General features: G+C 55.5%; 54 protein-coding genes and 1 rRNA gene. 12 read left to right on the top strand and 43 right to left on the bottom strand.

The features are described 5' to 3' along the window. The 4 genes from WMW72_RS30650 to WMW72_RS30635 all read right to left on the bottom strand — a co-directional run. A 16S ribosomal RNA gene (locus WMW72_RS30650) occupies window positions 1-124 on the bottom strand; the annotation flags it as partial. A gap of 389 nt (window positions 125-513) precedes the next feature. Beyond that, window positions 514-1,287, bottom strand: coding sequence for a thiazole synthase (locus tag WMW72_RS30645; protein ID WP_341419391.1), 774 nt, complete (start codon window positions 1,285-1,287; stop codon window positions 514-516). Between the two features lie 75 nt (window positions 1,288-1,362). Next, entirely contained in the window at window positions 1,363-1,563 is a 201-nt protein-coding gene (gene thiS / locus WMW72_RS30640) for a sulfur carrier protein ThiS (protein ID WP_341419390.1), read from the bottom strand. 278 nt (window positions 1,564-1,841) lie between these two features. Further along, a complete protein-coding gene (locus WMW72_RS30635) occupies window positions 1,842-2,726 on the bottom strand; it encodes a nucleotidyltransferase-like protein (protein WP_341419389.1) in 885 nt (294 codons plus the stop codon). A gap of 136 nt (window positions 2,727-2,862) precedes the next feature. Here WMW72_RS30635 and WMW72_RS30630 point away from each other — a divergent pair, with 136 nt between their 5' ends. Then, the gene (locus WMW72_RS30630) at window positions 2,863-3,264 is read left to right on the top strand and encodes a DUF2614 family zinc ribbon-containing protein (protein WP_423227623.1); all 402 of its coding nucleotides are present in this window, start codon (window positions 2,863-2,865) and stop codon (window positions 3,262-3,264) included. Window positions 3,265-3,326: 62 nt separating this feature from the next. Here the strand turns inward: WMW72_RS30630 and WMW72_RS30625 are convergent, their stop codons facing one another. The 11 genes from WMW72_RS30625 to gatC all read right to left on the bottom strand — a co-directional run bounded on the left by WMW72_RS30625 (window position 3,327) and on the right by gatC (window position 13,304). Further along, window positions 3,327-4,994, bottom strand: a complete 1,668-nt coding sequence (locus tag WMW72_RS30625) for a glycosyl hydrolase family 18 protein (RefSeq protein WP_341419387.1) — start codon at window positions 4,992-4,994, stop codon at window positions 3,327-3,329. A gap of 192 nt (window positions 4,995-5,186) precedes the next feature. Continuing rightward, complete coding sequence (gene perR / locus WMW72_RS30620) at window positions 5,187-5,615, bottom strand: peroxide-responsive transcriptional repressor PerR (protein WP_341419386.1); 429 nt, start codon at window positions 5,613-5,615, stop codon at window positions 5,187-5,189. A 63-nt stretch (window positions 5,616-5,678) separates the two neighbouring features. Continuing rightward, on the bottom strand, window positions 5,679-6,941 hold the full coding sequence (locus WMW72_RS30615; RefSeq protein ID WP_341419385.1) for a DUF4097 family beta strand repeat-containing protein: 1,263 nt from the start codon (window positions 6,939-6,941) through the stop codon (window positions 5,679-5,681). A 12-nt stretch (window positions 6,942-6,953) separates the two neighbouring features. Beyond that, on the bottom strand, window positions 6,954-7,589 hold the full coding sequence (locus WMW72_RS30610; RefSeq protein WP_341419384.1) for a hypothetical protein: 636 nt from the start codon (window positions 7,587-7,589) through the stop codon (window positions 6,954-6,956). Between the two features lie 12 nt (window positions 7,590-7,601). Next, window positions 7,602-8,015 (bottom strand): hypothetical protein, encoded by a 414-nt coding sequence (locus WMW72_RS30605; protein WP_341419383.1) that lies wholly within the window; start codon window positions 8,013-8,015, stop codon window positions 7,602-7,604. A gap of 40 nt (window positions 8,016-8,055) precedes the next feature. After that, window positions 8,056-8,658: an RNA polymerase sigma factor gene (locus WMW72_RS30600; RefSeq protein ID WP_341419382.1), complete on the bottom strand. Its 603-nt coding sequence runs from the start codon at window positions 8,656-8,658 to the stop codon at window positions 8,056-8,058. Window positions 8,659-8,761: 103 nt separating this feature from the next. Continuing rightward, entirely contained in the window at window positions 8,762-9,457 is a 696-nt protein-coding gene (locus WMW72_RS30595; protein ID WP_341419381.1) for an MgtC/SapB family protein, read from the bottom strand. Window positions 9,458-9,570: 113 nt separating this feature from the next. Then, window positions 9,571-10,041 carry a GNAT family N-acetyltransferase gene (locus WMW72_RS30590; RefSeq protein WP_341419380.1) on the bottom strand — a complete coding sequence of 157 codons (471 nt, stop codon included), beginning with the start codon at window positions 10,039-10,041 and terminating at the stop codon, window positions 9,571-9,573. Window positions 10,042-10,045: 4 nt separating this feature from the next. Next, on the bottom strand, window positions 10,046-11,512 hold the full coding sequence (gene gatB / locus WMW72_RS30585; protein WP_341419379.1) for an Asp-tRNA(Asn)/Glu-tRNA(Gln) amidotransferase subunit GatB: 1,467 nt from the start codon (window positions 11,510-11,512) through the stop codon (window positions 10,046-10,048). An 18-nt stretch (window positions 11,513-11,530) separates the two neighbouring features. After that, a complete protein-coding gene (gatA, locus tag WMW72_RS30580; RefSeq protein ID WP_341419378.1) occupies window positions 11,531-12,988 on the bottom strand; it encodes an Asp-tRNA(Asn)/Glu-tRNA(Gln) amidotransferase subunit GatA in 1,458 nt (485 codons plus the stop codon). 28 nt (window positions 12,989-13,016) lie between these two features. Further along, complete coding sequence (gatC, locus tag WMW72_RS30575; RefSeq protein WP_341419377.1) at window positions 13,017-13,304, bottom strand: Asp-tRNA(Asn)/Glu-tRNA(Gln) amidotransferase subunit GatC; 288 nt, start codon at window positions 13,302-13,304, stop codon at window positions 13,017-13,019. A 169-nt stretch (window positions 13,305-13,473) separates the two neighbouring features. Here gatC and WMW72_RS30570 point away from each other — a divergent pair, with 169 nt between their 5' ends. Both WMW72_RS30570 and WMW72_RS30565 read left to right on the top strand, forming a co-directional pair. Continuing rightward, a complete protein-coding gene (locus WMW72_RS30570; protein ID WP_341419376.1) occupies window positions 13,474-14,385 on the top strand; it encodes a LysR family transcriptional regulator in 912 nt (303 codons plus the stop codon). A 151-nt stretch (window positions 14,386-14,536) separates the two neighbouring features. Then, window positions 14,537-15,553 (top strand): Ldh family oxidoreductase, encoded by a 1,017-nt coding sequence (locus tag WMW72_RS30565; protein ID WP_341419375.1) that lies wholly within the window; start codon window positions 14,537-14,539, stop codon window positions 15,551-15,553. Window positions 15,554-15,765: 212 nt separating this feature from the next. On the opposite strand, the gene WMW72_RS30560 is transcribed toward WMW72_RS30565, so the two are convergent. The 10 genes from WMW72_RS30560 to WMW72_RS30515 form a co-directional block, all read right to left on the bottom strand. After that, window positions 15,766-16,146, bottom strand: coding sequence for an ATPase (locus tag WMW72_RS30560; protein ID WP_341419374.1), 381 nt, complete (start codon window positions 16,144-16,146; stop codon window positions 15,766-15,768). A gap of 339 nt (window positions 16,147-16,485) precedes the next feature. After that, a complete protein-coding gene (locus tag WMW72_RS30555; protein WP_341419373.1) occupies window positions 16,486-17,202 on the bottom strand; it encodes an amino acid ABC transporter permease in 717 nt (238 codons plus the stop codon). A gap of 41 nt (window positions 17,203-17,243) precedes the next feature. Next, window positions 17,244-17,939, bottom strand: a complete 696-nt coding sequence (locus tag WMW72_RS30550) for an amino acid ABC transporter permease (RefSeq protein WP_341419372.1) — start codon at window positions 17,937-17,939, stop codon at window positions 17,244-17,246. 6 nt (window positions 17,940-17,945) lie between these two features. Then, window positions 17,946-18,746: a transporter substrate-binding domain-containing protein gene (locus tag WMW72_RS30545; RefSeq protein ID WP_341419371.1), complete on the bottom strand. Its 801-nt coding sequence runs from the start codon at window positions 18,744-18,746 to the stop codon at window positions 17,946-17,948. Window positions 18,747-18,787: 41 nt separating this feature from the next. Beyond that, on the bottom strand, window positions 18,788-20,221 hold the full coding sequence (locus tag WMW72_RS30540) for a 4-hydroxyphenylacetate 3-hydroxylase family protein (protein ID WP_341419370.1): 1,434 nt from the start codon (window positions 20,219-20,221) through the stop codon (window positions 18,788-18,790). 6 nt (window positions 20,222-20,227) lie between these two features. Beyond that, a complete protein-coding gene (locus tag WMW72_RS30535) occupies window positions 20,228-21,499 on the bottom strand; it encodes a 4-hydroxyphenylacetate 3-hydroxylase C-terminal domain-containing protein (RefSeq protein WP_341419369.1) in 1,272 nt (423 codons plus the stop codon). A 27-nt stretch (window positions 21,500-21,526) separates the two neighbouring features. Beyond that, window positions 21,527-22,702 carry an LLM class flavin-dependent oxidoreductase gene (locus WMW72_RS30530; protein ID WP_341419368.1) on the bottom strand — a complete coding sequence of 392 codons (1,176 nt, stop codon included), beginning with the start codon at window positions 22,700-22,702 and terminating at the stop codon, window positions 21,527-21,529. Between the two features lie 129 nt (window positions 22,703-22,831). Continuing rightward, window positions 22,832-23,947, bottom strand: coding sequence for an acyl-CoA dehydrogenase family protein (locus tag WMW72_RS30525; RefSeq protein WP_341419367.1), 1,116 nt, complete (start codon window positions 23,945-23,947; stop codon window positions 22,832-22,834). A gap of 49 nt (window positions 23,948-23,996) precedes the next feature. Further along, a complete protein-coding gene (locus WMW72_RS30520) occupies window positions 23,997-24,335 on the bottom strand; it encodes a 4Fe-4S binding protein (protein ID WP_341419366.1) in 339 nt (112 codons plus the stop codon). Window positions 24,336-24,352: 17 nt separating this feature from the next. Further along, window positions 24,353-25,954 (bottom strand): FAD-dependent oxidoreductase, encoded by a 1,602-nt coding sequence (locus tag WMW72_RS30515; RefSeq protein WP_341419365.1) that lies wholly within the window; start codon window positions 25,952-25,954, stop codon window positions 24,353-24,355. A 301-nt stretch (window positions 25,955-26,255) separates the two neighbouring features. Here WMW72_RS30515 and WMW72_RS30510 point away from each other — a divergent pair, with 301 nt between their 5' ends. Continuing rightward, window positions 26,256-26,609: a winged helix-turn-helix transcriptional regulator gene (locus WMW72_RS30510; RefSeq protein ID WP_341419364.1), complete on the top strand. Its 354-nt coding sequence runs from the start codon at window positions 26,256-26,258 to the stop codon at window positions 26,607-26,609. Window positions 26,610-26,850: 241 nt separating this feature from the next. Then, window positions 26,851-27,387, top strand: coding sequence for a YfiT family bacillithiol transferase (locus tag WMW72_RS30505; RefSeq protein ID WP_341419398.1), 537 nt, complete (start codon window positions 26,851-26,853; stop codon window positions 27,385-27,387). A 37-nt stretch (window positions 27,388-27,424) separates the two neighbouring features. Here the strand turns inward: WMW72_RS30505 and WMW72_RS30500 are convergent, their stop codons facing one another. From WMW72_RS30500 to WMW72_RS30445, 12 genes are all read right to left on the bottom strand, one after another. Continuing rightward, window positions 27,425-28,627, bottom strand: a complete 1,203-nt coding sequence (locus WMW72_RS30500; RefSeq protein ID WP_341419363.1) for a M24 family metallopeptidase — start codon at window positions 28,625-28,627, stop codon at window positions 27,425-27,427. Window positions 28,628-28,828: 201 nt separating this feature from the next. Then, window positions 28,829-29,419 carry a hypothetical protein gene (locus WMW72_RS30495; protein WP_341419362.1) on the bottom strand — a complete coding sequence of 197 codons (591 nt, stop codon included), beginning with the start codon at window positions 29,417-29,419 and terminating at the stop codon, window positions 28,829-28,831. Then, on the bottom strand, window positions 29,416-29,907 hold the full coding sequence (locus WMW72_RS30490) for a hypothetical protein (RefSeq protein ID WP_341419361.1): 492 nt from the start codon (window positions 29,905-29,907) through the stop codon (window positions 29,416-29,418). The genes WMW72_RS30495 and WMW72_RS30490 overlap by 4 nt, the downstream gene beginning before the upstream one ends. A 5-nt stretch (window positions 29,908-29,912) precedes the next feature. Next, window positions 29,913-30,071, bottom strand: coding sequence for a hypothetical protein (locus WMW72_RS30485; protein WP_341419360.1), 159 nt, complete (start codon window positions 30,069-30,071; stop codon window positions 29,913-29,915). A gap of 3 nt (window positions 30,072-30,074) precedes the next feature. Then, window positions 30,075-30,251, bottom strand: coding sequence for a hypothetical protein (locus WMW72_RS30480; RefSeq protein WP_341419359.1), 177 nt, complete (start codon window positions 30,249-30,251; stop codon window positions 30,075-30,077). An 18-nt stretch (window positions 30,252-30,269) separates the two neighbouring features. Next, window positions 30,270-30,410 (bottom strand): hypothetical protein, encoded by a 141-nt coding sequence (locus WMW72_RS30475; RefSeq protein ID WP_341419358.1) that lies wholly within the window; start codon window positions 30,408-30,410, stop codon window positions 30,270-30,272. Window positions 30,411-30,431: 21 nt separating this feature from the next. Further along, window positions 30,432-31,391, bottom strand: coding sequence for a hypothetical protein (locus WMW72_RS30470; RefSeq protein WP_341419357.1), 960 nt, complete (start codon window positions 31,389-31,391; stop codon window positions 30,432-30,434). Window positions 31,392-31,437: 46 nt separating this feature from the next. Continuing rightward, a complete protein-coding gene (locus WMW72_RS30465; RefSeq protein ID WP_341419356.1) occupies window positions 31,438-32,442 on the bottom strand; it encodes a type II secretion system F family protein in 1,005 nt (334 codons plus the stop codon). Further along, a complete protein-coding gene (locus WMW72_RS30460) occupies window positions 32,427-33,878 on the bottom strand; it encodes an ATPase, T2SS/T4P/T4SS family (protein ID WP_341419355.1) in 1,452 nt (483 codons plus the stop codon). Before WMW72_RS30460 ends, WMW72_RS30465 begins: the two co-directional genes overlap by 16 nt. A 16-nt stretch (window positions 33,879-33,894) precedes the next feature. Continuing rightward, window positions 33,895-35,169 carry a CpaE/TadZ family protein gene (locus tag WMW72_RS30455; RefSeq protein ID WP_341419354.1) on the bottom strand — a complete coding sequence of 425 codons (1,275 nt, stop codon included), beginning with the start codon at window positions 35,167-35,169 and terminating at the stop codon, window positions 33,895-33,897. Then, on the bottom strand, window positions 35,166-36,101 hold the full coding sequence (locus tag WMW72_RS30450; protein ID WP_341419353.1) for a CpaB family protein: 936 nt from the start codon (window positions 36,099-36,101) through the stop codon (window positions 35,166-35,168). Before WMW72_RS30450 ends, WMW72_RS30455 begins: the two co-directional genes overlap by 4 nt. 117 nt (window positions 36,102-36,218) lie before the next feature. Continuing rightward, the gene (locus WMW72_RS30445) at window positions 36,219-37,991 is read right to left on the bottom strand and encodes a serine/threonine protein kinase (RefSeq protein WP_341419352.1); all 1,773 of its coding nucleotides are present in this window, start codon (window positions 37,989-37,991) and stop codon (window positions 36,219-36,221) included. Window positions 37,992-38,625: 634 nt separating this feature from the next. Here WMW72_RS30445 and WMW72_RS30440 point away from each other — a divergent pair. From WMW72_RS30440 to WMW72_RS30410, 7 genes are all read left to right on the top strand, one after another. Then, window positions 38,626-39,579: a carbohydrate ABC transporter permease gene (locus WMW72_RS30440; protein WP_341419397.1), complete on the top strand. Its 954-nt coding sequence runs from the start codon at window positions 38,626-38,628 to the stop codon at window positions 39,577-39,579. Further along, the gene (locus WMW72_RS30435) at window positions 39,576-40,397 is read left to right on the top strand and encodes a carbohydrate ABC transporter permease (protein WP_341419351.1); all 822 of its coding nucleotides are present in this window, start codon (window positions 39,576-39,578) and stop codon (window positions 40,395-40,397) included. The genes WMW72_RS30440 and WMW72_RS30435 overlap by 4 nt, the downstream gene beginning before the upstream one ends. A 106-nt stretch (window positions 40,398-40,503) precedes the next feature. Beyond that, window positions 40,504-41,907 (top strand): ABC transporter substrate-binding protein, encoded by a 1,404-nt coding sequence (locus tag WMW72_RS30430; protein ID WP_341419350.1) that lies wholly within the window; start codon window positions 40,504-40,506, stop codon window positions 41,905-41,907. 224 nt (window positions 41,908-42,131) lie between these two features. After that, complete coding sequence (locus tag WMW72_RS30425; protein WP_341419349.1) at window positions 42,132-42,935, top strand: AraC family transcriptional regulator; 804 nt, start codon at window positions 42,132-42,134, stop codon at window positions 42,933-42,935. 99 nt (window positions 42,936-43,034) lie between these two features. Then, entirely contained in the window at window positions 43,035-44,003 is a 969-nt protein-coding gene (locus tag WMW72_RS30420; RefSeq protein WP_341419348.1) for an ABC transporter substrate-binding protein, read from the top strand. 5 nt (window positions 44,004-44,008) lie between these two features. Continuing rightward, a complete protein-coding gene (locus tag WMW72_RS30415) occupies window positions 44,009-45,034 on the top strand; it encodes a FecCD family ABC transporter permease (protein ID WP_341419347.1) in 1,026 nt (341 codons plus the stop codon). Continuing rightward, window positions 45,031-46,020, top strand: coding sequence for a FecCD family ABC transporter permease (locus WMW72_RS30410; protein ID WP_341419346.1), 990 nt, complete (start codon window positions 45,031-45,033; stop codon window positions 46,018-46,020). The genes WMW72_RS30415 and WMW72_RS30410 overlap by 4 nt, the downstream gene beginning before the upstream one ends. Before the next feature lie 122 nt (window positions 46,021-46,142). On the opposite strand, the gene WMW72_RS30405 is transcribed toward WMW72_RS30410, so the two are convergent. From WMW72_RS30405 to WMW72_RS30380, 6 genes are all read right to left on the bottom strand, one after another. Further along, window positions 46,143-46,637: a hypothetical protein gene (locus WMW72_RS30405; protein ID WP_341419345.1), complete on the bottom strand. Its 495-nt coding sequence runs from the start codon at window positions 46,635-46,637 to the stop codon at window positions 46,143-46,145. Window positions 46,638-46,835: 198 nt separating this feature from the next. Continuing rightward, on the bottom strand, window positions 46,836-48,422 hold the full coding sequence (locus tag WMW72_RS30400) for an extracellular solute-binding protein (protein ID WP_341419344.1): 1,587 nt from the start codon (window positions 48,420-48,422) through the stop codon (window positions 46,836-46,838). Between the two features lie 35 nt (window positions 48,423-48,457). Further along, entirely contained in the window at window positions 48,458-50,815 is a 2,358-nt protein-coding gene (locus tag WMW72_RS30395; RefSeq protein ID WP_341419343.1) for a helix-turn-helix domain-containing protein, read from the bottom strand. Window positions 50,816-50,941: 126 nt separating this feature from the next. Beyond that, complete coding sequence (locus WMW72_RS30390) at window positions 50,942-51,802, bottom strand: carbohydrate ABC transporter permease (protein WP_341419342.1); 861 nt, start codon at window positions 51,800-51,802, stop codon at window positions 50,942-50,944. A 31-nt stretch (window positions 51,803-51,833) separates the two neighbouring features. Further along, the gene (locus tag WMW72_RS30385) at window positions 51,834-52,790 is read right to left on the bottom strand and encodes an ABC transporter permease (RefSeq protein ID WP_423227622.1); all 957 of its coding nucleotides are present in this window, start codon (window positions 52,788-52,790) and stop codon (window positions 51,834-51,836) included. 70 nt (window positions 52,791-52,860) lie between these two features. Further along, the gene (locus WMW72_RS30380; protein WP_341419341.1) at window positions 52,861-54,483 is read right to left on the bottom strand and encodes a type 2 periplasmic-binding domain-containing protein; all 1,623 of its coding nucleotides are present in this window, start codon (window positions 54,481-54,483) and stop codon (window positions 52,861-52,863) included. Window positions 54,484-54,613 lie beyond the last annotated feature (130 nt).

Here is a 54,613-nt window from a genome sequence, read left to right as displayed (position 1 = left end):
GTTGCCTACGTGTTACTCACCCGTCCGCCGCTAACCTATCCCCGAAGGAATAAGTCCGCTCGACTTGCATGTATTAGGCACGCCGCCAGCGTTCGTCCTGAGCCAGGATCAAACTCTCCATTAAGGTGTTTGACTTGCTCAAAAGTAATGCTAGCGAGAATTTTCATTCTCTATTTAACACTCACTCGTTGTTCAGTTTTCAAAGGGCAATTATTTACCGACAAAGACATACTTTTCAACAATTTCCTTCTTTGTCGCTTATTGTCACCTCGTTTAGCGGCGACTTTTATAATGTACCACACTTACCTAATTCAATGCAAGCTTTTTTTATTTCTTGTTTTTATCAGGGTTGCTTGGCCTGCCGTTCTGGACAAGTCCTTCTCAGCGGCGAAGACTAATTTATCACATGCTCTATATGAAAGTCAAGCATTGATTTTAAAAAAGTTGAAATGAATGAAAAACGGGAAAGCTCGATCCTCAGCCCGCGCCTTCCCGTACGCTTTTAGAACCCGATTACTCAATCATTCCTTCTTCGGGGCTACTGGCCGAAGCATACCGCTTCTTCGCTATCCGGCCCGCGAGGAAGCCCTTCCGTCCTGCCTCCACGGCGAGCTTAAACGCTTCAGCCATAAGAGCAGGATTCTGCGCCCCTGCAACGGCTGTATTCAGCAGCACGCCGTCTGCGCCAAGCTCCATAGCCAGTGCTGCGTCCGCCGGACCACCGATACCCGCATCTACAATAATGGGCACCTTGGCTTCCTCGATAATAAAGCGCAGGTTACCTGCATTAACAATACCTTGGCCGGAACCGATCGGCGATGCGCCCGGCATAACCGCAGCTGCACCGGCTTCCTGAAGCTTACGCGCCAGGATCGGGTCATCGGACGTATAAGGCAGGACAATGAATCCCTCGTCCACCAGGATCTTCGTTGCCTCCAGCGTTCCGACCGGATCGGGAAGCAAGGTTCTCGGATCGCCGATTACCTCAACCTTGATCATATCGCATAATCCGGTAGCTTTGGCCAGACGGGCGATACGAACCGCTTCCTCTACCGTATAAGCACCTGCTGTATTAGGCAGGAGAGTAAAATTCTTCAGATCGAGTGTCTCCAGAAAGTTAGGAGCATCGGGATTGTCGATCGGCAGCCGGCGGATGGCAAAGGTAAGCACTTCGGCCTCGGAGGCACGAACGGCTTTCTCCTGGATGTCGAGCGATGTAAACTTGCCGGTTCCAAGCAATAGACGGGATTTAAAGGTATAAGGACCAATGTTTAAGGTTTCTGTCATGATTGATATCTCCTTTTCCGGAATTCCGGTGCATGAAATCCTTCTATGAAGGTGCGGGCACATCCTGCCGGAAGGTTAGCCTCCCCCGACGAAATGGACGATTTCCAGTTGATCGCCCTCCTGCAGCCCGGTGCTTGCGTAGGTGTCCCGCTCGATAATATTGCGGTTCAACTCTACGACCAGTATCTTCTGCTCCAGCTTATAGAAAGCGAGCAGGTCTGCTACCGTTGCAATGTCGTTCACATCACGGTTCTCCCCGTTAATAACCAGCTTCATATCTGACCTCCTCTCCTCGTCAAGCTGCATGCTTCTCCCCCACCTGCAAGGACAACACAAAAAAAGTCAGCCTGCGCAGGCTGACTTCATGACCGGTTGCTTATTATAAAGCGATCGAGCACTCGTCCACTTCCCTACGCTGGCATCATCCAGGACGGCAGGCGGTTCGATCCGCTTCCCCGTCATTACAGGTTCCAAGGGTCAAAGAAGGCTTCTTTTTCTCAGCCCCGCATCTTGGGGCTCCCCTAGTGGCTATGAAATTGTTCATGCTGATTATATCACACTGCATGGACCTTGGCATCCCGATATCGCAACTCCAGCAAACTGAGCTCGGGATCAGCCGTGTGGACGACCTCTGCAGCCAGAGCCTTCCTGACCAGCTTGTTAAGCAGCAGCGGAAGCTCAGACTTGACGTCAGATAGCCCCGGGAGCTGCTGGAGCTCTTGAAGACTCCAGGCCTCCTCCCTGCTCGCCAGTTGATCGAGCAGTACCTTACAGCACCGCTCCATCTTGGACATGACGGAGAATTCGCAGGCCAGTTGGACGAGCTGCACACGCTGCTTCAACGTTTCGCTGCTCAGTGTCAGTTCTTCATACAGCTTGTAGACGCCTGGATTGATCAGGCGTACCTGACTCCATACGGTAACTTCTGGATGATAGCCGGCTTCCACGATGACGATACGCGCCCAATGCTGCAGTGCCTCCAAAATATTATTATAGGCATCCAGCAGATGCTCGCCAATCAAATAGTCTTTGCTCTGCAAATAGCTGCGCAGAAACTTGGAGAACTCGATCAGCAGCTTGTGCTCCCTCAGCTCCTCAGGAAACTCCAGAACCCGATGCCGCAAGCTTTCCAGATACATCTCGCGATCCAAAAGTATCTCTCCTTTTAAGATCCAATAAAAAACATTGGGTTGTTCGCCGTGAAGGATGAGTGCATCAAGCATCTGCGGAATGATCCATCTTTCTTGTATACGTAAGTGGTCTTCTATATAATGAATTTGTTGGTCGGCCCGCTCTGCATGACGGCTGACGACCAGCAACAGAAAATCAAAACCGTCAGTGACCGCCGAATACGGAGAAGGATTGTCGACAACGAGCACGCCAAGTACGGTCTCGTCCTTACGGAGCCTGTCCAAGTGCTGCTTCTTCAGAGATTCCATGAATGAAAGGGCCTCCTGACCATGGAATGCATAGGTTAGCCATTCTTGCTTATGAAGTATTTCTACATGCAGACGCAGTTTCCTGCAATTTATTTATGAGAGCTCTCACAATTCTTGAATGAAAGAAGTGACGATCGTGCGATTTAAATCAAGCAAGGCAAACGAATTCCGGCTCTGGGGACTGCTACTGACCATGGGAGGCATGCTGCTGATGATTCTGGGTCTGGCCGGGATAGTATTCGAATGGGGAGCTGTAGGGCGGATGATCGCTGCGGTAGGTATGGTCATCGGCGCGATCCTCATGCTGGTCAGCATGGGCATCTACTTCGCAGCCGGGATGATGTCGACCAGCGCCGTCGTTGTCGTCTGTCCGGAGTGCGCCAAGCCGACCAAGATCATCGGCAAAACAGACCGCTGTATGTTCTGCAAAACCATATTGTCCGTCGACCCGGCCCACGCTCCACAAGAAGACGCCCAGCATGTTCATCCCGCTGAGGAAGCCAAGCCCGCCCAGGAAGGTGCGACTACTTCTTCGTGATCCACATCAAAAACGGCATGTCCCCGATCCGTCGGTGGACATGCCGTTTTGATATCAAACCTTTATTTAGCCAGCTCTTCCTTGATCCAGTTCCAGGCGTCCGGAACCTCGAAGCCTCTGCGCCAGGATGCGACTCCCGCTAAGCCCAGCTCCTTGACCAGCTTCATTCTGGCGCGGACGCTCGTCTCATCTTCGATCCATATCCTCTGAAGCTTGCCCGCTTCCTTGTACTCGATATAGTTTTGTCCCGTTTCCTCCGAGAAGGTGGGAGTAAGCTTCTGCTCGCGGATAATCCGTTGAGGCATCTCCATGAACACCGCACGCGAGCTTACCGTCGCCTTGCCGTTCTTCGTCTCCTCCGTCCATACCCGGGTATAGAATGGGATACCAAGCACCAGCTTGGAAGGCGGAATTTTATCCTGGCGAAGCAGCCCTTGTATGGATTCCTCCACCCACTTCAGAGACGCGACAGAGCCTGCCTTGGGACTGCTCGCCCAATGCTCGTCATAGGCCATCAGCATCATATAGTCGACGGATTCAATCAGAGCCTTGCGGTCGTAGAACATCGACCACATCTCGTTGGTTGACCGCGGTGTGACATCGATCGAGACGACGAGTCCCTGCTCATGAAGCAGCGGTGTCAGCTCGCGGACGAATTGAACCAGGTTCTGCTTGTCCTTCAAATCGACGTTCTCGAAATCGATATTGATGCCATCCAACCCGTATAGCTGGGAGAAACTCAGCAGCTGCTTGATCATGTTCAGCCGCTTGTCGTAAGTCGAGAGAGCTTCCGTCGTCCGCTTCGGGTCGAAGCCGTTACTAAAGATAGGCCAGATATGGTAACCTTTAGACCTGGACCACTGGACATAGGCTGGATCCGCTAAATTCTGAAGGTTGCCTTCTCCATCCTGCAGATGAAACCAGGTAGGACTAACCACGTTCACTCCAGGCATCTCGCCTATCTTCGAGGTGTCTGGATTTTTGGATACGACATGCTCCCATGTCAAATTGATCTTACCGGTAATGGGCCGCTTAGGCTGAAAGTCCGGCTCCTTATTAACGGGAACTTTCTCTTCGCGATCCACAACCGCATCACTCTTGCGCACATAGCCGCGGTAGCCGTTCGTGAGCTGCACGCGGTACCATTCCCCTTCTTCTCCCCAAAGGATCAGATTCTCCGCCTGGCGGACATCTGCGAGGATCGGCGCCTTGATGGAGGGGTCGCGTCTCATCGCAATGGTCTTATCCGGCTTGCCTTCGTAGGAAACCGTTCGCAACCAGCGGATTGTGTCTCCTTCTAAGAACAAGAGAACGGCACCCGTTTCCTCGGATTCCCGAAGGTCGATGCGATAGAAGCTGCGCAGCGGATCGATCGGCAGATACAGCTTGCCGCCGGATTTCTCCAAAGGAAACTTCAAGGTGAAAGGCTTTTCGTTGATCATGCCGGTCAATTGGCTCGTCCGCAAACGAACGACTTTACTTTGCGTAGTAATGATGGTCGACTCGGATTTCTGTTCATAGAGAACAGAAGGATCGATGCGCTCCTGAACCGTATCGAAGGAAAGCTTCAAGGATTCCTTGCTTCCTACAGCCGGGTCCTGGAGCATGCCTCCCTGGTAAAATACCGGCTTGGGATTCCCGTCAAATGTCGGCGGCTCATGCTTGCCGCTAGGGACATAAACGGTCCAGTAATAAGCCGCAAGGATCGCGGCGGCGGCTAGGGCCAGCAAAAGCAGCAGAGCCCGTAAGGCCCTTCTTTTCCTCCGAGGAGGCGGACTTGCGGAATAACCGTCAAAATTCATGAATTCACCTCTATACGAATAGTGCAGCGACCGTAGGCTGAAGCAAAAAGAAAAGGACGCCTCCGTTACGCCAATTCGCGCGACCGGACACGTCCATTATACCCCAATTTTAGTAATCTTTCATTTCGACTTGCTTAGGCAGTCGGCACATACGCCGTATACCTCTACCCGATGGCTCTTGACCCGGAAGCCGGTCATTTCCCCGGCAGCCTGCTCCAGCTCATCAAGCGGCTTGTAGGCAAAATCAACTAGCTTGCCGCATTCCTCACACAACGCATGGTAGTGGTCCGACAAATCAGCATCGAACCGGCTGGAATGATCGCCGTATGTCATCTCGCGAACCAAACCCGATTCCATAAATACCTTCAAGTTGTTATAGACGGTTGCGACGCTCATGCTCGGAAACTGTGGCGACAGCGCCTTATAGATATCATCCGCTGTAGGATGAGACATCGTTTTCAACAGATAGGACAAAATCGCATGCCGCTGCGGCGTCATACGGACGCCCATCGTCTTAAGCTTGTTTAGCGCCTGCTCCAAAGCACTCATGGTGTTCACCGCCTAACCCGGAAGAGTATATCTCTTTATTTTACCCGGTCGGCGGAAAGATTGTCAATTGACTCTTTGCACGGATAAAGCCCCTTTGGTTGCTGCATGTACCTTATACGTACCGCTTCCCAGTGTCCCGGTCATGGAGGTTTTGGAGATCTGGAAGGGCAGCTCCGTGTGCATGCTGCCAAAACCGCCCGTGCCTTCGAAGGTATAGCTTCCGGCCGCAGGCAGCATAAGCTCTACCTTGCCGTGCTTAGTCGTCACATCCCAGTCCCCTTCCACCTGCGAGGTCCTGAGCTTGACTGAGGCGCTGGCACCCTCTGTACGTACCCGCTTGAGGTTACCATCCGCTTGGATGGCTCCATTGGCTATCTCGATGTCCACATCTCCGCTATGACGGGATAGCGTCGATTCTCCATTGGTGGATTTGAGCTTGGCCCCGCCGGTATGATCTGCGGCCTCCAAAATCCCATTGCTGACCTCCATGGACAGGCTGCCCTCCGTCTTCTGTGTCTTCAATTGGCCATTGGTCGCTTTGAGGCTAATCGTACCGACCATCTCTCGAACTAAGATTTCGGCATTGACTCCCTCTGCAGTAAAAGCCCGCTGAAGAAGGAGCTTGGATGCTTCGATTTGACCGTTGGTCAAACTTACATCCCAATCCGCTCGGAGTTCGGCCGGAACCGTCACGATGAGATCCATACGAGGCTTACGCTTGCCGAACAGCTTGAAGCCATATTCCGCTGGGACAGTAGAGATCTCCAACGTCTCCCCCGAGATGCGGTGCTCCAGCCGGGAAGCTTCGGCGATGCTTGCCGCCTCCTCCTCTTTGTCGGAATTGACATAGACCGTCAACTCCACCTCGATCTGCGGGACATTACCCGGCTTGATCCTCAGCTTGCCATTGGTATTGGTAAGCTTGATCTGCTTGATCTCGGCTCCGGCCGGGATGACCGTTGTCCCTTTATCAAAGGACTTGCCGTCGTCGCTGAACGCTTCGATGACACTGGCAATATTGGTGCTGCCGAGTCCCTTGATTCCCTGGATCCCTTGCCATACGCCCGGGTTCTGTACACTGACAATGATCACTGCTGCCACGGCTACAGAGAAAATAATGCCGCCCAGATCCAGCTTCAGCGGTCGTTGTCCCCGTCCATGGCGCATGTTAAATAGAATGTATTCAAGCCCCAGCATAATGAAAAGCATCGGCCAGATCTTGACAAGCTCGGCAGTCAAGCCGGTTCCAGCCAGCTTGTCGGACACGACCGCTCCGCCCACAATGACAAGTACAAGGGCTGCCGTATATCGACCTACCTTCAACATACGTAACACTCCCTATTTTTTCATCGATTCTCTGAAGAACAGGAATAAGCCGAGTCCGATCAGCACCAGCGCACCAAAGGTAGAGCCCATAAATTGGATGGCCCGGTCCAGCCATTCCGGCCTGCCCGCCGCCAAAAACAAGACGACGCCTGCAAGAATCAGCAGATAGCCGAAGTTATTCCCCCTCCTACGGGGACGAACCGGACGCTCTTCAGTCTCCGCGGCGGAATCGAATGTCCGGACATCAGAGAAATCAAGGGGCGCTGCCCAGCCATTCACTCGGTCCGTCTGCTGCAGCGCATCAAAAATATTGTAGAAATACATGATCGGCAGCAGCAGCGAGAATAGAACAATCAGAGGAATGCTCTCGTTCATCGCGAAAAAGACGATCGCAAATATGTCCAGCATAAACATCACCATGATCCCCAGCCCACGCTGCATCAAGCCCAGATACAGCTGTCCGGTACCCGGAATCATAAAGGATAGGATGCCTGCCACCCATTTGTTTTTGCGCATGCGCATGGCGAGATATGGATCAAAGGGACGCTTCTGGCTGCTCTGCCCCCACCTCTCCATCCGCTCCCGCAGAAACTCGTCTTCGAGCAGCTCCTCGGGCTTTTCCTTACTTTTAGCCTGATAACGTTCCATACGGAATCCTCCTTAAGACAGCAAATGGCGCGAAACGGCATCCATCGCTTGAAACAACTGGGCGGCGCCGAAGCGGACCCCGCTCTCCAGCTCTCTGGTGTTGAGTGAAGTAATTCTGCCTATAATGCCGGAGGCGATGAATAGGTAGGTGGCTGCCAAAGCCAGCATGCCATGGGTCAGCTCCCGCTTCCATCGCGGGTTGTATGCGGTCTGGGAGGATGCTGCCTCGGCCAGAGGCGGGATCGGAACCGGAGGCCTGGCCGGAGGCGTACGCCCCGGAATGTCCCTCTTGCCCCTTACATGAAGGGCTTGAAGTACGCGATCGGCTAGCTCGCAGGGTGCTTTTAACAACGGGAGCTCTTCGAGCGCAAGCTCGATATCCAGAAGCACCGTCAGCCTGCGTTTACAGAAAGGACAAATGTCCAAATGAGTGCCAATACGCCGCAATTCCAACTCCGGGCAGCGGTTATTCAGATAATGTAGCAGTTCTTGATCGCTTGGATGAATGCCAGTCATGCCCGCCCACCTCCAGCCATTTTTGTTTCAGCAGCATTTTTCCGCGGTACAGTCTCGTCTCGACCGTCTTGATAGGCAAGCCGGTCGCATCGGCAATTTCCTGGTAGGACAATTGCTTATAATGGTATAAATATAACACCAGTTTATATTTGTCGGGAAGGGCGGACAGCAGATCCTGCACCGTCTGCCTCTCCTCCCGTTCCAGCGCCTTGGCCTCGGGCTCCTCCTTGCGGTCCCCGAACCAGCCTTTTACTTTATCCAGAATGGCTTCATACGGCCTTCGCTTCCGGGAACGCCTGTAGTCGGCCACCAGGTTAACGGTTAAGCGGTAAATCCAAGTCTTGAGCTGGGAATCGCCCCGAAATCGCTCAATCGCCCGAAACAGCTTGAGAAATACTTCTTGAGTCAAATCCTCAGCAGTTTCGCGATGGTCAACCATGCGGTAAATCAGCGTATATACATAATCCTGGTAGCGCTCCATCAGGGTACGGTACGCCGCTTCATCGCCTTGACGGATCAGGTCGACCAACTGTTCATCCGCCATGCATTCCATCGTTTCACCGCCTTGGTTCTTCTCATATTGTCTTAGACGAACACTCAGAGGATTTCCCCTTCATCCCTTCGACAAAAAGATCGGCTGACGTGCAACCGCTGACTTAATCCATAGAAACAGCCCGGATTCCATCAATCCCGAGTAATTCCTCTATCGTCTGCGCAGGTGACGTTTTCTTGGTCAAGCGCAGCTCCAGGGTGATTTGGATCATGCGATCGGGCTGTTCGCCCGGTATTTCCTCAACTGACCACTTCTTGATATCGCAGCCCCTGCTTGCAAGCAGATGGGAGACGCGTCCCAGCAAGCTCGGGATATCCGCCGCCTCAAGCCTCAAGCTATGCGTTCTCTTATGCGCCATGTACCGCTTCTCCACCACATGCAGGCCAAACAGGCTGATGAGCGCGAAAAGGCAGGCCAGCCCGGACGCATAATAAAATCCTGCCCCGATCGCCAGACCAATCGCCGCTACGACCCATAGCGAAGCTGCTGTCGTCAGTCCCGTAATCGATTTGCCGGTGTAGAGGATGGTGCCAGCGCCCAAAAATCCGATCCCGCTGATAACCTGAGCAGCGAGCCGGGCCGGGTCCCTCTGTACATGATCGAGCCTAGTAAAATCAGAAAAACCATATATGGAGAGGAGCATGATTAAGGTCGAACCGAGGCAAACGAGCATATGCGTCCTAAGACCTGCCGCCCGGCTGCTCTGCTCACGCTCGAAGCCGATCAGACCGCCCAGCAGCATCGATAGCAGCAGCCTCAATGTAATGTGAAATAAATCAATCGACCAAGGATCATTCATAAATAAACCACTCCTTTCTGAGCATGCCCAATGTGACCATTATTTTACCATGAACGGGGGCGTACGTTACTTTTTCCGAAAAAAAAAGTTTACAAAAAAAAGAAGCCGCATCATCACGGCTCCGCAAGCTTTATAAAATGGGTCATCGTGATGCCCGGTGCGATGAGCTGCATCCGGGAGGCCATAAAACCATGCTTTTCGTATAAAGCGACAGCAGGTGTATTCGTGGTGCCCGTCGCTACAGCGATCGCACAGCCGGGTATGGCAATGGCTTCTACATGCCGCAGAAGCGCTCCCGCGATGCCCTGCCGGAAGCGGTCCGGATGAACCATCATACGGCAGATCGTCAGCTCCCGGGCGCTCTGCTTACAGGAAATAGCGCCGAGCAGCTTCTCATCTTCATAATAACCGAAGAATGACTCCCCCGATTCACGCAACTCTTGAGGCGAATCGAGCAAAGGAGGAATTTCCTCGAAGCCGACAAGCTCGGCCTCAATGCGATAGGCCTGCTGCTGCAGCTCCAAAAGCGGCAGCAGCTCCTGCAGATTATCCATATCGACCGGGCGGATCACCGGAAGCTTCACCCCATTAACGATTAAGGCTCTCCAAGATTAACTTGTTAACCAATCCCGGGTTAGCCTTGCCCTTGGTTTCCTTCATGATCTGTCCGACCAGGAAGCCGACGGCCTTGTCCTTGCCGGCTTTGAAATCGGCCACGGACTGAGGGTTGTTCGCTACGATCTGATCGACGATCGCTGCGATGGCTCCTTCGTCGCTGATCTGCACCAGCCCCTGCTCTTCCACGATCGCCTGCGGGCTTTTGCCTGTTTCAAGCATCGATTTGAAGACGGTTTTGGCGATCTTGCTGCTGATCGTGCCTTTCTCGATCAGACCGATCATTTCGCCGAGACCCTGACCTGTGATGCGTACATCAGCCAGTTCCAGTCCGCTGGCGTTCAGGTAGCCGAGCAGATCCCCCATGATCCAGTTGGATACAGCCTTGGCATCCTGGGTATAGTTCAAGCTCTCCTCGAAGAAATCGGCTAGCTTCATGGAAGCCGTAATGACTTCGGCGTCATAGCTCGGCAGGCTGTACTGCTCGACATACCGCTTCTTGCGGGCGTCCGGCAGCTCCGGAATCGTGCTTTGCACACGGGTCTTCCACTCTTCATCGATATGCGCGGAGACGAGGTCCGGGTCCGGGAAGTACCGGTAGTCATGCGCCTGCTCCTTGCTGCGCATGGTCAGCGTCTTGCCCTGGGCCTCATCCCAGCGGCGCGTCTCCTGCACGACTTCGTCGCCGGAGTCGAGCACGTCGGCCTGACGCCATTCTTCATATTCGAGTCCGCGCTGTACGCCGCGGAACGAGTTCATGTTCTTAAGCTCCGCCTTCGTGCCGAACTTCTCGCGGCCGAAAGGACGCAGGCTGATGTTGGCGTCGCAACGCAGCGAGCCCTCTTCCATTTTAACGTCGGAGACGTCGCAGTACTGCATGATCGCCTTGATCTTCTCCAGGTAGGCGCGTGCTTCCTCGGGAGAACGAAGGTCCGGCTCGGAAACGATCTCGATCAGAGGCGTGCCGACACGGTTGAAGTCAACGAGGGAGGCGTAGCCGCCATCGACATGCGTCAGCTTTCCGGCATCTTCCTCCAGATGGACGCGAGTGATGCCGATGCGCTTGGTAACGCCACCGACCTCAATCTCCACCCAGCCGTGCTCACCGACAGGCTTGTCGTACTGCGAGATCTGATACGCCTTAGGCGAATCGGGATAAAAGTAGTTTTTGCGGTCAAACTTCGTGTCCGTCGCTACCTGGCAATTGAGCGCCATAGAAGCCTTGATGGCATACTCCAGCGCCTGCTTGTTGAGCACAGGCAGAACGCCGGGATGCCCGAGACATACCGGGCAGGTATGGGTATTCGGCGGAGCTCCGAAGGAAGTGGAGCAGCCGCAGAAAATTTTGGATTTCGTGTGCAGCTCGACGTGCACCTCGAGACCGATGACGGTCTCATACTTTCTGTCAGATCCTTGTTGGTTACCGGTTGCCGCTGTCATGTAGGGTCGCTCCTTTCCTTAAAGCTGCGGGCGCAGCTTGTGAAACTCGGTATGCTGCTCGTAGGCATGAGCTACACGCAGCACCGTCGCTTCATCCAGCGCCTTGCCGATAATTTGCAGACCGACCGGCAGGCCGTCAGCCAAGCCGCACGGCACGCTGATAGCAGGGATTCCTGCGAGGCTGACCGGTATGGTCAGAATATCGTTCAGATACATGGTTAGCGGATCGCTCGTCTGAGAGCCGATCTTGAACGCCGGCGTCGGAGCCGTCGGCCCGATGACCACATCATAGTTCTCGAATACTTGGTCGAAGTCACGCTTGATCAGCGTCCGAACCTTCTGAGCCTTCAGATAGTAAGCATCATAGTACCCGGAGCTGAGCGCATATGTGCCGAGCATGATCCGGCGCTTCACTTCGTCGCCAAAGCCTTCGCTGCGGCTTCTCAGGTAAACATCCAGCAGGTTCTTCGGATTGTCGGCCCTTACGCCGTAGCGTACGCCGTCAAACCGCGCCAGGTTGGACGATGCCTCGGACGAAGCGAGCAGGTAGTAAGTAGCCACCGCATATTCGGTATGCGGCAGGGACACTTCCTCTACAATCGCGCCCAGGCTTTCGAGCGTCTTCAGTGCAGCCTGAACGGCTTCCTTGACCTTCGGATCAATGCCTTGTCCCACATACTCCTTGGGCACAGCTACACGCAAGCCTTTCACATCGCCTGTCAGTGCGCTCAGATAATCTGGCACGTCCACATTCAACGAGGTGGAATCCGACGGATCGTGACCGGCGATGGCTTGCAGCAGATACGCGCTGTCCTCGACATTTTTGGTCAGCGGTCCGATCTGGTCTAGCGAGGAGGCGAAAGCCACCAGGCCGAAGCGCGAGACGAGACCATAGGTCGGCTTCAGTCCAACCACGCCACAGTAGGATGCCGGCTGGCGAATCGAGCCGCCTGTATCCGAACCGAGCGAGAAGAACACTTCGCCCGCCGCTACAGAAGCCGCAGAGCCACCGCTGGAGCCACCTGGCACATACTCGGTATTCCACGGGTTATACGTAGGGTGAAAGCTCGAGTTTTCGTTGGAGCCGCCCATCGCGAACTCATCCATATTCAGCTTGCCGATCGTGACGGCGTCCGCTTCTTGAAGCTTCTTAACGACCGTTGCACTGTAGATCGGATCGTAGTTGCGCAGAAATTGGCTGGCGCAGGTTGTCGTCAGCCCTTCAGTTACGATATTGTCCTTAACCCCGATCGGCAGCCCGAACAGCAGACCGCGGGAATCGTCGGTGCCCAGCTTCTCATCAAGCGCACCGGCCCGGGCCAGCGCCTGTTCTTTGCCCAAAGTCAGAAACGCCCGGACTTTGCCGTCCACCTCATCGATCCGGTTATAAGATTCGTTCACCAGATCGGTGACGGTGATTTCTTTGGCGTGGAGCTTATTATGTACGTCCTGTAGTCGTAAGTTAAGCAGAGACAAGCAGAAATCCTCCCTTCAATATATAACCCTACTCCAGTACGGCCGGAACCTTAATCTGGCCGTCTTCTTCATCAGGCGCATTCCGCATCACTTGCTCAATATCCAGGGACGGCTTGACCACGTCCTCGCGCAAAACGTTCACCAATGGCATCGCATGGCTCGTAGGCTCGATGCCGTCTGTGTCGAGCTGCTCAAGCTGCTCCGCATACTTCAAGATCGCGCTCAGCTGCTCCGCAAATTTCTCTTTCTCCTGCTCGCTCAGCTCCAGACGGGCCAGCGCCGCTACATGCTCAACATCCTTGACGGAAATACTCATTTCCTGCACCTCGCTTCTTGGCTAATCATTCCTACTATTATAGCTTAGTTACCTGGTGAACTCAATGGATGGGAAGGGCTGGAGCCAGGAATGAAACAAGCGGGGAGGCTTTCTTCCTCCTTCCAATTTTATGCTATAATAGGAAAAACCGAATGAGAGGAGAAAGCGGATGGATATTCGCACGTTAAAGACCTTCCATGCCGTGGTCAGCACGGGAAACTTCCATAAGGCGGCCGAAGAGCTGCAGTACGTGCAATCCACCGTGACGATGCAAATTCAGAAGCTGGAGGCAGATCTTGGGACGAAGCTGCTCGAACGGGGAAAGCGCAATGGGATTCGGCTCACGGATGCCGGGCGGTTGTTCTACGAGAAATCGGCGCTGCTCATCAAAGAGTACGAGGCTGTGAAGTCCGCTATGTCGGAATGGATGCAAGGCGAGGCGGGAACCGTCCGTCTGGGGGTCGTCGAGCCGGCTGCCAGCTATCGGCTGCCCCAAGCGCTTTCGGCGTTTCATCGCCGCTACCCGAAGATCGACGTCACCGTGCGGATCGGAAACACGCAGGATATGGCCGGCATGCTGCTAAAAGGAGAGCTGGACCTCCTTCTCTGCGCGCCCCCCGAGACGAGCTCCGGTACGATCTTCGAGCCCTTGTTCGTTGAGGAAGTAGCCCTGCTCGTGCCAAGCAGCCATAAACTGGCGGCAGCCGACCGGACGGTTCGCGTTCAAGATCTGCGCCATGAACGCTTGCTTCTGACCAGCCCCGTATGCCCATACCGCAACAAGCTGGAATCCGTACTTGCCGACCAGGGGGCGAGTCCTTATCATGGAATCGAAATTACGAGTACAACCGCGCTGAAGCACTATGTGCAGGTCGGCTATGGCTTGGCTGTCGTTCCCATCGTGACCGTTGACCCCGTTCCGGAAGGGACCGTGCTGAAGCAAGTGGCGGATCTGAACGCCGATCTCCTGATAGGCATTCTGAGACAGGCGGACGGAAGTGCACTCGGTTCGGCCGGGAATAGACTGCTGCTTACGCTGCATGAAGAGCTGTCTCCGATCGCGACGATTCAAAATATTTGAAGTTATTGATCTCTACTATTCATTATACAAAGTCGGCTTTATCCGGTAATCTCTTCAATAAGCGGTCAGCCCGCCTATTTTTATGACCCAAATTCATAGTAAACCCATGCGGTTAATTGTTATGTGGGATCAAGCAGGAGGTTATCCTTATATGTCCGATTCTCAGTGGGGCACGATTCAGATCGATGAGTTAAAAAATTTGGCAACCCGGATCTTGCTCGCCAAAGGCGCGACGGAACGGGAAGCTCGCATTGTCGTGGACGATTACTTAGACGCCGATCTGAGAGGGAGAACATCGCACGGCTTCCTGTCCTTCGGCGTAGCCCTCTCGTCGTTCGATGCCAGGGGAGCATACCGGGCCGCTCCGTCGAAAGGGCCGGTTCTGCACATTGAAGGCCATGGAGACGTCGGCCATATTGTGGCCAGGGACGCGATCGACTTGGCGTTGTCCGATCCGGACCGGCCCAAAGTGCAGGCCATCGGCATCAGCGGAATAAGCCGCTTCAATTGTCCAGGCGTCATTGCTCGCTACGGCGCCCAGCAAGGATTGGTTACACTCGTATGGGAATACGGCGGCAAAAACCTCATGATTCCCCATGGCGGAACGGAAGCTGCGCTATCCACGAACCCGCTCGGCATCGGAATCCCCCATACCGATCCGCTGTTTGTGGTCGATATCGCGCTATCCGAACGGGCAATCGGCCTTGTGGAGGTGGCCAAGCTCAGCGGACAGTCTATTCCCGAGTCGTGGGGAGTCGACGAGAAGGGGCAGGCGACGACCGATCCGTACCGAGTCGCAGCGGTTAAACCATACGGCGGGTATAAGGGATACGCGCTGGCGCTCGCCTTTGAAATTTTAACCGGTCCTCTTGTGGGCACCGGGGCCGGATCGAAGGGCTCGCTCAACGATAGAGGAGCACTCATCCTGCTCATCGATCCGACAGCCTTCGGGCAGACGGCCGAAGCTTTCCGCGAGCAGGTGACCGACCTGCTGCGGGAGATCGGAGAATCGCCCCCTGCCGACCCTGCGCAGCCGGTCGCCTACCCCGGCCAGGCTTCAGATAGGCGTGCCGCCGAAGTATTGAGCTCCGGCCAGTTGTCGCTGCCAATCTCCGCGATCGACAATCTGCGGAGCTGGGCCGAGACATTGGCGCCCTTGGCACAATGATCCTTTCACGTCAAAAGAAGCCTTCCCTTTCCCGGATCGCGGGAGGGGGAAGGCTCTTTTTGGTTATTATTTTAGCTCCTTCGCAGAAGAGCGGGCGGTTCGCAGTTTCCTTACCATGATGACCACTCTATGGACAAAATAAAAACCGGAACCTCCAAAGAGGAACCGGCTTCTTGAGACCGCGCACGCCTTAAGGCGGCTGCCTTCATCTTTTAAATCCAGGCTTTCAAATGAATCTGACGGATAAAGTCCTGATTGGATTGAACATCCTTATTGGCGTCTTCCGCTTTCGGCTCTTCCGCTTCCCCCGTCATCAGCCGGCGAAACAGGGCCGCGTTCCGGGTGGCGAGCGCAAAGTCAATCAGCGCCTCCCGTTCGATCCGGTCCGCCTCCAGCTTGAGCAGCGTTTCTTCCAGCTCCACGTCGGCTCCCGGCACAAAATGATGCTTGTTAGTCTTCGGAACCCGTACAACATAATCAAATACATTGTCCGCATTGCGGTCGTAAGCAATGATATATCCGTATTCGCCGACAGGCAGATTTTGCTCAAAGCTGTCTCCGATGATAATAACCTTTTGGCCTAAACGCAGCATGTTCCTTCCCCCTTCGCGCAACCGTTCCCTGTTCTGTGATTCATCCGAGTACCGGCGCGATGTCTGTATCAATGACTGATGCGTATTCGTATAAAATGCCATCCTAAACCCGACTTGCAACAGGTAAGTATCTATTAATTAATTCTACTAAGCATATCATTTTTTAAAAGTGTAATCAATGAATGCAGGCTCTGCTTGTTTCTATTGTTTTCTTTTCTTATTCGAATACTCGGATTCACGTTTCCTACTATCATAAAAAATAAGCCAAAACTGCCGATCCAAGGAGGAATCGGCAGTGTGAGTTCAATCCTACTATAGGGGCATTGTCTTAACATTCGCTCATAACGATGTTCTTTCCGTTTTGAGGTTGACCCTTCTTTCCAAGAGCTGAAGCGATTTGTCGATCCCGTAGCAGAGCAGCCAATACAGAATCGCCGCTGCGATATAGGCTTCCAGGTACTTGTAGTTGGAACTGGCATACAGCAGTGCTCCATTCAACAGATCGACAACCGAGATCGTAAACGCAAGTGAGGCGCTCTTGATGGTCGCGGTCAGGTTGTTGCACAGGTTCGGAAGAGCCTTCGGCAGCGCCTGCGGGAACACCGCCCGCCTCAGTCCTTGGAAGGTACTCATGCCGACCGAATAAGCGGCTTCCATCTGTCCCCTATCAACAGCCATCAGGGCGCTGCGCATCGTTTCGGCCAAATACACGGTACCGTTCACCGATAACGCGATAATCGCAATCCACAGCGGGGATAAATCCTTGGAGTGCACACTGAGGTCAAACGACTTGGCGAGGGCGTCGATACCGCCATAGATCGCATAATAGCAAATAAACAGCAGCAGAACGACCGGTATTCCCCGGACGACCACGATATATAAGCTGCAAAATCTGGCGACAACAGGGACATTAAACATCCTCGCCAGCGCAAACAGTGTTCCTACGACAAAAGAAATCAGAAACGGCACGAAGGAAAGCATCAGCGTCGCGGGCAAATAACGCAGTGACTTGCCCATGGTTTGCCAAATAAAAACGAGATCAATCGATGTTTGCATGGACATTCCCCTGTGGTTAAAATGGCCTGAATGGAAGGCATTCACGACGTGCGGTATTTGCGCCCCAGCCGGTTTTCGATATGGGAGAACAGCTTATCGAACAGTACGCTGAGCACGATAAAAATGATGGCGGCGCCCACATAAGCCTCCAGCGTATGGAAGCTCCTTCCTCCTATCGCTTTGGCCTGCCCGACCACATCAAGCACACCGATGGAATAAGCAATCGACGTATCGCGCATCAGGGCTGAGATATTGATTCCGATGATCGGAAAAGCAATGGCGAATGCCTGAGGTATGATGATTCTCCGATAGGTCTGAAGCCGAGTCATCCCGACCGCGTATCCCGCTTCCAACTGCCCGGGGTCTATGCTGAGCACTGCCGTACGGATTGCCTCCGAGAAGAAAGCCGACGAATTGATCGTATAGGCCGCAATGACAAAAACGAGCTTGTCCCATGTATTAATATCCAAGCCAAACCAGGTCTTCAGCAATATAGGCAGCCCATAGTAAATGATGAACATCTGAATGACGATCGGTGTATTCCGTGCGTAGCTGGTCAGCATGACCGCGAGCTGCTCCAGCACCGGGATATGGAACAGGCGAAACGTTGCGATGAACAAGCTCAGGGTCATACCGGCCAACGTGACCGATACGAGAATGATAAGCGTAACGTCGAGACATGCCAGCAGCCTGGGCATGTACTCGACGATGAGGGTCGGATCGAAAAAGTTATCCATGGTGATTTATTTGGGGCTGTAGTCGTTTTTCAGCCACTTGACCGACAGCTCCTTCAGCTTGCCGTTCTCGCGCAGCGTGTGGAGCGCGCCATCCAAATCCTTCTTAAGCTGAGCTTGGTCCTTGGCGAGCGGGTAATAGGATTTGCGGTTCTGGATCGGTTCGCCCACCGCTTTCAGCTTGACGCCGTAGGCGTCGCCATAGGTGATGACCGCCGTATCTCCACGAACAAAGGCGTCGGCTCTTTTGTCGACAAGGCTTTTCACCACGGTGGAAGGATCGGAGACGTATTCCAGCTTGATCGGCTTATCCTTATGCTGTTCGTTGTACTTCTCCAGGAACTTGGCATCGCCGCTGCCCGCAGCGACGAGCACGGTTTTGCCCTGCGCGTCGGCGAAGCTGTTGATCGAGTTGTTGCTTTCCAGCACAATGAGCTTAGTTTGAAGGACGGAGTAAGCTTCGTCCGTAAATAAGTATTTCTTCTCCGTTTCAGCGTTGCGCTCCGCTTGAAGCGCGATCGTGCTGATCTTGCCGCTATCCAGGCTCACGTACAAGTTCTCAAACTGCATCAGTTCAAATCTGACCTCGTACTCGGGCAGCAGCTTGCCAATTTCCTTGAATACTTCGACCTCAAATCCGGTCGGCTTCCCGTCTTTGTCCAAGAAACCGTAAGGATTCCAGGAATCGACCGTACCGACAACTATGGTCTTCTTGCTCTTGCTTCCCGAGTTTCCGGCACCAGTTGCAGATGAGCAGCCGCTTATCAGTACGAAGACTAAGATAAATAAGATCCAATTCCATTTTTTCATGGTTACCTCTCCCTAATCATGATGTTGTTGGTCCGTATATGCTAGCGCCCCGCCGCCCAGTGGGCCCTTGCTTTATCGATCAGCGGCTGCTTGTCATAGTCGAGATATTGTCCTGCATACGTTCTTGCCGGATCGCCCGCATAAAACCGTTCGTACAATTCATGCCTTGCGCCGAGCGGGCTGCCGACGAGCTCCCACGTCAGCTTGAGCAGATTCAGCCGTTCCACCGGTCCGCGATCTGCACCTTTGTAATATAGCTTCAGCATCTCGCCGAGCGGCCCGCGGAGATCGGCAAGCGTGGACGGAGCCTGCAGGACGCCTGCTCCCGTGAGCAATTGAACAAGTTCCAAGGCCCGAGGGTAATAACGGTTACCGAGATTTTTGGCCGTGTTCATCGGCTTCATGTCTGGCGCCCACTTTCCATTGCCGTACTGGAAGGAACGATGCTCTGCAGCCTGCAGCAAAGCCTTGATCGACTCGAGCTGGAAGAACAGCTCGGCCAGTTTCTCGCGAACGTGCGGGAACTTCTTGATGCCGATCGAGTCGGCCAGCTCGTTGCCTACGGCTGCGACAAATTCCAGCTTGCTGACAAACCGTACAATGTTCTCGTGCAGTCCGATTGCGCCAAGGTACGGATTCGTACGCAGCTTCCACAGCGCGTCCGGATCTTCCTTGATCAGCACTCGCTCCCACGGTATCAGCGCATCATCGAACACGACCACCGCATCCATCTCGTCATACCGGGAGCTGAGCGGATAATCCTCCTCGTTCGTTTGGGCAAACGATTCCCGGCAAATAAGATGAACGCCCGGATTGTTGACGGGAATAAAAAACAGCAGAGCATAATGCTTTTCTTCCTGCGACTTTTTGGCCAGCGGGGAAATGATGATTTCGTCCATGTACGGCCCGCCGGTCGCTATCATTTTGGCCCCGCGTACGACGATGCCTTCCTCCGTCTCCCTGACGATCCGAACCGCTGTGTACAGGTCGCCTAGTTCCGTGGCCAGCTTGGTCCGGTCTATCTGCGGGTCGTGCCCGGCGGAAGTCAGCAGCAGGTCGCGGTCGCGCAGCTCCGTGTAATAGCGGGTGATCTTCTCGTCAAAGCCCGGCACATCATCTCGAAGCGCATCACGTCCTGCATAAAAGCCAGCAACCTGCGAGCGGTAAGCGCCGGATACACGGCTCATCACGCCGAACGTCGCTTCCGACCATAGCTTGAAGCTGCGGCTGCGGCGATAGACGTCCTCTTTGCTTTCCGGGATCAGAAAAGCAAGGTTTGCCCGGTGGCCGGTCTCCGTCAGATAGGTCAACTGTGGTCCAATCTCCGGATGCTCCTGCAAATCCATAAGCTCCGCAACACTGCGCACCGTACCCTGAAAGTCGGGATGGCTCGGCAGATCCTTTATGAGCTCTCCGTTCAGCCATACTTGTCTTCCATCTCTCAAACGCTCCACATACGCTTTCCCTGCAGACATCCTCCCTCACTCCCTTCCCGTTAACGCTGGCTTCCGGGTTTCCCAGAACTGGTTGTAACGGCTTTTCAATGTTTCAAGCGGATATTCCTCGAAAAAGCGGAACGTTTGCTGGATCGGATCTCCAAACGCATACAGCTCATGCTGCAACCGGCGGTATGCCCGCTCGCTGCCCACGGTGTACAGTGCCCAAGCGAGTGCAAGGTCCTCTTCCGCAGGGTCCGTTCCGTTCAAGTTCGGGTTATCGGCGATAAGGCCTCCGCCCAACCGTCTTGCTTGCTCGAACACACGCTCCAGCAAGGCGACCGCCGCTTTCTTCGCAGCTTGCAGCGACACAGCCTCCGGCAGAAATACGCCTGACTCGCTCGTTGCACCGCCGATCTCGGCAGCCAGCAGCAGCGCCTTCACCGTTTCCAGCTCCTGCACGATCTCGCCCAGCACGACTTGTACATGGTGATCCCGGTTCCGCCCGCTTTGCTCCGCGACCACGAATGCCGTTCCCGTCAAAATGTCCAGCAGGTCCTGTTGTCTGTACGTCCACTGGTAATCGGCAACTGCTTTGGCTACAGGGTGTTCAAGCCATGCTCTGGCGTACGCAGCATGCCGGTCCACGATCACGCGGGACCAAGGAATGAACACGCCGTCGTACTCGACCGTCAATCCGTAATCCAGGAGCTCCGATATACGGAAACGAAGCCGTGGCGCATTCACTGGCACCAGAGCGATCGTCGTGGGAGTCGAGTCCCCCTCCGCTTGGACGAAGACGAGCAGCTCATCCGCAAACAAGGCGTCCGCCAAGAAGGTCGTCCTCCCGCGCAGAAGCAGTCCGTGTTCTCCCGCTTCCAGTATCGGCGCGGTCTCCCCTTCTCCCGTAAGAGCCAGAGGCTTGATGCGGTACAAGGAAGTTGTGATGAGCTTGCCTTGGCGCACGCTCTCTTCGAACAGAGAAGCCAGAGGCCCCACATGCGGCTGGCTCTCTAACACGGAGCCGTCTTGATGCGCATGCCAGGAAGCCAGCAGCGCATGGGCATAATCGGCCAGCCCCCCAGCGAAAACGGAGTGCCCTCCGGCTGCCTTATACAAGCCGGTGCGTTTCTTGCTCAGCTCATCCGCAGTAACCGGAAGCTCGTAAGCTTGGCGGATGAGATCTGACAGGCCACTCTCGGATAGCTTGTCCAGCTCCCGTATATAGGCGTCATGCTCAAGCAGCGCCCAGCTTTCTCCGCCCGGCCCGATCACCTGCCTGGGAGTTTGCCATGGTTGAATGTACGTATCCTTCATAGGATGCCAGCTCCTTTCCGAATTCCGTTACACATTGACGACTACAGAGTTCGCCAGCACCGGCTCTGACGGCTTCAGATTCAGCAGCGGCAGCAATAGTTCCTTGACATAGTTGGCCTCTTCGTTCAGCGGCCAGCCGGACAAGATGAAGACGTCAATGCCCAGTTCCGCCTTCAGTTCACCCAGGCGCTCGGCCACTTGGGCAGAGCTGCCTACGATGTACGAGCCCCAGCCGTTATCCAGCACATCCAGAGGCGACCAAGGGGTGGTGCCCGCATACAGATTCGGGTAAAATTCCAATTCGGACAGCTCCGGCAAACGCCCGGCGCGTAGGGCCGCAATTCGGGCTTGAACCTGCGGATTATCGCTCGTCAGCTCCTGTAAGCCTCCCTGGATACCCTTGCGAACCAGATTCGCGTTGAGATTGTTTACGATGGTGTCCACGCCGGTTTTCCGCTGCAGCCAGCGGAAATGCTCCACAGCCTCTTCCTCCGTCTCCCGCACGATAACGCTGGCGAGTGTGCCGAAGCGAAGCGTCCGTCCCTGATCGGCGGCAGCCTTGCGGGCGGCGGCGATCTGCTCGCGGAGCTTGTCCGGATGCTGAAGGAACGTCAAGTACGTATCGACCACCTCCGCCGCATGGCGGATGCCCGCAGGAGAAGCCCCTGCGCCCCACAGCGGAATATTCGGATATTGAACCGGCCCTAGCGGCAGAGAGGTCGGGGTGTTCCGACGTCCGTCTTTGCCGGTAAGATTGAAGTACTCGCCTTGGTAGACGACGGTTTCACCCGCGTACAGCCGCTTGAACAGCTTCCAATACTCGGCACTCATCGAGTAACGGTCGTCACGCTCCAGATGGACCCCGTATTGCGCCAGGACCGAGTCGCTCCCATTCACGAGATTGAGCAGCAAGCGCCCGCCGGAGTAATCATCGAAGGTAAGCGCCTGCTGCGCTAGCAAGGTCGGAGAGGTTACGCCTGGGTAGACAGGAATGAGAAACCGCATCCTTTCGGTGAGCGGAAACAAAGACGCCGCCAGCGTAAAGACATCATGCGCATACGTGCCAAGCAGAGCGCCGGAGAAGGCAGAGCGGTCAATCGTACTCGCCAGCCTGCGTAACCGGTGATGATCGACTTGGTAACGCCCCTCTTCTTTCCACGGATATCTGCCGTCGACAGGACTGATGTACCAAAAAACCTCCATGATGCTCACCTCCAAAATTTTATTTACTACTTTTTTTATAGTATTACTTGGTTTTTAATTGAGAGAAGATCATCTTCCACCTTTCAGTCGGCAGTCATCCTAGAAACATCCTTCCAGATCCTGCGGGCGCTAGCCTCGGTACGGCTCGCTGACCAGCTCCCGGCCGACCATCTCGCGAGCCAGATAGTTAACCGGCCCCATCAGCGTAACCCCTCTGGCATCACGATACAGCCGTTCGATTTTATGGCCTCGGATATACCCGCTTCCGCCTACGATCTGCTGCACCTCGCGGCATACCTTCTCGCTCACGTCGGAAGCCAGAATCTTGGAGTGGCTGGCGCTGGCTTTGAGGTTGCCGCTGCTGCGCGAGGCTACCTTCTCAACAAGCGAGCGGGCCGCGTCGATCCACATATGAAGCTCGGACAGCCGTACTTGCAGCGACTGGCTTCCGGACAAGCCTTTCTTCTTCGCATAGTCGAGCGCAATCTGAAAAGCCGCCTCGCTGATGCCCACAGAGATTGCACCCAAGGAAAGCCCGCTCTCGCGAAGCGCAACCTTGACCGCCCCGCTGCCGCCTACTTCACCGAGTACATGATCGGCCGTCACCACTGTGCTGTGGAATTCGATATAGCGGGTAGACGATCCGCGCATGCCGGACAGCCCCGTTTCGGCGCCGACTGCGACGACCTGATCTTTCTCGATCAGGAAAAAGGTCTGACTGGCTGCTCCCTTGGGCGATTCTTCATGGCTCTGCTCCGTGGTGACCAGCACCAGGTACAAATCGGCGAGCCCTGCTCCCGTCGTGAAGGTTTTCACACCATCAATGACCCAGCTTCCGTCGTCTTGCCGGATACCGACGGTTTGCTTGCCGCCCGAACCGCTCTCCGACCAAGCTGAAGCTGCAACTAGCTCGCCGCTTGCCAGAGCGGGCAGATACGTTTGCTTCTGCTTCTCGCTGCCCTTGTTCACCAAGCTAGTCACTACCAGAAAATGCTGATGCAGCACGATAGCAATCGATGGATCGACGGTAGCTACTTTCTCGATCAGGCGGGCGGCATCCAGCAGCGTCTGTCCGCCGCCCCCATATTCACGGGGCACAATGCTGCCTAAGATCCCGGACTGGCGCAGAGCGCTTAACGATTCCGGCCTTGTTTGGCCCGTCTCGTCGGACAATGGAGCCTGCTCGTCTAAAATATGAAGCAGCGTCGAAAGGGCTGCGTCGGGTTGAAGCGAAATGGTGGTCAACGTCATCAAACTCCTTACATGGAATATCGGCTATCTGGCTAGGTTCGTTCTAATGATCTTCATGCGATCTGCGGAAAATATAGTACGAAGCGTCCTGCGAAACCGTCGGCTTTCTGCCTTGGCCCCAGCCCAGACTCTCCCGGTAGCTTCCAAGCAGCCCAAGCTGGGCAACCTCCAGCTCCCCGACCTCGACGTTCTCTTCGGCCATCGGCGTCACATACAGCGCATCGACCGGGCAGTACAGCTCGCACATGAAGCAGCTTTGGCAGTCCGATTGCCGGGCAATCACGGGAATGCCGCCTTCCGTTTTTTCAAATACGTTAGTCGGACATACGGACACGCACTGGTTGCAGCTTATGCAGCGCTCCTTACTTAACAGCTCAATCATCTGCTTCTCTCCTTCACTTAAAATGGAGCAGAGGCCGGCTCACGGCTCAAAGCTTTCACCCAAACTTGATCAAGGCCTCCGCTCAGCAAGCGGTAGTGCTGGCTCGGATCCAGCTGAGGGAAATCCTCGCGGCGATGCATCCCCCGGGTTTCCGTTCTTTGGAGCGCACTGGCGTACATCCATCTGGCAGTCGCCGTCATAGCAGCCGCTTCGCGGACCTTATACCCGCCTCCATCCTTCGTTTGCAGCCCTTGCTTTAACTCACTCCATACCCGATCTAGCCGTTTCTGCGACTCTTCCAGCTTCGCTCCAGTGCGGAACCAGTTGCGATCGAGCGGGAAGACCTCGTCCTGGACGAGCTGCACCGCTTCCTCGACGCGCAGTGCATCTTTAGCTTCCGTGGAACGTGTGGGTACCCCCGTATGTTCAGAGAGGCGCCGGGCTCCCCGGTCCGCACCCTTATCTCCGAGCTTCAACGCGAAGCGAGCCGCTCCTTCTCCAGACCAATACCCCGAAGACATGGCCCATGCCGCGTTGTGGCTGCCCCCGCCGGTAAACCCGCCGCAGATTAGCTCCCGGGTGGCCGCATCCCCAGCAGCGTAAAGTCCCGGTACCGTCGTCGCGCAGTGCTCATCCACGATTTGAATCCCGCCGGTTCCTCGAACGGTCCCTTCATACCGGAGCGTGACCGGGAACTTCTGCGTGAACGGGTCGATCTGCAGCCGGTCAAAGGACAGGAAGAAGTTCGGCTGCGCCTTCCGCATAGCCCGACGCAGCTCGTCGTCCGCTCGATCCAGTCGCGCGTACACCTTCTGGTTCGCCATCAGCGTTCTGGCAATGACAGATCGGCCCTTCTTGGAGCCTGCACCTTCGATCTTCCGCCCCTCCTCGTCATAGAAGGTCGCCCAGTTATAGAAGGCTGCCTTTGTCACGGGAGAAAAAGCCGGTGCGATGGAGAAGGCCGTGGAAAATTCCATGCCGGACAGATGAGCACCTGCCTCGGCTGCCAGCAAGTAGCCATCCCCCGTCAGCACATTCGTCCCCAGCGCTTTGCTCAGAAAAGCGCAGCCTCCGGTTGCGATGACCACAGCTGCAGCATCCACCCGCCACGGCCGGTTGTTCTGAAGCTGGACACCAGCGGCTCCTGCTACCCCGTGCTCGTCTGCAAGCAGCTCCAGAGCCGGGCTGTGATCGAGGATGCGTACCCCGGCCTTGCGCACTTGCTTTCGCATCAGCCTCATATAATCCGGACCTTGTAGGCTCTGACGCTGCGGTAAGCCTGTCTCATCCAAAGGGAACGTATACCCCCAGTCCCCAAGCCAGTTCATATTGCGATAGGTGAGGTCAAGCACGCGCTTCATCCAATCGAATTGGGCAAGATGCCCGCCGAGCGCCAGGCGGCTGTCCATGGCTTCCTCTCTAAGCTGGGGGGTGGGCTCTACATACCATACGCCAGTCCCCGATGGAGCGGTGGCTCCGCTCGTTCCGCAGTAGCCTTTATCAGCCAAGATGACACTGGCGCCTTCCCTGGCTGCAGCGATGGCCGCCCACGTTCCGGCGGGGCCTCCTCCGATCACTAACACATCCGCCCGAAGATGAAGTTGCTCCTGATCTGTCATTTGCTTTCCCTCCCAGAGATCGTATGTCTATCGAAATAAAAAAAAACGAAACTATGCGCAAAAAAACGCACGATTTCGCTTCCAGTGGTCTGGTCAGTTATACTCGTTTTAAAACCATGGTTATATTTAGTAACCTTGTGTACAAATAGTATCTTATGGTTTATCATTATTATTGTCAAGTAATATTATTGGATTAATAGATATTGACTTCATGAGGTCTGCATACATTAGGAAAACCCGTAATAGCGGTAGTTCCGTATAAGAACTGCCCAACGAATCCACTAGGAGGTGAAGCTCAGCGATGAGTTCCCGCTTATGTTACAAGGTCGAGAAAGGTCTTCAAATTCTTAATAAGCGCTGGACGTGCCTGATTATATATCAGCTCCAGTCCGGCCCGCAGCGCTTCGGTGAAATTCAGTCGGTGATCGGAATCAGCAAGAGATTATTGTCCGAACGGCTGAAAGAGCTGGAGGAGGATCATATCGTCAAGCGTGAAATGATCGTGGATTCCTCTGCCCGAATCGTATACGCGTTAACGGAAAAAGGGCTGGCGCTAAGTCCGGCCGTTAGGGAGATCGAGAAATGGTCCCGCGCCTGGATCGAAGATGAGAATGAAGAAGAGGAGAATGAGGGCTTGAATGCCGGCCAAGGCTAAGGCACAACCATACTAGGATAGGTCAGATGATTGTCACGTCCAGTAGAGGATAAGAAATGCCACAGCAGCAAAGAGCCGCTCTTATGGAGTGGCCTTTCGAGCTGATCGGAATGCAACGTGTTCGATGCCAAGAAAACAACAGGATCTCTCAAGGTATAAACGAAAGAAACAGATTCTGGATGTCTTGCGTCCAAGTTATATAAAACAATAAACTCCAACAAGAGGAAGGAAGATGAAGCGAATGAGCATAGAGGCACTGCAATTTCCGATCGGGCGGTTCCAAGCTCCTGTACAGCCGGATTTAGACGAAATAAAGGGCTGGATCGAGGATATACGAGCACTCCCCAAAGACTTGCGGACGGAATTGAGTAAGGCTGCTGCCGATAAAATCGACCTGCCATACCGCCCTGGGGGCTGGACCGTCCGGCAGGTCGTTCATCATCTGGCCGATAGCCATATGAACAGCTTTGTCCGCTTCAAGCTCGCGCTGACGGAAGAGCTGCCGACGATCAAGCCTTATCGCGAGGAAAGCTGGGCGGAGCTGCCCGATACCCTGCAGGCACCGGTCGAGCTGTCCCTTGGCTTGCTCGACCAGCTTCATGCCCGCTGGACGCTGCTGTTGGAATCGCTGACCCCGGAGGAGCTGAGCCGGGCATTCCTGCACCCGGATAGCGGCACCGTCACGCTTGCTCAGGCGATCGGCACCTACGCCTGGCACGGGCGGCATCATCTCGCCCACATCCGGCTTGTCACGCAGACACAGGGAAAGCAGGGGTAGTTTGAAGGACTGGCAGGCCAGACCGTCTCGGCTCCTACTACAAACGGATCAGCCCTTCACGGGTAACGCTTAACTTCTCGAACCCATGCTCGGTCACTGCGTAGCTATTCTCAATGCCAACGACTCCGCGTCCGGGGAATGTAAACTTCGGCTCGATGGCAAGCACCATCCCGGGCTGAAGCTCGTGGCGGAAGCCTCTAGCCAGCACCGGCCACTCGTCGATCTCAAGACCGATGCCATGTCCGAGGAAGCGGACCTGATCCGCACCATACCCCATGAAATGCCCGGCTAAATCGGCCTCATCCGCCAGCCGCACCGACTCGGCATACAGCCGTTCGCAGATCTCGCCCGGCTTCAGCAGCGACTCGGTGTAGCGGATAATCCGCTCGGACTGTTCATAGGCCTGCTCCAGCTCCGGTTCCAGCTTGCCGATGACGACCGTTCGCGTCTGATCGATGACGTAACCTTCTACACAGCAGCCGATGTCGATCAGGATCGGCTCGTCCCGTTCGATGGGCCGCAGGCTGACGCTCTGCGGACAGAAGGCGCCCAGCCCCAGACCTCCGGCAGGGCCGTCGAAGTAAGTCGGTGCTGCCGCCGCCGATCCCGCTCCAATCATCCCGGTGATCACGGACTGATTGAACCCGCGCAGCCTCATCACGCCGATATGCCCCCGCTGCCGCATATAAGTCTCGATACGTGCCATCACATCCAGCTCGCGTATACCCGGCTGCAGCCAGCCTAGCATATCCTCAAACGCCTCGTCGACCAGTTGTGCCGCCTGCCGGATAAGGGCCAGCTCCAGCTCCGACTTGAGCATACGGAGCTCACGGATCATGGCAGAGCCGTCCTTCCATTGAACGGCAGGCAGCGCCTGCTGCAGACGCTGGTACTGCTGAACCGGCAGCACATCGAATTCGGCCGCCAGCGTGAGTCCCCCCAGCCCGCTTGCAGCAGACCGGCCAGGGAATAATTCTCCGAGCTGAAGGGCCAGCTCGCGAAGCGAGCCAAGAGGGAGAACAGGCCATACGGACTCCTCCACCGCTCTCGCTACGCTGCGCCGCACGAGAAAGCGAGGCTCTCCCTCCACTGGCACCAGGAGGTAGCCGGTTTGCATGGAGCCTGTCAAATAGTATAGATCCACATTTTGCGCCACGAGCATCCCGTCCAGCCCGCTATGCTGCAACTGCGTCTGCAGACGGCGTATCCGTCCGTCGTACTCCTGCCTGTTTACCTTCATGACTTCTGCCCACGCCTTTCGTTCCGGTTCTCGGCTGGCTGTTTGCCTGAAAACCGTCTTTTCCTTTACATTACCGGGTGCGTCCGTAAAATGCAAAGGGCGAAGCGCCCTTAAGTTGGGTTCTTCGCCTTCGGATATGCAGCCATACGGGGGAACCGCAGCTATTGAACAGCTAGCGAATTCCTCTTCTATTGCCTGACTCTAGCGAAAACGCACACTGGCTACGCTGCTGAGTACAATTGGCTCTTCCCTTCCCTGCCCAAGCTGCTGCCTGCCAAACTCCATAATTGCCACGACAGATGGCCCATACAAAGTAACCTGTACGCTGCGCGTCGTCTGCCGGTCTGATCCTGCATGCACCGTGATGGACCGTGTCAAGGTAGACGGGTAAGCGGGAGACTCTGCGTATTCCAGCCGATGGATAACCGGAGCCGCATCCATGGGGCTGCCCGGCAGTGGCTTCAGGTCCGCCGCCAGCTTGAAGTTAAGCCTGAGATAGCGGAAGAACTCTGACCGGCCCTCCGTTTCGTTCCAGACAATTCTGCCCATGGAGGCCTGCACGGGATCGATGCTCATCGAAGCAGCCCTCGTCGCCTGATCCAGCATCGGCTTGGACTTGGAGATCGTGTGCGCATGAAGCAGCCAGTTCCAGGCCGTGCCCCACAGGAGGACGGCAGGAATAATCGCCAGCAGCGCCATGAGCAGGATATGCACGCCTCCCCGCTCGCTGCGGAATCGGAGTCGGTGTCGGAGCTGCACGCGGGGTATGAATGCTTCCTTACGTACAATCATTCATACGCCTCGCTCCGCCCGTACAAGACAATATGATAAAACCCTTCATGTCCCGAGGCTCCCCCTTCTCCGCGGATCGCACGGACGATCCGGGTTATATTGGGGGCGGGATACGTGAGCTCCAGCTTTACCGTGGGATCGGCCGCATCCCGGCGTACCAGAGCTGACGTACTTCCCGTATAGGATGGGTATCCCGTTCCGCCCACGCTGACCGCTCCCATCCCCAGACTGGACAGCCGGCCGTTCAGTCGGCTGCGCACATCCGTACTGACGTAGCCGATCGCTTCCGCTTCTTTCAGCGCATGATTAGCCAGTGTGTTCAGATGGTTCGCTTTCATCGCGAAGACAAAGAACGGCACGATCGCAAAAGATAGAAACAACAGCACCGGCATGATCATCAGGGTTACGAGCACATTGGACATCCCTCGCTCGTCTCTAACGAAGCCTTTGACGGCCTCTCTCACCCTCGCTCGCGTTCCAAGCCTCACGCCTGTCAGTTGCTGACGTAATCGAAGCTGCGGATTTTCTGGGTCATGGTGGAATGCCCGTCCCGAAGCTGGGCCTGGATGCCGCCAGGACCCGGCCGGAATATGAAGACCGCAATACCGAACACGAGCACAACGAGCAGGCAAAGTGTAACCAGCTTGCTCATCGGTCAAGGCGCGGTCGCCGTTACTTTGCCGTCCGTCTGGTTGACGGTCGCCGTTGTAATACTCGTGTTCAAGGCTGTTCCCTTCGTACCTACGGCTGGACCTACCTTCGTACCTGCTACGAACATAGCCGCTCCTCCCAGCAGTACTGTCAATAAGCATGCAATGACCAATTTCCCCATTTATCCTCATCCTTTCCTTCAATTAAATGCATCTTGAATCCGGGTCTGCGTTCGGCTGCCCGCCCCTGTGGCAGCTGGTGCCAGTTGTCCGCCAACGACATATAGTGCAGCCCCTCCGAGCAGCACCGTCAACAGAACGGCCACAATCAATTTCGACATGATTACCTCCCTGCATGCTCGCTATCCCTCAAAGCTTGTCATCAGCTGTTCCGAAATCGTAATCAGCCATGGGTATAAGAAAAGCACCACAATGACCGCGAACGGTATCATAATATAGAAGCTGATCCACACGGGGGCATTCTCCAGCTGGCGGTCCCGCTCCGCGCCCAGCGTCGCTTCGATCCCGGCCGTCTGCTCCTTCAGAACCTTGGCGATTTCATGCGGATCGGCCCGGCTGACTGCCTCCAGCGCATTGACAAGCGGGAACGCCTCCGTGATGCCTACGCTCTCGCGGAACCTGCGAATCGCCAGCCTCCGGTCTTTGCCCCACATCACGGCGAGCTCCTGCAGCGGAGGCTTCAGCAGCACAAGCGGACGGCCTGCACGGACGAGCAGCTCCCGCATATCAGCCCGATCATTCACACACACGGACAGGCGGTGAGATAGCTTGGCGATCTCCATTAGCAGCTTGGCCCTGCGTCCACGGGCTGCCGCTGTCAGCCATAAGCTGGGCAATGACCACCCCGCCAGACCGGCAAATGCCAGCTTTAGGAGGACCGTCCAGGAGCTGGACGGAGCAGAGCCCGGCGGGGCCAGCAAGGTCTGGGATAGCACCGCCAGCGCAACTAAGGTCAGCAGCGACAAGAGCCGCACCTGTCCGAAGCGCTGCCGGGTCCAATAGGCAGACAGCCCGGCCAGGCGCGCCTTGTCCGCATAGACCCGAGCCTGCTGCGCTTGCCTGGCCGAAATCGACCGGGAGTCCTTGCGCCCCGTTGGCGGGACATACCGCCGGAGCCGCTCCCTCATATAGGCAAGGCGACCTCCATCCAGACGGCGAAGCGGGCGGGTGGCCGCATAAGCCAGCAACGAGCTGCCGACAGCGAACAAGATTAGCCAAGCATAACCCGGGAGACCCGCAGCCAGGCCGAAATCATACTCCGAAGCCGGGAGAGCACCCGCCGCTTCACCGTTTGCATGCATATATTTCACCTCCTTTATGATTTAGCAGATTAAGAAACGGTCCCACTCAATATGCCTTTCTACCCGTCCGGATAACGAGCACCATCGAGACAAACATGACGGCGATCGCGAACAGCAGCAGCAGCTTTCCTCCCTGCTCGACGAAGTAGCGGCTGTAATTGACGGGATCGGCATATACGTTGAATCCGATAACGAAGAAGGCGAATCCGACCATGAAGGTCGTGCCGAGCCGGTACACCGTGATCATCGCCAGACGATTTTCCTCGTGCCGCTTGGAGGCCTGCATTTTGTTGACCAGGTGATGCAGAGACTCTGTCATATCCGTCCCGTACTGGGCTCCAATCAGCAGCAGATCGGTCAGATCATGCGCCCACTCGTTATCCACGCGCCGAGCAAACTCGTAGAACGCCTGGTCAATGGATTTCATATGCAGCCCCAGCTCCAGCCGCCTCCATTCTGCCCTCACCTCATCAGGCATCGTGTCTGCGCTGCTTACGATCATGTCAGCCAACGTGAGTCGCGCCCGGTAGTGGCCGATCAGATTCTGGACAAGCATAATCATACGCATCGCAATTCGCTGACGCTTGCGCATCACGCGGAAGCGGATCAGAAAATACGGGACAGCTCCCGCCAGCAGGCCGATCATGCCGCTGAGTGACCAGATGTGCACGCCCTGAATCGGTCCGCTGCCCAGAGCTACTTGCCGGGACATCGCCTGCAGCAAAGCATCCGAACCGAAGAAACCGACCAGCATCAGTGTCAGCATCGCCATCAGTAAAAACTCTGCTCCCATGTTCAGTTCGGCTAGGTCCAGCTCCTCGCGAAGATGCTTGAGCGGTTTGGCAGCAAGCCGCGACAGACCTCGCTGCTCCTGGCCACGTCCCGCATACCGATAGAGCGCCGGATGACGGCGTCGGTAGGTCCAGGCGGCGGCAAGCGCGCGGGCCAGAGGAAGGAAAACTCCTAATGAGCCGATGATCCAAATCCCAAGCAATGCTGGCTTTACCGTCTCCATCCAGATGATCGAATCGGGAATCAGTCGGTCCAGCATGTATCCCAAACCCCCAGCCTGGAGAAATCATCCGGGTCCGCCCCATTGGCCAGCAAGTGGTCCACCAGCGAGCGGCTGAACGTCTGACCGGTAAATCGCCACGTTTGTGTCCGGTAGTTCCATTCCACAATCGGCCGCACCGAGACCTCCTGAAGCTCGTCTACCGACAGCTCGGTAATTTCAGTCACGACGCGCACCGGCCGGCCCCCCACCTGGACAATTCGCAAGAAAATCAAAATGTTAAAGGCCCGGGCCACCCGCCGCATCGTATCCCCTGTATCGTGGTGGCGGCCATCCTGCTTGATCATATCCACGACGTCGCTCAGAAACGAATCCCGGTATTTCGTATGCATCGTCCCCATCATGTCATGTCCCCGCAGCGCGCCCTGCACCATCTGGGATACCTCCGAGCCCTTGGCCTCGCCGACGATCACCCAGTGAGGACTCATGACCAGCAGCGGCTTAAAGGACTCCTCCATCGACAGCCGGATATCCTCGACCTCCCGCACGGCTAAAATATTGCGTGAGCCTCTCAGCCGCTCCCGCAGGGCAACCTCGAATTCCTTCTCCAGCGTCCGAATCCGCTCGTGCTCCGGGATTTCGGCTGCCAGAGCGAATAAAAACGTCGTTTTCCCGGTAGCCGTTCCGCCTCCGATCAGCAGGCTAGCATGATGGCGGACCAGCAGCCTCAGCAGCTCCTCCATCTTCCCGTCGATCGTCCCCAGCCCGACAAGCTGACCCAGCGTCACATCGCGAACGATGAAATTACGAATATGAATACTCGGTACGTCCGAATACGGAGGACGTGTCATGACCAGACGCGACCGGTTCCACATATACGACTGGACGAACGGCTGCCGTTCATTGATCGGTTTCCGCCCGCACAGCGCCAGCCGGTCCTGCAGACGCAGCACCTCATCCAGCGAACCGAACATCCGGGTGTGACGTTCCATTCTCCCGCCCTTCAGCAGGAAAATATCCCGGCCGATGACTTGAACCTCCTCTACATCGTCCAGCCGGTACAAGTCCTCGATCAAGCTCGTTCCACAGGTCTCAGCGAAGATACTCTCTGTAGGCGTCAGCGGATGGATGAGCGTGCTGGCGGTCACCTGGATCCGATACTCGACCAGCAGCGACTCGATCATGGCCTTCATTCGCCACTGTGCCAGCGGCTCCCCGAGACCGGCATGGATAATATCCTCGTACAGAGCCTGATCTGTCTTGGAACGCTCGGTCAGATGCTCGTACAGCAAGGCTGCCGCCTCGGACAGCGGCAGCCGCCGCTCTCCTCCAGGCTCCACTCCATTCCGTCCCGCTATCCGGTCATGGCGCAGAAACGGAGTTCCGGCCTGGGTAAGATCCTTCACATAGCGAGACGGATCGAAACGCAGCCGTGGACGCAGACCGGCTTCCTCCTTCATAGGTGGGGTGCGCATCAAACGATTCCCCTCCTCACCCTAAGCGCGCCGTCAGCCGGTCGAACCATCCCGGCTTGCGTCTAGGCGCAGCCTCAAGCGACAGCCGGACCTGGATATCATTTCCGGCCGGTGGGAACAGCCTGGCTGCCAACTGATCGACCTGCTTCGAGAATACTAACGCCTCAGCCCGTCCATAGAGCGGCACACCCTCATCCGCTGCCCGTAGCCCCAGCCCGCCCGGCACATTGGGAAGTGCAGCCGCGAGCGGCATACCCAGATAGTCGGCGATCCGCTCGGGTCGTTCAGCCGCAGCGGTCCGGTTGACGACTAGCGACACATCCTGTGGCAGCAAGCCGCAGTACGACCAGAAGCAGGCAAACCATTCGCCCCAGCCGTAACGGTAGGAGGCATACCGGTTCTGGACGACTAGCCAGCGTTCATCAGCCTCCCGCACGGCTCCGATCGTAGCGGCGTTGTCCGGTGAGCCGCTGACATCGATGACTGTAACATCGAAGGCACTCCGTGCCGCCGCGATCAGATGCTCCATCATCTCGGGCGTCATATCCACCGCCGTATCCCTGCGGGGAGAACCGGGAAGCACGTGGACGCGACCCTGCTGCTTATACAGCCGGCAGGCACTGAGCAATTCCTCCCGCGTTAGCCGCTGGGTCTGCAGCTTGGAACGCAGCGAGAACGCAGAGGCTCCGTCCGTAGCCATGCTCAGGCAGGCATGAACCTCGGGATTGCGGAGGTTCGCATCTACCAGCCCTACGCTGAGTTTTCCCTGTGCCGCTAGCGCCAGCGCCGTGTTGACGGCAACCGTCGTCGCCCCATCCTTGGCTGCCGCCGACCAAACTGTGATAACTTTTCCTTGCTTCCCTATACGGATCCCAGCCGGATTGGAGTCTCTCTCTTCGGCCAATTCCTGACCTGCCGCAAATCGGTGAAAAGCTTGCAGCACCGATCTTCGGCTTGCTCCCGTAGGCAGGATGCGGATATCCAGCGATTCCCCGAGCCGGCAGACGGCCTCCATCAGGAACGAATCGTAGACCGAGTCGTCCTGCGCCACCATCAGCCTGGCATGCGGCAGTTTGCGGCGGAGCAGCGGCATCCATTCCCACGGGTAACGGTCATACCAGATACCCGCATGAACAGCCAGCGCTTCCAGCGGATCGTCCAGATGGGCCTGCAGAGCTTCCCGGCTGGAGACGATGACCGCTTGTCCATCTGTACGGCGATCCAATGAAGTCTCAGAATTCGCAGTCAGGCTGCCTTCGCCATAGCCCGGTATAGCTAATAAGGTTCTCATCGTTTTGTCTCCTCTCTGAAGGTCTCGGTGCCGGCCGGTTTTCCTGATGGGGGCGATGCAGACATCTGTCCTGGGGCTCCACCCGCGGTCCCTACCGGCCTCGCCTGCTGACCGGGAAGCTCTGAGCCTATCCTAGCCGGTTCTTTCCTGACTGAAAATGCATCGGCCTCCTTGAACAGCGTGAACACCTCCGTCACGTTCCCTTCACCCTCTCGGCTAGCCTGCGAAGTTAGATCCGGGAGCGCCAGCTTAACCGTGCCTGCGATTCTGCCCAGCACGAACGCTTCGTATACCTCATCGCTCATGATGTACGTATTCGTCTCCGGCTTGCCGTTCGGCTTCGACCGTGCCTCCTGCAGAGACACCTTGTCAGGCAGGACGATGGCTTCCACCGTGCCGACATCCACAACTTCGACTCCTTCTGCCGTTTTCACGCTGGTCACGGGCAGTCGCTCGATGATCTTCACGGCTCCGATGCCTGCCGGCTGCAGGGAACCTGTATCGATCATACGAGGCTGGTCGAATTCGACCCACACGTCCACCCGATCGCCTCTCCTGACCATATTATTGACATTCATCACGGCATCTGTCTTGAAGCTGAAGTAGCGCTCCACAGGCAGCGGCGTGACCCGGATGTCCGTAAGCTTCCAATCGCTCAGCTCCTCCTCGCTGGAAATCGGTACAGCTACTTGCCGTCCAATCAGTCGCTGCGGATCCGTGCTCGCCCGGGGATCATGGGCAGCGTGGGGAATACGCACGATCCGCAGCATCGTAGCGTCGATGGCTTCCCCGGTCTGAAGCATGCGGACCGGCTTCACGGTCTCAACCGTATGCAGCGAGATCTCCGTATGCTTCATGAAATACCAGTAACCTGCGACCGAAACGCTCATCAGCAGCACCCCCAGCGCTCCGATCATCCATGGCTTATGCAACAACGAAGCTTCCTCCTCTTCTGGCTAAACATCAAGCAGGCGTATACCGGTATGGAAGACGGTAAGCTCTGAGCAAGCTCCGCACCATCTTTCTCAAGCGATGACGGTAACGATTCATCACGTCGACTCCTCCCTTCTCTCTGTTCCATGCGATGGCCTCAACCATTCCCTGAATCTTCGAAATAAAGCGTTCCCTGCAGCAAAGGCCCCGCCGTTCTTGCCTGCCTCCACAGGAAGCCGCCGGCTTATCCATTGCTGTACGGGATAACGAACCACCGGCCAGACGAGCGGGTGCTCCGTCGGCAGCCGTCCGTTCCATGCCGCCTCCGCTAGCAGCTTGTGTTCCAGCGCAGGGAGAACACAGGCTGGCGGCTCAGGCAGCAGCCGTAACCAGGAAGCTCGCTCGGCAGACCCCACGGACTTATTGGCGACTGCATGCCGTCGGCTGCTGCGCTTCCCGTCCAGCAGCATCCTCAGACGGCGTTCGCTCGCTGCAAGCTGCAGCTTGTGGATCAGCGGATCGACAACATAGACGATATCCGTCGCTGTCTCCAGCAGTGCCTCCACCTCCGGCTCCTCCCAGCGGTCGCCGATATCGACGATGGTCACCGGCCTGCGCAGCGTATGGATCAGCTTGAGCCATGCTCCTGCTTCGCCAAAGGATTGCGCGCCGACTCCGGGCTTGGCCAGATGCCGCGGTCCCTGATCCGAGGCAGGCAGCCAGAGCGTGCAGCCCCTTTCCCAGCGGACCTCTCCGGCATACGCTGCCCCCTCCTGTGCCGCTTCATTATAGTAGCGGTAGCCCACCGGCTCGTTCTTGGCGGCGAACAACAGGGCGGCCAGCTCCGGCTGTGCGGTTGGCGGCTCAATCAGCGCATGCGGCACGCCGCTCTCGTGCAGTGCCTGGGCCAGCGCCAGTGCGACGAAGGTCGCACCAGCGCCGGCATACAATGACCCGACCGCGATGATCAGCGGCGGCGTCCACGTGGAGCTGGCAGCAGCCCCGGCGTTGCCCGCAGCCGACACGGCCCCGCCGCGTCTCCCGGCGAGCCACTCTCCCAGTATCGCCGCCACGTCCTTTGCCGAAGCGTAGCGCTCAGCGGGACTGGCCCGCAGCAGTTTCAGCACGATCGGCTCCAGATCGGGAGGCAGTGTCCGCTGATGGCCTGCTCCTGACATCAGCGGATCGTAGTGGGCTCCGCCGCTCAGCAGGTAATACATCAAGGCGCCAAGACCATACAGATCGGTGCGGGCATCGCTCTGTCTGCCGTCATACTGTTCCGGTGCAGCGAAGCCGACCGTGCCAAGATTAACCGTATCCCCGCCGCTCCCCGGCTTGAAGCGTCTGGCTGTACCGAAATCGATCAGCCGAACCCGTCCGTTCGCATCGATCATCAGATTGGAAGGCTTCAAATCACGGTGAATGACTGGCTGCGGCCCGGAGGTGTGCAGGTAATCAAGCAGGCCGCATAGCTGAAGGGCCAGCTCGACGACAGGCTCCGCTGCCAGCCTCCCCCCTAGACGCACAAATCGTTCCTGCAGCGTCTCCCCTTCAATGAAATCCATGATCAAATATAAAAAGCCGTCATCGTTCAGCGGGACCATATCGACGATATCCGGCAAGCTCGGATGAGCAAGACGGCTCATCGTGTCTGCCTCTTCCAGCATGGCTTGCCGGACTGCCAGCTCCTCTTGGCCGTTGACCGCGGTCGGCTCCCGTCCTGCCGGTACACCTGCGAACAGTTCCTTCACGGCCCAGCGCTTGCCGGGCAGCTTCTCGTCTTCAGCCAGCAATACCCTGCTCGTCCCTCCGCTTCCCAGCGCAGAAACGATTCGATATCTTCCGGCTAACCGTTCTCCTATCCTGATTCCTCGCGGCGAATTCCGCATCGTAGGTTCAACTCCTTGTTGAGTTAACACAAAAAACCGCCCGATCATGCCCAAACAGGCATGATACAGGCGGTTCCTCCGCACATGATCGTATGTTACCAGCAAGCCGCTATTCCGGCTCAGCCAATACTTTGGATTTTGTAATTAAATTATCATAATATTTCCTAAGATGCAAGATGATTACTTGTGTTTTTTTCTAAATATTTATTAATATATTTATTTTTATATAACATGAGTCCTAGTTAACGAACCGTGCCCTGGCAAATCCACAGTTCACTGCCGTGCAACGCTCAGGCTCCTTGATTGATTGCTTGACTTCCGATGGCATCGGGGATTTTGCCAATGCTTAGAGCAGTCCTGCAAACGCCACAATGCTGGATACCCCAGTTATTTTTGACAAACCAGCTCTGATAGAACCGCCCCGTAACCGAAAAAGCTTGGCCCTTGGAGACAGTTTTTTGGGCAAATGCCGTCTTTTATCCCCTTAATATCTTCACCTTCACATCAAATAAATGGATTTAATTTACACCAGCCTCCACAATTCCTTTAGATTACGCTAACATCCCGTTAACAGACCCTGCTTATAATTAGGGAGGTCTATACAAGTTAGCTCTAGGAGGTTCGAACCATGTCCATGAAACCCGCCGTGCTACCGCGCCCTGAAGGGGCCTTGCCATCGACGGGAATTGCCGGTCGTTCACAATCGCTCCGCGCTGCGAAGTTCAAGGAGCAGGCACTAGCTTATGCTTTTTTGCTGCCTTCCCTGGCGCTGTTTGCCGTATTTCTTTTTTATCCATTGTTCAAAACCGTCTATCTGAGCATGCAGCTGACAGACCCTAGGGGACGTGTCGTGGAATATGTCGGTCTCGATAACTTCAAGGAGTTGTTCGCCTCCGATCTGTTCTACAATAGCCTCGGCGTGACACTCTCCTTCACCGCTTGGACCGTGCCCACCGGAATCATAGTGGCTCTGCTGTTAGCCGCTCTGTCGTACAGGCCTACACGAGGCGTGAAAGTATTCCGGTTCGTCTTCTCGCTGCCCGTCGCCATCTCCGTAGGTACCGGCTCGGTGATCTGGATGATGCTTTATCATCCGACACTCGGCACCTTGAATTACTTCCTGACCGTGCTTGGCCTGCAGCCCGTCAACTGGCTGACGGATCCGGCCTGGGGGATGATCTCCGTGTCGTTGATGACCGTCTGGATGAATCTCGGCTTCACGTATATCGTGCTGGTCAGCGGACTGCAGAGCATCCCGGATGATATCAGCGAAAGCGCCAAAATTGACGGCGCCGGCCCGATCCGCACCTTCTTCAGCATCATGCTGCCGCTCCTGTCGCCATCTCTCTTCTTTACGGCCATCGTCTCGGTCATCGGAGCGTTCCAATCCTTCGGTCAGATCCATATCTTGACCAAGGGCGGTCCGGTTAACAGCACGGATGTCATGGTCTTCAACATTTACCGCGAAGCGTTCGTGAATTTCCGCTTTGGTACAGGCAGCGCAGAAGCGCTCGTGCTGTTCGCCATCGTACTGGTGCTGACGATCATTCAATTCCGCTTCTTCGAAAGGAAGGTGCATTACCAATGATCGCCCGTCTGCAGCGCACGCTTGCTTACTTGCTCCTTACCGTGGCGGCAGCAGCCATTCTGTATCCGGTCTTGTTTGCGATCACAGCCGCCTTCATGACGAGCTCGGAGTCCATGGCCTATCCACCGAAGTTTATTCCCGGCAGCTTCTATCTGGAAAATTTCCTCCAGGTCGGCTCCTTGATTCCCGTAGGCCGGTTTATTATGAACAGCTTCCTGGTCGCTACGGCCATCATGGTCGGTCAATTGCTGACGGCAAGCCTCGCCGCGTACTCCTTTGCTTACTTGAAGTTTTACGGTAAGGCGCTGCTGTTCTCGTTGTTCATGTCCACGATGATGATTCCGTATGAAGTGACGGTCATCCCCAACTACTTGAATGTGAAAAGCTGGGGCTGGCTCGATACCTACGAAGCGCTGATCATCCCGTTCCTGGCTACGGCGTTCGGCACATTCCTGCTCCGGCAATGGTTCTTGCAGCTGCCTAAGGAGCTATTCGAAGCTGCCAAGATCGACGGCTGCGGCCATATGCGTACCTTCATCCGGCTGGTGCTTCCGCTGTCGAAGCCAGCGCTCGCAACCCTTGGCGTGTATTCGTTCCTGAATCATTGGAACATGTATCTGTGGCCGCTGCTCGTCACCAATACCCCCGAGAAGCGAACCGTACAGATTGGTGTCAGCATGCTGCAATTCGAGGAGATGACCTCCTGGAATCTGGTGCTGGCCGGCGTCGTGCTCGTACTGCTGCCTTCTCTGCTCCTGCTGCTCTTCGGGCTGAAGCAGCTTGTCGGAGGCATGACTGCAGGGGCACTCAAGGGCTAATTTCTTCTGTCTTCCAGTAACACGTGCTGATGTCTGGGGGTCAACTGCCAGTCGCGGCGCTCTATTATAAACAAATATGTATATCCAAAGGAGAGAAACCGAAATCATGAAGCTTCTGAATACGAAAGCAACCCTTCCTCTCGTTCTATCTGGCATGATGGCTTTGACGGCCGCTTGCGGCGGAAGCAATGCTCCAGCTTCCGGCGGACAAGCATCCAAGGGCGACCAAAAGCCTGCTGCTGAAACCGCTAAGCCAGCAACGCCTGCCGCTTCCTCCCCTGTCAAGGTCGTATGGTGGCATTCGATGAGCGGTGAGCTGGGTAAAGCCGTAGACAAGCTTGTTTCCGACTTCAACGCTTCGCAGAAGAACGTCGTCGTAGAGGCCGTATTCCAAGGCACTTATGATGAGAGCCTGAGCAAGATGAAGGCTTCGATGGATGCCAAGAACGGTCCTGCCCTCATCCAGGTGTATGAAATCGGCAGCCGCTTCATGATCGACTCCAAAGCTATTACACCCGTACAAAACTTTATCGATAAAGAAAAGTATGATGTATCTTCCCTCGAGGACAACATCCTGAACTACTACCGTGTTGACGGCAAGCTCTACTCGATGCCGTTCAATACATCCAACCCGATTCTGTATTACAACAAAAACATGTTCAAGGCAGCAGGTCTTGACCCGGAAAAGCCGCCTACCACTTATGAAGAGCTGGCTGCTGCAGCCAAGAAGCTGACCAAGGACGGACAATCCGGCGGATCCTTCGCCATCTACGGCTGGTTCATGGAGCAATTCTTTGCCAACCAAGGCGCCGAGCTGCTGAACAATGGCAACGGACGGACAAGCCTGGCAACCGAATCGCTGCTGGCATCCGATGCAGGCGTCAAGACGCTGACGTGGTGGAAGCAACTGGTTGACGACAAGAGTCTGGTGAACCTGGGCCGCAAGACGGACGACACGAAAAAAGCATTTGCTGCCGGTCAAGTCGCCATGACACTGGATTCGACGGCTTCGCTGCGCGGGATCGTCAGCTCGGTCGAGGGCAAGTTCGATGTCGGTACAGGCTTCCTGCCTAAGCCGGCCGATGCCAAAGACGGCGGCGTAATCGTCGGCGGTGCCAGCCTGTACGTTCTGAACAACCGTTCTGAAGCTGAACAGCAAGGCGCATGGGAGTTCATCAAGTTCCTGGCCGATTCCAAGCAGCAAGCTTACTGGCATGTGAATACGGGCTACTTCCCGATCACTAAGAAAGCCTATGATGAGCAACTGGTTAAAGACAACATGACCAAATATCCGCAGTTCAAGACAGCTGTCGATCAGCTTCACTCGACAAAAGCCAATCTGGCTACCCAAGGCGCTGTCATGGGCGTATTCCCTGAAGCACGCCAATTGACGGAAACAGCCATCGAAGAAGCACTGAACAACAAGAAGCAGCCGAAGGAAGCATTGGAAGGCGCAGCCAATGAAATTAGCAATAAGATCGGACAATACAACAAAACAGTCGGCAAGTAAACCGGCAGCCATAGCTATCCGCTCATAACGATTGCCCCATGTTGTCCAAAAAATCCGGCCTAGCGCCGGATTTTTTGACGTTTCAACCCTTCATTCACTCCGGGCCGGCCAAGACCACTCCCGTCTCCCTCACGCTGGAAAGCCATGACCTTGCCTCAAGTCCGAAGCTATGTCAATATCAACCCATAGGCAACTTTAACCCGAGGAAAGGGCTGTACCGCATTATGCCATTTCAAGAGCTCGTCACGATGATTCCCATGCTGGATCAAGTCTCCACCAGCAGCCACTCGCAAACTCTGGACAGCTCCGGAGAGAACCACATATTAATCATGGTTCTGAGGGGCCATGTTACGATTACACCCAAGGACCAGGCGCCCGTGGTCATCTCCCAAGGCTACGCCTGCCATCCGTCGAGCGGACCTTTCGCCATCCAGGTTCCCCGGACGAAAGAAGCGGAATATGTGATCATTACTTACGGTGTATTCCCAGAGCACAGCCCCTGGACGCTATCCGGTCCGCTGCGTACGCTTAGCGAGGTCAAAATCATCTATATGCTTGATGAGCTCACCCGTACGCTTCAGGACATCCATCCCGATACGGAAGAAGAGCAGGCCGCCCAGAGTTTCCGGAAACGGTTTATTCTGGAACGGATTCTCTTTATCTTCATGTATGAGACCCATATGACTCAAGATAAGAAAAACACCTTCGCTTCTATGGAGGATACCCTTTCCTATATCCAGGAACACTATATGCTGAAGCTGACGCTTCCCATGCTCGCCCAGCGGGCCGGGATGAGCGCAGGGCATTTTACCGTGCTGTTCAAGAAACATACGGGAACGACGATGATCCACTACTTGCGCAGTATCCGGATCGAGAAAGCGAAGCAGCTGTTTCTGCAAACCCATCTGCCGGCCAAAGAAATCGCCCAGCAAACCGGCTTCTCCGATTACTTTCATTTCAGCCGGATCTTCAAGAAGGAAGTCGGGTGCTCTCCCACCGAGTATCTGAAGGGCATATCCGAAATCTAAAAATATAACATGTCCGATCATAAGATTGGATATGGTCTTAATGCGTTCCTCTAGCTACAATGATTTGAGAACAATTATCATTATCAGGAGGAAGTCATTATGCAGCTTTGGATCAACCGTACACTCCGTCTCTCCATCCTATTGGTGTTCGTGCTTGCGCTTGCCGCTTGCGGTCAGAGCCCTGCCAGCCAATCCGCAGCCCCTCAAACGAGCCCGGCGCCTGCCGCACCTGCGGCAACGGATGCGAAGATTACTGTAGAAGACGCTCAAGGCACGGTCACGCTGCCAAAAAAACCGGAGCGGATCGTCACGATGGATTTCAGCTTTACGGACATGCTGGTCACGCTGGGTGTACAGCCAGTTGGCATCGCCGATGACGGCACGCCCGACTTGTTCATGGATTCGGTGAAAAGCCAATTGAAAACTTACACGTCCGTAGGCTCCCGCTATGAGCCGAATATCGAGCTGATCAGCTCGCTCAAGCCCGATCTGATCATCGTGGATATCAACAAGCATAAGAACGCATTGACACAGTTGAAATCGGTCGCTCCGATCCTGGTGCTGAACGACTTCCAGGCCGACTATGAGCAGATGCTCAAGAACTATATCATCACGGCCAAAGCGGTAGGCAAAGAGGCTGAGGGACAGAAGAGACTGAAAGAGCATGAGGCCAAAATGGAGCAGGCTAAGCAAAAAATCAAGAATGCCAAGCTGACGGTGCTTCCGGCTGTGGTCAATCCTAAGGGCTTCTTCGGGCATTCGGATCATTCCTACAGCGGATCGATGGTCCACATGCTGGGCTTCACAGACCCATTGAAAAATAATGCCGCTTATCCGCAGCTGACATTGGAGCAGCTGGTCGAAACAAATCCGCAGGCGCTGTTCCTCATGCCAACGGAAAAAACAACGATCGTGAACGAGTGGGAAAAGAATCCGCTCTGGAACAAAATCGATGCGGTCGCGAACAAAAAGGTATTCACGGTCGAACGCCGCGACTGGTCGCTGTCGCGCGGTATGCTCGGCTCGGAGAAAATTGCTGAAGACATCGTGAAGCAGCTGGGAGAATAAGTACCATGAACTCCCTCCATTTACAGGAGAAGCAGAGCCGATTTGGGTATCTGCTCTTCCTTTTTTGCATATCCGGGCTGCTGCTCGCTGCCGGCTTGCTCTGGAGCGTCAAGTTCGGACAGGCGCAGGTCTCGTGGTCTGCCGTATTCGATGCACTCACCTACCGTGAGCATGATAAGGTCCATCTCTACATCCAGACGCTTCGCCTGCCTCGCACGCTGACCGCCTGCCTGGTCGGCATCGCATTGGCGCTGGCCGGTCTGCTCACGCAGCTCGCGACGAAAAACCCGCTCGCCTCCCCCCATATATTCGGGATTAATGCGGGAGCCTCGCTGGCCGTCGTAGCCGGTCTCGTCTTTGCATCAGGCTTGTCGCTGATCGGTACCATGCTGCTGGCTTTCGCCGGCGGGACCGCAGGGGCTCTGCTGGTCTGGTCCTTGTCTTCGGGCAGCGGCCCCGGCCAGCATGTCCGTCTGGCTCTGGCTGGCATCACGATTCACTTCCTGCTGTCTTCGTTAACGGAAGGTTTCATTATCTTAAACCAGTATTCGACGGAAAGCATGATCTTCTGGCTAGTGGGCTCCGTGAACCAAGCCGGCTGGCCGGAAGTGCGCATGCTGCTGCCGTTCTTTATCGGCGGCGTTGCCATGCTTGGGCTTATGCTGCCCTCGTTCCGGCTGCTGCTCATGGACGATGAGATCGCCGCCGGACTCGGCCAGCGGGTGACGATCGTTCGGGGAGCTGCCCTGCTGCTCGTCATCCTCCTCGCCGGAGCTTCCGTCGCCGTCTGCGGACCGATCGGCTTCATCTGCCTGATCGTCCCTCATATCGCACGCGCACTGGTCGGGCAGCACCTGCCGGTGCTTGTCCCGCTAACCGGCCTGCTCGGTGGAGTGCTGCTCGTGTATGCGGATTTGTTCAGCCGGATGGTAGCCTTCCCGTTCGAATCCCCGGTTGGCATCGTGACTTCAGCTATCGGCGCGCCCTTCTTCATCTACCTGGCCCGCAGGAACAGGAGGAATCGCGCATGAAGAAAGCGGTTTTTGTTGGCGCCGCCTGTCTGGCTCTGATCGTTCTGATCATCTTGTCTCTGCGTCTCGGGACTGTGCCGCTTTCCTTCAACGAGGTGGCCGCCGGATTAACGGACCCCGCGAGCAAATCGTACTTCATCGTACACGAGGTGCGTCTGTCGCGGATTATCGTAGGCATTCTGGCAGGCTTCGGCCTGGCTGCCTCGGGTGTGATTCTGCAAAGCGTCATACGCAACCCTCTGGCTAGCCCCGATGTCATCGGGATCACCAAGGGAGCCGGATTTGCCGCGGCCACGGCGATTTTCTTGTTCCCCAAGTCGCCGGCCTATGTCCTGCCAGTGGCCGCTTTCGCAGGAGCCGTAGCTACCTTCTTCCTGCTAATGCTGCTTAGCCGCAGGCTGACCTTGTCTCCTGCCTCGCTAGCGCTCGTCGGCGTCGCGCTCGGTGCCGTCTTCCAGGCGGGAACCCAGTACCTGGTCGTCACGCATCCGACGAATATCAATATGGCGCTGCTGTGGCTGTCAGGCAGCTTGTGGAACCGGGCGTGGCGGGAGGTCTATGCTCTGCTGCCATGGATCGTGGTGCTGCTCCCGCTAGCCTGGGGCAGCTTTCGGAAGCTGAATGTCTTTCAGCTCGGCGATGAAACTAGTGCCTCTCTGGGCCTGCGTCTGCTGCGCGAACGCTTCTGGCTTCTGCTGCTGGCTGTCACACTCGCGGGCATATCGGTATCGGCCGTCGGCGCGATTGGCTTCGTCGGCCTGATCGCGCCTCATATGGCACGCAGCCTGGTCGGCGGCCGCCATCAGTGGCTGATGCCGCTGGCTGCCTTGCTCGGTGCCGATCTGATGCTGCTCGGCGACTGCCTGGGCCGCATCCTGATCATCCCGCGGGAGGTTCCGGTCGGCATCATGGCGGCGATTATCGGCGCGCCGTACTTTCTCTACCTGCTTAAGCGAGAGAAGAATCGGCGGCGGAGCACCTCCTGAAGCAGCAAGTGTCCAAACATGGGCACCAATGGCTGCTAAAGCGAGCCATCCTTGTTGTTCGTCCACGCGGTCGCCTGGCACCCTGCCAACGTAACGAATAGGGGCTAGGCGGCCGCTTCATTTTAATAGGCCGGGAGGTCCAGCTCCTTGCGAAGCTGACGCACCGACCTTTCTCCCTTGAGGTAAAGCCCATGGGCTTGCTTATAGTAGGCGATTTTCTGCTTCAGCTTCTCCGCTTGCTTGGCATAGGCCGGGTCATGCTCTCGCTCTGCGCGTTCCCGCAGTTCGCCAACTCCGTCCATCATCGCTCCAATATACGAATACAACTGGTTCTGGAATTGGGCTTTATTGTCGGGGTCCAGCTTTTTCATGATTTCCATGTACTCCGCACCGCTTTTCTTGACCTTTCGTCCCTGGATGACGGTCGCCTCCGCTTCTTCCTCTGTTCGGCCCGGCATGCCCTCAAGCTTCTGCCGCTCCTCGGCAAACAAAGCTTCTAATACCGTTAATTGTTTAGACAGTGAAGCTTTGCGACCAGCATCGTAATCTGCATAGACGGCAAGGCCAAATAAGGCCACTACAAGGAGACCGGCGGCTGCACCCCATATGTTGTTCAAGCCCATCCTCTCTCACACCCTTCCGGATTACATAAATAGAATTTTTTACTGTTCGTAGTATAGACGACGTCTCCAACCAAGTCCAGTTAGAAAACACTTCCCTCACTGCCTGCTCCATCGACTTCGGAAATAGCAAAGAAGCCCCCTTGTCAGCCATTGCCGACAAAAGAAGCTTCTCTTACCATGCTGAGCACGTATTCACCGCCTGCGGTCTCGCTCCAGCGATTGCTGCTGAATCTCGATCGCCCGGTCGATTCTCAGCGCCTTCAACTGGCTGACATAGGTGTCGAAGGCCGACTCAGGCTCCACGCCGAGTATGAGCTTCAAGGACATCTCATCGACCAGCGTCGTGACATCATTCATGATCGAGGATAGCTCAGCGTTCTCCAGCTCCGTTCGCGGAACCTGCGGCATCATATTCTGATCCGCATCCGTCTCTCCCCATGTCTTGATCGCTTTCTTCTGCTGAGGGAGCGTGTAGAACTGCTCCATGTAGCGGATATCTTGTACGAACGGGCCGAAATAGCTGGCCCGGCTGTACATCGCGATCGCCTGCGCCGGGGCGAGCTTATCCGGGTTCTTCAGAATCAGATCCGTATACTTCGGATACCCGTCCACCATCTGGTAGCTGGTCCCTTCCACACCGAAGTTAAACAGCATATGCCCCTCGGGGCTGTAGCCGTAATCGAGCAGACGAACGGCTTCCACCACGTTTTTACTCTTGCTGGAGACGGCCACCCCGCCTGTCCCTTCATAAGCATAGCTCCGCTGGCCGAACTTGGGCCGCTCTCCCTTGTTTAACACCGGATAGGGCGCACCCTCAAACAGCGCTTTTTTGTCGTGCTCCTGCACGAGCGGCTGCCACTTGCCGATGCCTGCACCTGCGTTCCAGATCGTAGCTCCGCTGCGGCCCGATATCATATTGGCATCCATCGTTTTCGTGTCGACGGTCGCGATATTTTTATCGATGAGCCCTTCGGCATACCACTTGCGGAACGTCATCAGAAACTGGCGGTAGCCCTCCTCAGCCGCACCGAACTTGACCCGACCCTGATCCAGATAAAAGCCCTTCTTCACCCCGAAGGCGCCGACAAACCCGCCCCCCTCCACACCGAACAGCGTATGGGGAACACCGAGGAACGTTAGTGGAGCTTCAGCTCCCTTCTTCTCCTTAAACGCCTTGAGTACTGTATACCACTCATCAATCGTCGACGGCATCGGCAGACCGAGCTCATCCAGCCAGTCCTTGCGGATAATCGGCCCCTGATACGTACGGAGCAGATCGTCTCCGCGTATGAAAGGGAACACGTAGTAGCTGCCGTCATCGGTTTTGATCTGCTTGTCGATGTCGGGATGCTCGCTCAAATATTTCTTCAAATTGGGCGCATGCTGGTCTATCAATTCATTCAGACGCATAATGTAGCCGTCCTTGATGGCCTTCACTGCCCCTCCGGGGAACTGATTCCACTCGTATTCGATCATATCCGGCAGATCCCCAGACGCCAGCAGCACATTGAGCGCTTCCTTGGCCTGATTGGCAGGAGGCTGAATAAACTTCAGCTGCACACCGGTTCGCTTCTGCCACTCCTGGAAAAAGGGAACATCCTGAAAGCTAGGCCTTACACTGCCCGCATTGCCATTAAGCTCCGCCCAATACGACAATGACTTACCGGCGGACTTCTGTGCTTCCTCAGCCTTCTCCGGCGGAGCCGAGCAGGCGCTCAATGCATTCATTCCTATCATCATGGACAGTACGGTCCACGCATACCTTTTGGCTGTACGCATCCTATGACCCCCCGTATCGTCTATCCTGCAGCCTCTCAGTTCATTTCCTTGAACTTGCCCGGGGTAATGCCCTCATACTTCTTAAATACCCGGATGAAGGTAGCGACCTCATTATATCCTACAACCTTGGAAATGTCCGAGATCGAGTCCTGTTTGTTGGCCATCATCAGCTTAGCTTGCCGGATCCGGAACTTCGTGATGTAGTCCAGCAGCCCCTCGCCCGTCTGCTCCTTGAACAGCTTCGAGACGTAGCTGCCCTTGAGCTCGAAGCGCTCACCGATCGTATTGACATTCAGGTTCGGGTCATGGTAATGCTCCTCGATATGCTTGATTACCTTCGCTGTCAGATTGCGCAATGTCTCGGCCCGTTCTTTGGACTGATTGGACTCGGCCTTGGCCGCGGCGAACGCACATACCTCCTTGAGCAAGGTCAGCAGCTCATGCTGCATCTCCTGGAGCGTATCGCAGGCGAGGATTTTGTCCATCCAGAGCGGATTATCCCCCAGAATACTGCTGTCGCCGTCGCCCAGCTCGTTCATCGCCTTCACCATCGTGCCGACGAGGTTGAAGATCAGGCACTTGGCCAGCGTGAGGGACACGAACGGCTTGTTCGTATTCCGCTCGATAATTTCGTTCATAAATGCCGATGCCCGGTCGAAATCGCCGGCCTTGATCAGATTGATGATCTGCTGCTCGACCTGTAGCGGATAGTAGTAGCCAAGCTGGAGTGTATCCGCCGTATCCATGCGGATATCGTCGTAGGTAATGATCTCTCTCTTGCCGACGACCATCCTATACTCCATCGCATCGATGGCTTCTTGATAAGCTTCGGCTGCTCCTGATAGCGTGGAGTGGATGCCTCCGATCGATACGGTCAGATCCATGCGGAACCGGGTCAGGAAGCGCTGGGCCTCGGCCGCGATCCAGCCAAGATCTTCTTTGAGGTCCGCATCCTCCGTCTCGGTGAAATTTACCAGGCAAGCCAGCATATCGTCCATCTCGGCGACGTAACCGGCATGACCGCGCTGCCCGACCAGCTCCTCGACAACGTTGGTAATGATGAACGGGATCATCTTGCGCCGCTCGTTCATATCCATCCCGGGCAAATTGGAGTACAGGCTCTCATGATTCTCCACGGCAAACAGAATAACGGCGAATTGATCTGATTTCAATTCAATATGGAAGGACTTGAATGCCTCTTCATAAGAAATTAAGGTATCCAGTCTTCCCTTGAGCAGACGGCTAAGCATATTGGAGCGCAGCACGTTGTGATGAGATTTCAGCTGCAGCGCAATTTGCTCCTTCTCGCTCCGGGTATTGAAAATCGCCTTCTGAATGAAGTGCAGCTCGTTCCAGTCAGTGCGTTCCTCACTTGAGTTTTTGTCAGAGAGCGACTGAACCAGCTGCTGGATCGGCGAATAGTTGCGCCGCAGAAAAAACCAGGTTAATACCAAAGCCCCCATTAGGCTGATTAGAATGCTGACATACGTGAATTTGCGTACATATTCCGCCTTCTGCCAGTACATATTGCTGGGTATACGTAATACATACTTCAAGTCCGATACGGCGGACTGAATATAAAAAAGCTCCGAATCCCCGTTCCCTGATGACGTCACCATCACGTGATCCCCATCCAGCAGTTGCTCCAGCATGAGGTTTTCATCGCCCGTCACAGGCACGTTGGACATAAGAACCTGATTGTCATGATTAAGAATTAACAGTTGACCCCCATTGAACCACGATACGCTCTCCATCGCCTTTTGAAAGCGCTCTAGATCTGCCATAACAACGACCGTGCCGGTCTGCTTGCCGTTCAGATCCTTGGGCAGATGCGTGATGTAAGCGATCGAGGTCTGGGGACTGGCTGAATCCGCATGCGGCAGAAGCAGGAAAGCATTGTTCGGCGCATGATTGATCATATCCAGCCACTGCTCGTAGCGCAAAGCTCCCGTGCGATGAATCGTGTCAAAGGCCGTCTCTCTATCCCTGATATTTCCCGGCCTCAAAACAGACGATTCCTGATCCCAGGTCACATAAAATTCATCGATCGTTGCATAGGAGGTTTGATACATGCGAAACTCCTTCGCAAGCTGGTAGGCGAGGAATTGGGCTTCGCTAGACGGCTTGGTGGAGTACATCAGAGACTGGAGCTTCGTATTCCAGGTGATCTCCATGTTCAGCCGTTTCATTAAATCGATCTGGGTATCTATAGAATACCGTACCTGCTTCAGCAGAGAATCATTGGCCCGGTGAATTTCGCTTTTCAGCGCTTCGCTGGACTGCGAATAGACGATCATACTCATGATCATCGGAATAAATAAAACGGCGCTATAGGAGATTAGCCACGTAAATATAATGCTTTTTCGCTTTTGCCAAAGAAATCGGAGCTTCAAGGGCTCTCCTCCCACTGATAACGGATACCCTTATTATATCAATGAAAGCCAGGGGAGGAATGTACAAAACGTGGAATTCGATTGACAAAAGATCGACTAGAGCCGGTTAAGAGGAGTTTTCTCCCCTTAACCCTTCAGGGAACCGACCATAACTCCTTTGACGAAGAAGCGTTGGACAAACGGATAGATGCATAGCACCGGCACCGTGGCCACTACGATCGTCGCGTATTTGATCGTCTCCGCGATCTGGAAACGGTCGCCTGCATCGGCTCCGGCCGACATGCCGTCCGTCGAGTTGGAGATCAGAATCTCCCGAAGGACCAGCTGCAGAGGGAACAGCTCGCGGCTCTTGATGAAGACGGAGGCATAGAACCAGCCGTTCCACTTATCCACCGCGTAGTACAGAATCATAACGGCGATGACCGGCATGGACAGCGGGACTATAATCCGGAACAGGATCGTAAAGTGGTTGGCTCCATCGATCTTCGCGGATTCCTCCAGACTGTCCGGTATGCCCATGAACGCCGTACGCATAATGATCAGGTTAAACGTACCCACGGCGAACGGGATGATTGTGGACCAGAGCGAATCAAGCAGGCCTACATTTTTGACGATCAGGTACAGGGGAATCAACCCGCCGTGGAAAAACATCGTGAACACGATAATGAGCATGAATGCTTTGTTCCACAGCACATTTTTCCGGGACAGTACATAGGCACCCAGCGCCGTCATCACGAGGTTGACGCAAACGCCCGCGACGAGAATGAACAGCGTGTTGCGGTAGCCGACCAGAATGCCGGGGTTATTCATCACGCTCTTGTAGGCTTCCAAGCTGAAGCCCAGCGGCTTATACAAAAAACCTTTGTTGGATACCAGCTGTGCGGCGTCGCTGAAGGAAGCCAGCACTACGTAGAGTAGGGGGTACAGCGTCACCACGACCAGAAATAACAGGACGGTATATACGGCGACGTCAAACAGTCTTTCCATGATGCCTGGACCACGTTTCATTTCCTTCACCTCACCATAGGCTGCTTTCGTTGAACTTGCGGCTCGCGTAATTCGCGGTAATCAGAAGAATGAGATTGATGACTGAGTTGAACAGACCTACCGCGGAGCTGTAGCTCCAGCCGAACTCCAGCAAGCCCTTCCGGTAGACGAAGGAGGAGATGACGTCCGCCGTCTCGTAGGTGACCGGGTTGTACAGCAGGATGATCTTCTCGAAGCCGACATTGAGCAGACTGCCCATCCGCAGAATGAACATAATCGCGATGGTCGGCAGGATGCCGGGCAGTGTGATATGCACGATCTGCTTCCACCGGCTCGCCCCGTCCATCCGTGCGGCCTCATACTGCTCCTGGTCGATGCTCATCAGAGCGGCGATATAGATGATCGACTCCCAGCCGATCCGCTGCCAGATCTCGGAGAGGATATAGATCGGACGGAACAGGTCGGGCTTCTGCAGCATCGCCTGTCCGTCGTAGCCCAGCAGCGTGAACAGTTGGTTGATCAGTCCGCCCGCATTCGTGAAGTCGGTAATAATCCCGCAGATCACGACAAGCGAAATAAAATAAGGCATATACGTAATCGTCTGAGTGACACGTTTGAACGCTTTGCTGCGAACCTCGTTGATCAGCAGAGCGAGAATAATCGGAGCCGGGAATTCAAAGATAAGGGAATACAAGCTGATGACAATCGTGTTCTTAAGAATACGCCAGAAATAATAGCTGCCGAAAAAGTCCTGAAAATGCTTGAAGCCAACCCAATCGCTGCCGATAATCCCTTTCATCGGCGAGTATTCCTTGAAGGCAATCAGCGCACCGTACATCGGCGCATAATGGAAGATCGCATAATACACAAGCACCGGAATCATCATGATGTACAAATATTTATTGAGCATGAAATCGCGTACGAAGCGGTTTGTGCCCGTTTTGGCCTTGGCCGTCTTGGTTTGTTCCAGCTGCCCAGCGTTCGCCATCTTGTCTCTCACCTCTACTAGCAATGGATAGAGAGGGCGAAGCGGCCCTCTCTGTTATTCAGGGTACAACTTAGCGTTTGTTGAAACGGTCCAAAGCGGCTTTTTGAATCTCAATCGCACGGTCGAGCTTAAGCGACTTCATCTTGGCGACATAGCTGTCGAACGAGCTGACAGGGTCGTTGCCGAGAACAATCTTCAGCGACATCTCGTCAACCAGCGTGTTGATGTCGGTCATAATCTTCGCATATTCCGAGCTTTCTTCAGGCGTCGGCGTAAGCGGCGGCAGGCTGTACTTCTTGGCATCCGTCTTCTTCCAGATGTCGACCGCGTCGCGCTGCGTCTGGAGGACGAAGAATTGCTCGGCATAACGCTTGTCTTGAACGAATGGTCCGTTGTAGCTGCCGCGGGCGTACATCGAGATCGCTTGGGCCGGAGCCAGCTTATCCGGGTTTTTCAGCAGCAGATCCGTGTACTTCGGATAGCCGTTCTCGTTCTTGTAGCTGACGCCTTCGGTTCCGAAGTTGAAGAACATATGGCCTTCTTCGCCGTAGCCGTAGTCCAGCAGCTTGACAGCCAGTACAGGGTCCTTCGCCTTGCTCGAGATCGCGACCATACCGCCGGTATCGTAAGGGGACGCCTTCTGACCGAACTTAGGCGTATCGCCTTTCTTCAACACCGGATATGGAGCCGCAACCAGCTGGGCTTTCGGGTCCTTCGCCTGTACGAGCGGCTGCCACTTGCCGATCCCGCCGCCCGCGTTGCCGATGCTCGCTCCAGTGCCGCCGGAAGCTACGCTGCCATCAAGCGCCTTCGTATCGGTCGTGGCAATGTTCTTGTCCAGCAGTCCGTCCTGATACCATTGATGGAACTGGTTCAGGTAATCCTTGAAGCCATTCTCGGCCGGGCCGAACTTGATCTGGTCGTTTTCGAGATAGAAGTTGCGGGTCACGCCGTAAGCGCCCATGAACGCCCCGTTATACGATTCGTTGAAGAAGCGCGGCTTGCTGATGAAGGACAGCGGAGCGGCAGCCCCCTTCTTCTCCTTGAACGCCTTGAGCGTTGCCGTCCAATCGTCGATCGTCTCCGGCACCGGCAGTCCAAGCTCATCCAGCCAGTCCTTGCGGATGATCGGTCCTTGGAACACCTGCAGGTACTCGTCACCGCGGATGAACGGGAATGCGTAGTAGCTGCCGTTGTCCGTCTTGATCAGCTTGTCGACATCCGGATGCTCCTTCAAATATTTCTTCAGGTTCGGCGCATGCTTATCGATCAGATCGTTCAGCTTCACAATATAGCCGTCCTTGATCGCTTTTTCCGGTCCGCCGGGGAATTCGTTCAGGAAGTTGTACTCAATCATGTCCGGGAGGTCTCCGGAGGCGAGCAATACGTTGAACGCTTCCTTCACTTGCCCGGCCGGAGGCGCTGTGAACTTGAGCGGAACGCCGGTTTTCTTCTGCCATTCTTGGAAGAAAGGCACCTCGCTGTGCGCGGTTTTAACACCGGTCAGGTTGCCGTTCAACTCGCCCCAGTACGTAAGCGTCTTATCAGTCTTGATCGGATATGTCGTAGCTGTAGTCTCGCCGGATGGGGCCGGCGTGCTGGTTCCCGAAGTTGTGCCTTGCGGCTGTGAGGAACAAGCGATCAAGCTTCCCATCATCACGACGGATACCGCAGAAGTTAGGATTTTCTTCATTCTCTGACCCTCCATATGTGGATATCGTAGAGATGAAGCCTGCGCTGCATCTCGTACCCTAAGACTAAGGGAACTCGCGGGGGCTCGATATAAGCAAAATGCAAAAATGGGTTGCGATTTCACGGCGCAA

The organism is Paenibacillus filicis (assembly GCF_038070315.1).
GTDB lineage: Bacteria > Bacillota > Bacilli > Paenibacillales > NBRC-103111 > Paenibacillus_G > Paenibacillus_G filicis.
Note: the sequence above shows the minus strand (reverse complement) of the source record. Positions and strands in the feature narration are given on the sequence as shown.

What these genes read in the sequence shown, in the direction of transcription:
- WMW72_RS30455 (WP_341419354.1), bottom strand. Translation starts at nt 35,169, where the DNA reads ATGAGAACCTTATTAGCTATACCGGGCTATGGCGAAGGCAGCCTGACT.
- WMW72_RS30400 (WP_341419344.1), bottom strand. Translation starts at nt 48,422, where the DNA reads ATGCGTACAGCCAAAAGGTATGCGTGGACCGTACTGTCCATGATGATA.
- WMW72_RS30505 (WP_341419398.1), top strand. Translation starts at nt 26,851, where the DNA reads ATGAGCATAGAGGCACTGCAATTTCCGATCGGGCGGTTCCAAGCTCCT.
- WMW72_RS30600 (WP_341419382.1), bottom strand. Translation starts at nt 8,658, where the DNA reads ATGGAATGCATGGCGGATGAACAGTTGGTCGACCTGATCCGTCAAGGC.
- thiS (WP_341419390.1), bottom strand. Translation starts at nt 1,563, where the DNA reads ATGAAGCTGGTTATTAACGGGGAGAACCGTGATGTGAACGACATTGCA.
- WMW72_RS30440 (WP_341419397.1), top strand. Translation starts at nt 38,626, where the DNA reads ATGAAACCCGCCGTGCTACCGCGCCCTGAAGGGGCCTTGCCATCGACG.
- WMW72_RS30500 (WP_341419363.1), bottom strand. Translation starts at nt 28,627, where the DNA reads ATGAAGGTAAACAGGCAGGAGTACGACGGACGGATACGCCGTCTGCAG.
- WMW72_RS30635 (WP_341419389.1), bottom strand. Translation starts at nt 2,726, where the DNA reads ATGGAATCTCTGAAGAAGCAGCACTTGGACAGGCTCCGTAAGGACGAG.
- WMW72_RS30485 (WP_341419360.1), bottom strand. Translation starts at nt 30,071, where the DNA reads ATGAGCAAGCTGGTTACACTTTGCCTGCTCGTTGTGCTCGTGTTCGGT.
- WMW72_RS30465 (WP_341419356.1), bottom strand. Translation starts at nt 32,442, where the DNA reads ATGCTGGACCGACTGATTCCCGATTCGATCATCTGGATGGAGACGGTA.
- WMW72_RS30565 (WP_341419375.1), top strand. Translation starts at nt 14,537, where the DNA reads ATGTCCGATTCTCAGTGGGGCACGATTCAGATCGATGAGTTAAAAAAT.
- WMW72_RS30445 (WP_341419352.1), bottom strand. Translation starts at nt 37,991, where the DNA reads ATGCGGAATTCGCCGCGAGGAATCAGGATAGGAGAACGGTTAGCCGGA.
- WMW72_RS30555 (WP_341419373.1), bottom strand. Translation starts at nt 17,202, where the DNA reads ATGCAAACATCGATTGATCTCGTTTTTATTTGGCAAACCATGGGCAAG.
- WMW72_RS30380 (WP_341419341.1), bottom strand. Translation starts at nt 54,483, where the DNA reads ATGAAGAAAATCCTAACTTCTGCGGTATCCGTCGTGATGATGGGAAGC.
- WMW72_RS30430 (WP_341419350.1), top strand. Translation starts at nt 40,504, where the DNA reads ATGAAGCTTCTGAATACGAAAGCAACCCTTCCTCTCGTTCTATCTGGC.
- WMW72_RS30570 (WP_341419376.1), top strand. Translation starts at nt 13,474, where the DNA reads ATGGATATTCGCACGTTAAAGACCTTCCATGCCGTGGTCAGCACGGGA.
- WMW72_RS30510 (WP_341419364.1), top strand. Translation starts at nt 26,256, where the DNA reads ATGAGTTCCCGCTTATGTTACAAGGTCGAGAAAGGTCTTCAAATTCTT.
- WMW72_RS30460 (WP_341419355.1), bottom strand. Translation starts at nt 33,878, where the DNA reads ATGCGCACCCCACCTATGAAGGAGGAAGCCGGTCTGCGTCCACGGCTG.
- WMW72_RS30470 (WP_341419357.1), bottom strand. Translation starts at nt 31,391, where the DNA reads ATGCATGCAAACGGTGAAGCGGCGGGTGCTCTCCCGGCTTCGGAGTAT.
- gatB (WP_341419379.1), bottom strand. Translation starts at nt 11,512, where the DNA reads ATGACAGCGGCAACCGGTAACCAACAAGGATCTGACAGAAAGTATGAG.
- WMW72_RS30540 (WP_341419370.1), bottom strand. Translation starts at nt 20,221, where the DNA reads ATGTCTGCAGGGAAAGCGTATGTGGAGCGTTTGAGAGATGGAAGACAA.
- gatC (WP_341419377.1), bottom strand. Translation starts at nt 13,304, where the DNA reads ATGAGTATTTCCGTCAAGGATGTTGAGCATGTAGCGGCGCTGGCCCGT.
- WMW72_RS30480 (WP_341419359.1), bottom strand. Translation starts at nt 30,251, where the DNA reads ATGGGGAAATTGGTCATTGCATGCTTATTGACAGTACTGCTGGGAGGA.
- WMW72_RS30610 (WP_341419384.1), bottom strand. Translation starts at nt 7,589, where the DNA reads ATGGAACGTTATCAGGCTAAAAGTAAGGAAAAGCCCGAGGAGCTGCTC.
- WMW72_RS30615 (WP_341419385.1), bottom strand. Translation starts at nt 6,941, where the DNA reads ATGTTGAAGGTAGGTCGATATACGGCAGCCCTTGTACTTGTCATTGTG.
- WMW72_RS30560 (WP_341419374.1), bottom strand. Translation starts at nt 16,146, where the DNA reads ATGCTGCGTTTAGGCCAAAAGGTTATTATCATCGGAGACAGCTTTGAG.
- WMW72_RS30645 (WP_341419391.1), bottom strand. Translation starts at nt 1,287, where the DNA reads ATGACAGAAACCTTAAACATTGGTCCTTATACCTTTAAATCCCGTCTA.
- WMW72_RS30595 (WP_341419381.1), bottom strand. Translation starts at nt 9,457, where the DNA reads ATGAATGATCCTTGGTCGATTGATTTATTTCACATTACATTGAGGCTG.
- WMW72_RS30545 (WP_341419371.1), bottom strand. Translation starts at nt 18,746, where the DNA reads ATGAAAAAATGGAATTGGATCTTATTTATCTTAGTCTTCGTACTGATA.
- WMW72_RS30410 (WP_341419346.1), top strand. Translation starts at nt 45,031, where the DNA reads ATGAAGAAAGCGGTTTTTGTTGGCGCCGCCTGTCTGGCTCTGATCGTT.
- WMW72_RS30385 (WP_423227622.1), bottom strand. Translation starts at nt 52,790, where the DNA reads ATGGCGAACGCTGGGCAGCTGGAACAAACCAAGACGGCCAAGGCCAAA.
- perR (WP_341419386.1), bottom strand. Translation starts at nt 5,615, where the DNA reads ATGAGTGCTTTGGAGCAGGCGCTAAACAAGCTTAAGACGATGGGCGTC.
- WMW72_RS30420 (WP_341419348.1), top strand. Translation starts at nt 43,035, where the DNA reads ATGCAGCTTTGGATCAACCGTACACTCCGTCTCTCCATCCTATTGGTG.
- WMW72_RS30475 (WP_341419358.1), bottom strand. Translation starts at nt 30,410, where the DNA reads ATGTCGAAATTGATTGTGGCCGTTCTGTTGACGGTGCTGCTCGGAGGG.
- WMW72_RS30530 (WP_341419368.1), bottom strand. Translation starts at nt 22,702, where the DNA reads ATGGAGGTTTTTTGGTACATCAGTCCTGTCGACGGCAGATATCCGTGG.
- WMW72_RS30425 (WP_341419349.1), top strand. Translation starts at nt 42,132, where the DNA reads ATGCCATTTCAAGAGCTCGTCACGATGATTCCCATGCTGGATCAAGTC.
- WMW72_RS30495 (WP_341419362.1), bottom strand. Translation starts at nt 29,419, where the DNA reads ATGATTGTACGTAAGGAAGCATTCATACCCCGCGTGCAGCTCCGACAC.
- WMW72_RS30435 (WP_341419351.1), top strand. Translation starts at nt 39,576, where the DNA reads ATGATCGCCCGTCTGCAGCGCACGCTTGCTTACTTGCTCCTTACCGTG.
- WMW72_RS30515 (WP_341419365.1), bottom strand. Translation starts at nt 25,954, where the DNA reads ATGACAGATCAGGAGCAACTTCATCTTCGGGCGGATGTGTTAGTGATC.
- WMW72_RS30415 (WP_341419347.1), top strand. Translation starts at nt 44,009, where the DNA reads ATGAACTCCCTCCATTTACAGGAGAAGCAGAGCCGATTTGGGTATCTG.
- WMW72_RS30520 (WP_341419366.1), bottom strand. Translation starts at nt 24,335, where the DNA reads ATGATTGAGCTGTTAAGTAAGGAGCGCTGCATAAGCTGCAACCAGTGC.
- WMW72_RS30535 (WP_341419369.1), bottom strand. Translation starts at nt 21,499, where the DNA reads ATGAAGGATACGTACATTCAACCATGGCAAACTCCCAGGCAGGTGATC.
- WMW72_RS30550 (WP_341419372.1), bottom strand. Translation starts at nt 17,939, where the DNA reads ATGGATAACTTTTTCGATCCGACCCTCATCGTCGAGTACATGCCCAGG.
- WMW72_RS30390 (WP_341419342.1), bottom strand. Translation starts at nt 51,802, where the DNA reads ATGGAAAGACTGTTTGACGTCGCCGTATATACCGTCCTGTTATTTCTG.